The organism is Aquimarina sp. 433, assembly GCF_054054605.1.
On sequence record NZ_JBSWZK010000003.1, the window covers coordinates 551,994 to 609,664 of the forward strand.

At 32.5% G+C, this 57,671-nt stretch carries 55 protein-coding genes and 1 pseudogene (2 of these 56 cut by a window edge); 27 read left to right on the plus strand and 29 right to left on the minus strand.

Annotated elements, in window-relative coordinates:
• A protein-coding gene (locus ACWNT5_RS09020) for a TonB-dependent receptor (protein ID WP_456517146.1) crosses the window boundary here: on the minus strand, positions 1 to 2,091 show its 5' portion. The gene continues 270 nt to the left of window position 1, outside the view; 2,091 of the gene's 2,361 nt are visible here — the first part of the coding sequence; its start codon is at positions 2,089 to 2,091; its stop codon lies beyond the left edge, outside the window.
• 332 nt (positions 2,092 to 2,423) lie between these two features.
• On the opposite strand from ACWNT5_RS09020, the gene ACWNT5_RS09025 reads away from it, so the two are divergent.
• Positions 2,424 to 2,762, plus strand: coding sequence for an Hpt domain-containing protein (locus ACWNT5_RS09025; protein ID WP_299606732.1), 339 nt, complete (start codon positions 2,424 to 2,426; stop codon positions 2,760 to 2,762).
• Between the two features lie 2 nt (positions 2,763 to 2,764).
• Complete coding sequence (locus ACWNT5_RS09030; protein ID WP_456517147.1) at positions 2,765 to 4,006, plus strand: CinA family nicotinamide mononucleotide deamidase-related protein; 1,242 nt, start codon at positions 2,765 to 2,767, stop codon at positions 4,004 to 4,006.
• Between the two features lie 2 nt (positions 4,007 to 4,008).
• Here ACWNT5_RS09030 and ACWNT5_RS09035 read toward each other — a convergent pair whose 3' ends face one another.
• From ACWNT5_RS09035 to ACWNT5_RS09045, 3 genes are all read right to left on the minus strand, one after another.
• The gene (locus ACWNT5_RS09035; protein WP_456517148.1) at positions 4,009 to 4,413 is read right to left on the minus strand and encodes a hypothetical protein; all 405 of its coding nucleotides are present in this window, start codon (positions 4,411 to 4,413) and stop codon (positions 4,009 to 4,011) included.
• Positions 4,414 to 4,600: 187 nt separating this feature from the next.
• Positions 4,601 to 5,014: a hypothetical protein gene (locus ACWNT5_RS09040; protein WP_299606738.1), complete on the minus strand. Its 414-nt coding sequence runs from the start codon at positions 5,012 to 5,014 to the stop codon at positions 4,601 to 4,603.
• Between the two features lie 133 nt (positions 5,015 to 5,147).
• A complete protein-coding gene (locus tag ACWNT5_RS09045; protein WP_456517149.1) occupies positions 5,148 to 5,555 on the minus strand; it encodes a hypothetical protein in 408 nt (135 codons plus the stop codon).
• A gap of 439 nt (positions 5,556 to 5,994) precedes the next feature.
• Here ACWNT5_RS09045 and rpmB point away from each other — a divergent pair, with 439 nt between their 5' ends.
• The 6 genes and pseudogenes from rpmB to ACWNT5_RS09075 all read left to right on the plus strand — a co-directional run.
• Positions 5,995 to 6,234, plus strand: a complete 240-nt coding sequence (gene rpmB / locus ACWNT5_RS09050) for a 50S ribosomal protein L28 (RefSeq protein ID WP_149623903.1) — start codon at positions 5,995 to 5,997, stop codon at positions 6,232 to 6,234.
• Between the two features lie 24 nt (positions 6,235 to 6,258).
• Positions 6,259 to 6,441, plus strand: coding sequence for a 50S ribosomal protein L33 (gene rpmG / locus ACWNT5_RS09055; RefSeq protein ID WP_069675060.1), 183 nt, complete (start codon positions 6,259 to 6,261; stop codon positions 6,439 to 6,441).
• A gap of 4 nt (positions 6,442 to 6,445) precedes the next feature.
• Entirely contained in the window at positions 6,446 to 6,598 is a 153-nt protein-coding gene (locus ACWNT5_RS09060) for a DUF4295 domain-containing protein (RefSeq protein ID WP_219007908.1), read from the plus strand.
• Positions 6,599 to 6,722: 124 nt separating this feature from the next.
• Positions 6,723 to 7,676: a signal recognition particle-docking protein FtsY gene (ftsY, locus tag ACWNT5_RS09065; protein ID WP_299606751.1), complete on the plus strand. Its 954-nt coding sequence runs from the start codon at positions 6,723 to 6,725 to the stop codon at positions 7,674 to 7,676.
• A gap of 6 nt (positions 7,677 to 7,682) precedes the next feature.
• On the plus strand, positions 7,683 to 8,312 hold the full coding sequence (locus ACWNT5_RS09070; protein ID WP_299606753.1) for a hypothetical protein: 630 nt from the start codon (positions 7,683 to 7,685) through the stop codon (positions 8,310 to 8,312).
• Between the two features lie 158 nt (positions 8,313 to 8,470).
• A pseudogene (locus tag ACWNT5_RS09075) lies at positions 8,471 to 8,680 on the plus strand (signal recognition particle-docking protein FtsY); the annotation flags it as partial.
• 463 nt (positions 8,681 to 9,143) lie between these two features.
• Here the strand turns inward: ACWNT5_RS09075 and ACWNT5_RS09080 are convergent.
• Positions 9,144 to 9,899: a hypothetical protein gene (locus ACWNT5_RS09080; protein ID WP_299606755.1), complete on the minus strand. Its 756-nt coding sequence runs from the start codon at positions 9,897 to 9,899 to the stop codon at positions 9,144 to 9,146.
• 33 nt (positions 9,900 to 9,932) lie between these two features.
• Positions 9,933 to 11,012 carry a hypothetical protein gene (locus ACWNT5_RS09085; protein WP_299606757.1) on the minus strand — a complete coding sequence of 360 codons (1,080 nt, stop codon included), beginning with the start codon at positions 11,010 to 11,012 and terminating at the stop codon, positions 9,933 to 9,935.
• Positions 11,013 to 11,123: 111 nt separating this feature from the next.
• Between ACWNT5_RS09085 and ACWNT5_RS09090 the strand changes: the two genes are divergently transcribed.
• The 4 genes from ACWNT5_RS09090 (at position 11,124) to ACWNT5_RS09105 (ending at position 16,888) form a co-directional block, all read left to right on the plus strand.
• Positions 11,124 to 11,642: an RNA polymerase sigma factor gene (locus ACWNT5_RS09090; protein ID WP_456517150.1), complete on the plus strand. Its 519-nt coding sequence runs from the start codon at positions 11,124 to 11,126 to the stop codon at positions 11,640 to 11,642.
• A 62-nt stretch (positions 11,643 to 11,704) separates the two neighbouring features.
• Complete coding sequence (locus ACWNT5_RS09095) at positions 11,705 to 12,625, plus strand: FecR family protein (protein WP_456517151.1); 921 nt, start codon at positions 11,705 to 11,707, stop codon at positions 12,623 to 12,625.
• Entirely contained in the window at positions 12,582 to 15,122 is a 2,541-nt protein-coding gene (locus ACWNT5_RS09100; protein WP_456517152.1) for a carboxypeptidase-like regulatory domain-containing protein, read from the plus strand. Before ACWNT5_RS09095 ends, ACWNT5_RS09100 begins: the two co-directional genes overlap by 44 nt.
• A gap of 95 nt (positions 15,123 to 15,217) precedes the next feature.
• A complete protein-coding gene (locus ACWNT5_RS09105; RefSeq protein WP_456517153.1) occupies positions 15,218 to 16,888 on the plus strand; it encodes an amidase family protein in 1,671 nt (556 codons plus the stop codon).
• Here the strand turns inward: ACWNT5_RS09105 and ACWNT5_RS09110 are convergent.
• Positions 16,885 to 17,988 (minus strand): serine hydrolase domain-containing protein, encoded by a 1,104-nt coding sequence (locus ACWNT5_RS09110; RefSeq protein WP_456517154.1) that lies wholly within the window; start codon positions 17,986 to 17,988, stop codon positions 16,885 to 16,887. The two genes, ACWNT5_RS09105 and ACWNT5_RS09110, sit on opposite strands and share 4 nt — an antisense overlap.
• 164 nt (positions 17,989 to 18,152) lie before the next feature.
• On the opposite strand from ACWNT5_RS09110, the gene rimO reads away from it, so the two are divergent.
• Positions 18,153 to 19,457 (plus strand): 30S ribosomal protein S12 methylthiotransferase RimO, encoded by a 1,305-nt coding sequence (gene rimO, locus ACWNT5_RS09115; RefSeq protein WP_456517155.1) that lies wholly within the window; start codon positions 18,153 to 18,155, stop codon positions 19,455 to 19,457.
• Here rimO and ACWNT5_RS09120 read toward each other — a convergent pair.
• From ACWNT5_RS09120 to ACWNT5_RS09175, 12 genes are all read right to left on the minus strand, one after another.
• Positions 19,454 to 19,957: a hypothetical protein gene (locus ACWNT5_RS09120; RefSeq protein WP_456517156.1), complete on the minus strand. Its 504-nt coding sequence runs from the start codon at positions 19,955 to 19,957 to the stop codon at positions 19,454 to 19,456. The two genes, rimO and ACWNT5_RS09120, sit on opposite strands and share 4 nt — an antisense overlap.
• Before the next feature lie 603 nt (positions 19,958 to 20,560).
• Entirely contained in the window at positions 20,561 to 21,190 is a 630-nt protein-coding gene (locus ACWNT5_RS09125; RefSeq protein ID WP_456517157.1) for an NAD(P)H-dependent oxidoreductase, read from the minus strand.
• Between the two features lie 11 nt (positions 21,191 to 21,201).
• On the minus strand, positions 21,202 to 21,915 hold the full coding sequence (locus ACWNT5_RS09130; protein WP_299898941.1) for a pirin family protein: 714 nt from the start codon (positions 21,913 to 21,915) through the stop codon (positions 21,202 to 21,204).
• A 95-nt stretch (positions 21,916 to 22,010) separates the two neighbouring features.
• Positions 22,011 to 22,877 carry a helix-turn-helix domain-containing protein gene (locus tag ACWNT5_RS09135; protein ID WP_456517158.1) on the minus strand — a complete coding sequence of 289 codons (867 nt, stop codon included), beginning with the start codon at positions 22,875 to 22,877 and terminating at the stop codon, positions 22,011 to 22,013.
• Positions 22,878 to 23,085: 208 nt separating this feature from the next.
• Positions 23,086 to 23,247 carry a hypothetical protein gene (locus ACWNT5_RS09140; RefSeq protein ID WP_299606777.1) on the minus strand — a complete coding sequence of 54 codons (162 nt, stop codon included), beginning with the start codon at positions 23,245 to 23,247 and terminating at the stop codon, positions 23,086 to 23,088.
• 38 nt (positions 23,248 to 23,285) lie between these two features.
• A complete protein-coding gene (locus ACWNT5_RS09145; protein WP_299606779.1) occupies positions 23,286 to 23,432 on the minus strand; it encodes a hypothetical protein in 147 nt (48 codons plus the stop codon).
• 628 nt (positions 23,433 to 24,060) lie between these two features.
• Positions 24,061 to 24,693 carry a hypothetical protein gene (locus ACWNT5_RS09150; protein ID WP_456517159.1) on the minus strand — a complete coding sequence of 211 codons (633 nt, stop codon included), beginning with the start codon at positions 24,691 to 24,693 and terminating at the stop codon, positions 24,061 to 24,063.
• A gap of 101 nt (positions 24,694 to 24,794) precedes the next feature.
• On the minus strand, positions 24,795 to 27,659 hold the full coding sequence (locus ACWNT5_RS09155; RefSeq protein ID WP_456517160.1) for a M16 family metallopeptidase: 2,865 nt from the start codon (positions 27,657 to 27,659) through the stop codon (positions 24,795 to 24,797).
• Between the two features lie 11 nt (positions 27,660 to 27,670).
• A complete protein-coding gene (locus tag ACWNT5_RS09160) occupies positions 27,671 to 28,390 on the minus strand; it encodes a hypothetical protein (RefSeq protein ID WP_456517161.1) in 720 nt (239 codons plus the stop codon).
• A gap of 8 nt (positions 28,391 to 28,398) precedes the next feature.
• On the minus strand, positions 28,399 to 29,049 hold the full coding sequence (locus tag ACWNT5_RS09165) for a DinB family protein (protein WP_456517162.1): 651 nt from the start codon (positions 29,047 to 29,049) through the stop codon (positions 28,399 to 28,401).
• 39 nt (positions 29,050 to 29,088) lie between these two features.
• Positions 29,089 to 31,257, minus strand: a complete 2,169-nt coding sequence (locus ACWNT5_RS09170) for a M3 family metallopeptidase (protein ID WP_456517163.1) — start codon at positions 31,255 to 31,257, stop codon at positions 29,089 to 29,091.
• A 30-nt stretch (positions 31,258 to 31,287) separates the two neighbouring features.
• Positions 31,288 to 33,768 (minus strand): M14 family metallopeptidase, encoded by a 2,481-nt coding sequence (locus tag ACWNT5_RS09175; RefSeq protein WP_456517164.1) that lies wholly within the window; start codon positions 33,766 to 33,768, stop codon positions 31,288 to 31,290.
• 214 nt (positions 33,769 to 33,982) lie between these two features.
• Here ACWNT5_RS09175 and bshC point away from each other — a divergent pair, with 214 nt between their 5' ends.
• Entirely contained in the window at positions 33,983 to 35,578 is a 1,596-nt protein-coding gene (gene bshC / locus ACWNT5_RS09180) for a bacillithiol biosynthesis cysteine-adding enzyme BshC (protein ID WP_456517165.1), read from the plus strand.
• 16 nt (positions 35,579 to 35,594) lie between these two features.
• Here bshC and ACWNT5_RS09185 read toward each other — a convergent pair whose 3' ends face one another.
• From ACWNT5_RS09185 to nfsB, 6 genes are all read right to left on the minus strand, one after another.
• A complete protein-coding gene (locus ACWNT5_RS09185) occupies positions 35,595 to 36,518 on the minus strand; it encodes an LLM class oxidoreductase (RefSeq protein ID WP_456517166.1) in 924 nt (307 codons plus the stop codon).
• A gap of 4 nt (positions 36,519 to 36,522) precedes the next feature.
• Positions 36,523 to 37,317: an SDR family NAD(P)-dependent oxidoreductase gene (locus tag ACWNT5_RS09190; RefSeq protein ID WP_456517167.1), complete on the minus strand. Its 795-nt coding sequence runs from the start codon at positions 37,315 to 37,317 to the stop codon at positions 36,523 to 36,525.
• Between the two features lie 58 nt (positions 37,318 to 37,375).
• On the minus strand, positions 37,376 to 38,185 hold the full coding sequence (locus tag ACWNT5_RS09195; protein WP_456517168.1) for a DUF4437 domain-containing protein: 810 nt from the start codon (positions 38,183 to 38,185) through the stop codon (positions 37,376 to 37,378).
• Between the two features lie 334 nt (positions 38,186 to 38,519).
• Positions 38,520 to 38,816, minus strand: a complete 297-nt coding sequence (locus tag ACWNT5_RS09200; RefSeq protein WP_456517169.1) for a putative quinol monooxygenase — start codon at positions 38,814 to 38,816, stop codon at positions 38,520 to 38,522.
• A gap of 26 nt (positions 38,817 to 38,842) precedes the next feature.
• Entirely contained in the window at positions 38,843 to 39,145 is a 303-nt protein-coding gene (locus ACWNT5_RS09205; RefSeq protein ID WP_456517170.1) for a DUF1330 domain-containing protein, read from the minus strand.
• A 16-nt stretch (positions 39,146 to 39,161) separates the two neighbouring features.
• Positions 39,162 to 39,824: an oxygen-insensitive NAD(P)H nitroreductase gene (gene nfsB, locus ACWNT5_RS09210; protein WP_456517171.1), complete on the minus strand. Its 663-nt coding sequence runs from the start codon at positions 39,822 to 39,824 to the stop codon at positions 39,162 to 39,164.
• 105 nt (positions 39,825 to 39,929) lie between these two features.
• Here nfsB and ACWNT5_RS09215 point away from each other — a divergent pair, with 105 nt between their 5' ends.
• Entirely contained in the window at positions 39,930 to 40,265 is a 336-nt protein-coding gene (locus tag ACWNT5_RS09215) for a winged helix-turn-helix transcriptional regulator (protein ID WP_299607231.1), read from the plus strand.
• Positions 40,266 to 40,275: 10 nt separating this feature from the next.
• Here the strand turns inward: ACWNT5_RS09215 and ACWNT5_RS09220 are convergent, their stop codons facing one another.
• Both ACWNT5_RS09220 and ACWNT5_RS09225 read right to left on the minus strand, forming a co-directional pair.
• Positions 40,276 to 40,707: a GNAT family N-acetyltransferase gene (locus tag ACWNT5_RS09220; RefSeq protein WP_456517172.1), complete on the minus strand. Its 432-nt coding sequence runs from the start codon at positions 40,705 to 40,707 to the stop codon at positions 40,276 to 40,278.
• Positions 40,708 to 40,771: 64 nt separating this feature from the next.
• Entirely contained in the window at positions 40,772 to 42,622 is a 1,851-nt protein-coding gene (locus ACWNT5_RS09225; protein ID WP_456517173.1) for a tetratricopeptide repeat protein, read from the minus strand.
• A 355-nt stretch (positions 42,623 to 42,977) separates the two neighbouring features.
• Between ACWNT5_RS09225 and ACWNT5_RS09230 the strand changes: the two genes are divergently transcribed.
• Positions 42,978 to 43,997, plus strand: a complete 1,020-nt coding sequence (locus ACWNT5_RS09230) for a ThuA domain-containing protein (protein ID WP_456517174.1) — start codon at positions 42,978 to 42,980, stop codon at positions 43,995 to 43,997.
• Between the two features lie 17 nt (positions 43,998 to 44,014).
• Here the strand turns inward: ACWNT5_RS09230 and ACWNT5_RS09235 are convergent, their stop codons facing one another.
• The gene (locus ACWNT5_RS09235; protein WP_456517175.1) at positions 44,015 to 44,788 is read right to left on the minus strand and encodes a dienelactone hydrolase family protein; all 774 of its coding nucleotides are present in this window, start codon (positions 44,786 to 44,788) and stop codon (positions 44,015 to 44,017) included.
• A gap of 134 nt (positions 44,789 to 44,922) precedes the next feature.
• Here ACWNT5_RS09235 and guaA point away from each other — a divergent pair, with 134 nt between their 5' ends.
• The 4 genes from guaA to ACWNT5_RS09255 all read left to right on the plus strand — a co-directional run bounded on the left by guaA (position 44,923) and on the right by ACWNT5_RS09255 (position 49,824).
• Positions 44,923 to 46,455 carry a glutamine-hydrolyzing GMP synthase gene (gene guaA / locus ACWNT5_RS09240; protein WP_299606810.1) on the plus strand — a complete coding sequence of 511 codons (1,533 nt, stop codon included), beginning with the start codon at positions 44,923 to 44,925 and terminating at the stop codon, positions 46,453 to 46,455.
• A gap of 44 nt (positions 46,456 to 46,499) precedes the next feature.
• On the plus strand, positions 46,500 to 48,683 hold the full coding sequence (locus ACWNT5_RS09245; RefSeq protein ID WP_299606812.1) for a LysM peptidoglycan-binding domain-containing protein: 2,184 nt from the start codon (positions 46,500 to 46,502) through the stop codon (positions 48,681 to 48,683).
• Between the two features lie 361 nt (positions 48,684 to 49,044).
• A complete protein-coding gene (locus ACWNT5_RS09250; RefSeq protein ID WP_299606814.1) occupies positions 49,045 to 49,578 on the plus strand; it encodes a DUF922 domain-containing protein in 534 nt (177 codons plus the stop codon).
• 21 nt (positions 49,579 to 49,599) lie between these two features.
• Positions 49,600 to 49,824 carry a DUF3820 family protein gene (locus ACWNT5_RS09255; RefSeq protein WP_456517176.1) on the plus strand — a complete coding sequence of 75 codons (225 nt, stop codon included), beginning with the start codon at positions 49,600 to 49,602 and terminating at the stop codon, positions 49,822 to 49,824.
• Positions 49,825 to 49,926: 102 nt separating this feature from the next.
• On the opposite strand, the gene lysA is transcribed toward ACWNT5_RS09255, so the two are convergent.
• Positions 49,927 to 51,159: a diaminopimelate decarboxylase gene (gene lysA, locus ACWNT5_RS09260; protein WP_456517177.1), complete on the minus strand. Its 1,233-nt coding sequence runs from the start codon at positions 51,157 to 51,159 to the stop codon at positions 49,927 to 49,929.
• Between the two features lie 178 nt (positions 51,160 to 51,337).
• On the opposite strand from lysA, the gene ACWNT5_RS09265 reads away from it, so the two are divergent.
• From ACWNT5_RS09265 to ACWNT5_RS09295, 7 genes are all read left to right on the plus strand, one after another.
• Positions 51,338 to 51,973, plus strand: a complete 636-nt coding sequence (locus tag ACWNT5_RS09265; RefSeq protein ID WP_299606818.1) for an LON peptidase substrate-binding domain-containing protein — start codon at positions 51,338 to 51,340, stop codon at positions 51,971 to 51,973.
• Between the two features lie 156 nt (positions 51,974 to 52,129).
• Positions 52,130 to 53,323: an ADP-forming succinate--CoA ligase subunit beta gene (sucC, locus tag ACWNT5_RS09270; protein WP_299898970.1), complete on the plus strand. Its 1,194-nt coding sequence runs from the start codon at positions 52,130 to 52,132 to the stop codon at positions 53,321 to 53,323.
• Between the two features lie 77 nt (positions 53,324 to 53,400).
• Positions 53,401 to 53,907, plus strand: coding sequence for a cupin domain-containing protein (locus tag ACWNT5_RS09275; RefSeq protein ID WP_456517178.1), 507 nt, complete (start codon positions 53,401 to 53,403; stop codon positions 53,905 to 53,907).
• Positions 53,908 to 54,087: 180 nt separating this feature from the next.
• Complete coding sequence (locus ACWNT5_RS09280) at positions 54,088 to 54,594, plus strand: ferritin (protein ID WP_299898973.1); 507 nt, start codon at positions 54,088 to 54,090, stop codon at positions 54,592 to 54,594.
• A gap of 513 nt (positions 54,595 to 55,107) precedes the next feature.
• Complete coding sequence (locus tag ACWNT5_RS09285) at positions 55,108 to 55,872, plus strand: YARHG domain-containing protein (protein WP_456517179.1); 765 nt, start codon at positions 55,108 to 55,110, stop codon at positions 55,870 to 55,872.
• Entirely contained in the window at positions 55,869 to 56,633 is a 765-nt protein-coding gene (locus tag ACWNT5_RS09290) for a hypothetical protein (protein ID WP_456517180.1), read from the plus strand. Before ACWNT5_RS09285 ends, ACWNT5_RS09290 begins: the two co-directional genes overlap by 4 nt.
• Before the next feature lie 187 nt (positions 56,634 to 56,820).
• Positions 56,821 to 57,671 carry the beginning of a DUF2339 domain-containing protein gene (locus tag ACWNT5_RS09295; RefSeq protein WP_456517181.1) on the plus strand. It continues 1,462 nt past the right edge of the window, so only the first 851 of its 2,313 coding nucleotides appear in the window; it begins with the start codon at positions 56,821 to 56,823; its stop codon lies beyond the right edge, outside the window.

The following is a 57,671-nucleotide window of genomic DNA, read 5'->3' on the forward strand; positions in this document are numbered from 1 at the left end:
GGTATACGTTCCAGTAATATCCATGTTAAATTTTTTGCTCGGAATCCAAGAAGCGTTAAGATAACCATATGAGTTAGGGTTTCTTACAAATTCATCTACCGCTACATCTGTTTCTCCTGTAACAGAACCATCTGTTTCAAAAAGAATTTGATCTTCATCATATGCTGACTTCTGAATGGTTCCTCCGAATTGAAATTGCCATTTTTTTGATGGAGATATCCCTATTTCAAAATTTGTTCCAAATACTTTTGCTCCAGTCCCATTTCTTACTTCTTCTAGTATAGATCCGTTTTCTAATACAGCACCAGTACTTACTAGTGTAAAGGGGTCTCTAAGATCTGTAAAGAACCCTTCTAGTAGAAAGTCCGTTTGGATTTTATTGAAATTTTTAGAGTAGTTTAAAGAAGCAGTAAAAGCATTTGAAAATTCTGTATCCAAATCCTCTGATAGTATCACGAACTGTGGTTCTCCTCCAACAGATGAAATGTGTAGGTCCTCATTAAAAGCCTGAGGTGCTCTAAATCCGCGAGCATAACCGCCTCTAAATTTTAAAGAATTAAGGATGCTATAAGATATGGTTATACGAGGGCTAAGCACAGTTCTATCAATAGATACATTTCGATTAATTCCACCGATATTATAATTACCATCCACATCTACATGATCTAATCTTGTGCCGATCAAAGCGGTTAACTTGTCGTTAGGCTTCCATTCGTATTGAGCGTAAGAACCTATCGTATGAACCTGTTGATCGATCAATCGGTTATATCCGGTAATGATATCTTCAGTATCGCTTATGTTGTATTCTACACCTGCTGTAATAATATCATTGTTTTTCAAATTTTGAGTAAACTGAACACCGGTAAGTAAGGCAATATCTTTTGTTGTTCCATACGAGTTCAATGCAAGAATACTGTCCTGCCTTGTTCTAGAGCCTCCTAATCCGCCATAGTAACTGTCTCTTTCTGTGTATTGACCAGAGCTGTAAATAGAAAAGTTGTTTGTTTCTTTTTTGTTTTGTACCTCATAAGTAATACCGCCAATAAATGTATTGTGATCTAGTTCTTCTGTGATATCTGTAAAATGAGGCGCAAGATCAAGCCGATCACCACCACGTCGATATTCTTGGATGGTTGTTAGATCCAGTGAAATCTTACTTCTTTCATTTGTTTTTAGAAAAGTTTTTAGGCCAAATGTGGTGTTTTGAAGCGTGGTTAATTCTGTAAAACCATCTCCATTTGCATCAAATTCTTCTCGATCTCTATAGAGTCCGAAAACCGTAATCCCAGACATTAAATCATCACTTACTAGAGAAGAGTTAAAATTTAGAGCACGATCTGGAGTATCACCGTTTATTAGTCCTAAATAGGTTCCAACTTCCCAAGTGTTCAGTATAGGATCTTTGGTGATGATATTAATAGTTCCAGCAATGGCATTTGAGCCATATAATGCGGATCCTCCACTTCTAATTACTTCAATACGATCGACAATATTGGTTGGTATTTGTTCTAGTCCATAAACACTATTTAATGCGCTAAATACCGCTCTACTGTTAATAAGTACTTGTGTGTAGCTACCATCTAAACCATTTAGTCTTACTTGAGTAAAACCACAGTTTTGACAATTGTTTTCTACACGTACTCCTGGAGAGAAATTTAATCCTTCTGATATAGATATAGATTGAGTGGCTTCTAGAAGTTTTGGACTCAATACATTCACAACTACAGGAGCTTTCTGTTTATTAACTCGATTCCTAGTAGCGCTTACTACGACTTGATCAAGATTTAATCGATCCTCGATAAGTGAAATTGTTTTGGATTGACTATTGGAATCTATAGTAATAGTTTCTGACGACGTTTGGAAACCAAGTAAGCTAGTGGTTATAGAATAATTTCCAAAAGGTATTTGTTTTATTTCGAAAAGACCATTCTCATCAGAATAAACTACGGTATTAAATGAAGAACCAGATATTTCAATTGTAGCATATGGAATAGGAGTTTTGTCATTAACAACTACTCCTTTTAAGCTTCCTGTTTGACTTAGGATTAATGAGGTTTTTAGTAGGATTAAAAGAAATAAAAAGGGTTTCATTTTTTTGATTAATACGATTTTTATTAGATTTAGCAAATATATAAAGTTAGTTATGGCTAACAAATTGTTTTAACTAATTATAAAGATTGTTTTAGTTTAGGGTAAAATGTTGTTTTTCATATCTAGAAAAAGTATATTATTTGGGTGTAAAGGGTAAATGATTCTTTATGGTTTGTGATTTGATTTCAGAATAATCAATGAAATATTTTACTTTAAAGAATGGAGATATTATCTTTACAAGAACACGAGTTGATTTTAAAGGGCAACAAAGCTATATATGATTAACTGATTTTAAGAAAACACGATAATTATAATCAATAAGATTTAAATACATGAGCAAAGGTTACAGCTTAGAAAGTGTAAATGAGTTATCTGGTGGAGATGATGAATTTATAACAGTATTAGTGCAAACATTTTTAGAGGAAATACCACCAGATTTGGAAGGTATGGGACAAGCAGTTAAAGATAATGATCCGAAAACTGCATATCAATTTGCACATAAGATGAAACCTAACCTTCAATTATTCGGGATTGATCTTCTAAAAGAAATAAAACAGGTAGAGGCTTGGTCTAAGTCTGGTATGGAAAAATCTGAAATTGAGACTATTTTAAATCATATCGTTACTACGGTGAATAATGCGATTAATGATCTGAAAGCTGATTTTCAATAACTATGCTTGCAGAAATAATAACTATTGGCGATGAAATCCTCATAGGCCAAGTAATAGATTCCAATTCAGCTTTTATTGGTAAAGAATTAAATAAAATTGGAATAGATGTTTATCAAATTACTTCAATTCAAGATGATAAGCAACATATTCTTAATGCTTTTGAAGCTGCTAAAAATAGAGTAGATGTTGTTTTAATTACAGGTGGTTTAGGGCCTACCAAAGATGATATCACAAAACATACTATTTGCGAATACTTTGGTGATAAGCTAGTTCAAGATGATAAAGTGCTTCTTCATATTGAAGAGCTTTTTGCTAAGTATATAAATACTCCGGTAACTGATATTAATAGAATGCAAGCACTTGTTCCGAGTACTTCAACTGTACTGATGAATAGTTATGGAACGGCGCCAGGAATGTGGTTGGAAAAGGATGATACAGTATTTGTATCCATGCCAGGAGTTCCTTTTGAGATGAAAAATCTTATGAAGGATCATGTGTTGCCTAAACTTCAGGAGAAATTCGATAGACCTTTTATTCTGCATAAAACAGTCCTTACTTATGGTATGGGTGAAAGTGCTATAGCAAAAAAGATAGAGCAATGGGAGGATGATTTACCTTCTTTTATAAAGTTAGCATACCTTCCTAATCTAGGTAGAGTACGACTGCGTCTTTCTGCTCGTGGGGTTGATGAACAAGTATTGTCAAATGCTATAGAAGAGAATATTAAGAGCTTACATAAGTTAATCGGTGATATTATTGTAGGGTATGAAAGTGAAGATTCTATTGAAAGTCTGATTGGTGAAAAATTGGTTGCAAAAGGTAAATACCTTGCGGTAGCAGAAAGTTGTACGGGTGGTAGAATTGCTCAATCGTTAACAGCTGGTGCTGGTGCTTCAGCTTTTTTTAAAGGCGCAGCCGTAACGTACGCTACACATTCGAAATCTGATATTTTGGGAGTTAGTGAGACCTTAATCGATAAGTATACAGTTACTAGTAATCAAGTGGCTGAAGCAATGGCAATAGGTGTTAAAAATAAATTTAAAGCCGATTATAGTATTGCCACAACCGGAAATGCTGGTCCTGCCAAAGGAGATGGTGATGTCGAAGTTGGTACTGTTTTTATTGCTATTTCTACGCCAGATAAAACTTTTTCAGAAAAATTTGTATTCAGTAATCTAAGAGAACGAACGATTGGCAAAGCTGTAAATAAGGCTTTGGAATTAATGTTGAAGGAATTAGATTAGAGTTATCTATTCAAAACTTCTTTTTTACTCCAGAGTATTGCATCCTCTAGATTTCGGAAATTGTAAAAAGGTTTTTTTGCAAAATGCTTCTCGATTTCTGTAGATATTTCATTCACCTCATTGTAGATTACTACACCATATCCTCTAAAATTTTCCATGTAGGTAAACGGGCAATCTAAATAATCAGTAGGAATAATAGAGTGCGAATGAATTCTGTTAGATATATAGGTAAACGGTTTCCCATCACCATAATGCTTTTGTATAATTGGCATTAAATCCTGAAGCTTACTTAGGGTAATAGTAACCCCTTCGTTAATTTCTGCAATGATGTATTCTTCATAGAAGTAATATGTTCCTAATGTGTGGTTGAATTTTTCTATTAAAAGATCTTTGGATTGAGTTCTCATGACTTTATTTTCTTGTTAGTCATACATCTGTCGAAAGATCTTGTATTTAATTACTTGTTAGTCAGTATTTTGTGATGCCTTTAAGGATTTCAAACCTTATAGTTGTTTTACATTGTGATAACTTTAAGGAGGATGATCAGATGGTATTCTTGCCTACATATAGCAAAAGAAAATACTTTAGTATTGCTTAATTACTATCAATTAATGGTTGGATGAGTGTTTCTTTCCATTGCAATGCATCATTTAGGTTGTCAAAGATGGCTGTCTCATTATCAAGGAAAGATTGCTCTAATGTTGCTATTTTGGTGTTGATGGAATTATATGTTACGACACCGTACCCAATAAAATTAGGAAAGAGTTTGGAAGATTTAAAATGACCAGTAGGCACAAAGGAAAAAGAATTCTTTCTATTAGATATGTATACAAAAGGAATCGTAGTTCCGTAATAGGATTGTAATAGATCAAATAGAGCTGAACAATTTTCAAAAGTTAGTGTTACTCCTTCTTTTATTTCTGAAATGATATGGTTTTTATAAAAATAAAATATACCAATATCAAGTTCATGCTTATGAATAAGCTTTCTGTTAAAATCGTAAGTCATGTTCTAGGGTGTAGTTTCCAATTACACAAGAAAGATACTTTATTGTTAATAAATATACAATTTATTTAAAGAATTAATAATTTTGAATAGCTCTTGATGTAGATTTACTAAATAAGAAGATGCTGGGGAAAAATTATCTTTTAGCTATAAGTTGATCGCTCCAATGTACCGCATCTTTTAAATTGTCAAAAACTTTAGTGGGCACCTCAAGAAAGGATTGTTCTAGAGTTGCAATTTTTGTGTTAATAGCGTCGTAGGTTACTACCGCATATCCTTTTACATATGGTAGATGTTTTTTAGCTTCAAAATGAACTGTGGGCTGCAGAGAGTATGAATGTATTCTATTAGCGATATAGACAAAAGGATTATCGAATGAGTAATATTTTTTTGTGAATTCATCAGATATCTTTAAAACAATATCTAATTCAATTTTAGCGCCTTGATCAATTTCTGATACCATAAAGTTATTGTAGTAGTAAAATACTCCAACTCCGTTGACTATGTGTTTTTGTAGCAGTCTATCTTTTAGTGAGTCGTGCATGATGATTTAAATCATATTAATGACTAAAGATACAATACAAGATGATAAAAACTTATTTTTAATTGATTGTGTTTTGTATTTCTAATCATGAAACAAAAAAAAAGCGGATCCTAAGATCCGCTTGTTTACTACTCAATTACCCCATATCAAGTAGTTAGTTACAGTTATGAAAACTAACTGGTGTAAAAGTAATAGCTATAGGCGATTTACTATATACGTAAAAACCCCCGTTTTTAATTTTGAGTATTGAAGGTGATACAAATTAAAAGGTGATGAACTCTAAAAATAGTATTAAATTTGAGCTCTTTTTAAGAGTTTACGGAGCGATGAGAATGAAATTTAAAAAAAGAGAAAAAAAACATAATAGTATTATTGGTGGTTCGGTAAATAATTCGTTAATTTGCACCCTGTTTTGAAATAATACCAAAATTACGAAGAGATGTCAAGAGTTTGCGAGCTTACAGGTAAAAAAGCAATGGTGGGAAATAATGTTTCTCACGCTATGAATAAAACAAAACGTAAATTCAACGCGAATTTAATTAAAAAGCGTTTTTATATTCCTGAAGAAGATAGATGGGTAACACTTAAAGTGTCTACTTCAGCTTTGAAAAATATAAATAAGAACGGTATTGCTGCTGTTTTAAAAGAAGCAAGAGCTAAAGGTTTCTTAACAAAATAAATCAGCTTTTAAAAAAATATTACAATGGCAAAGAAAGGTAATAGAGTTCAGGTAATCTTAGAATGTACAGAGCATAAAGCTTCTGGTCAGCCAGGTACTTCAAGGTATATTACAACAAAAAATAAAAAGAACACTCCTGATAGAATGGAAATAAAGAAATTTAATCCAATTCTTAAGAGAATGACTGTTCATAAAGAAATAAAATAATAACATGGCAAAGAAATCAGTAGCATCGTTACAGACAGGATCTAAGAGATTAACCAAAGCTATTAAGATGGTTAAATCTCCAAAAACAGGAGCTTATACTTTTGTAGAGTCAATTATGGCACCTGATGCAGTAAATGACTTTTTCAAGAAAAAGTAATTTGTAAGAAAATATTTTAAAAAGAAGCCGTTTCAATTTTATTGGAATGGCTCTTTCTTTTTATATTTATAGAAGTTTGTGGTATAGTTATATTTTTAAATTTATAGTATTCTGAATACAACACATGAGTTTGTTTAAAAAAATATTCTCTTCAGAGAAAAAAGAAACCCTAGATAAAGGGTTAGAAAAATCTAAAACTAGTTTTTTTTCTAAATTAAGTAAAGCTGTAGCTGGGAAGTCTAAAGTAGATGATGATGTCTTAGATAATTTGGAAGAAGTTTTGGTTACTAGTGATGTTGGTGTAAAAACGACTATTAAAGTAATCGAAAGAATTGAAAACAGAGTTGCTAAGGATAAATATTTAGGAACAGAAGAATTAAATAAAATTCTTAGAGAAGAAATTGCAGGCTTACTTTCCGAAACTAATTCGGGAGAAGCATCGGATTTTGAAATCCCAGAAGTTAAAAAGCCATATGTGTTAATGGTGGTAGGAGTTAATGGTGTGGGAAAAACCACTACCATTGGTAAACTTGCGTATCAGTTTAATAAAAAAGGATTAAAAGTAGTTTTAGGTGCTGCTGATACCTTTAGAGCTGCGGCCATCGATCAGTTGCAGGTATGGGCGGATCGAGTAAATGTTCCAATTGTAAAGCAAGATATGGGGAGTGATCCTGCGTCTGTTGCATTTGATACATTGCAGTCTGGAGTAAATCAGGATGCAGATGTTATTATTATTGATACAGCAGGGCGATTGCATAATAAAATAAACCTGATGAACGAGCTAACCAAAGTAAAGCGTGTGATGCAAAAGGTGGTAGGAGACGCGCCGCATGACGTATTACTGGTTTTAGATGGTTCTACAGGGCAAAATGCTTTTGAACAGGCAAAACAATTTACCGCTGCAACCGAAGTTACTTCATTGGCTGTTACTAAACTAGACGGTACTGCTAAGGGTGGTGTAGTGATCGGTATTAGTGATCAGTTTCAGATCCCTGTAAAATATATTGGAGTAGGAGAAGGAATAGAAGATCTACAAGTATTTAATAAATATGAATTTGTAGATTCTTTCTTTAAGTAATTTTGCATGACCAAAAGAGTTAGTTTTTTTAGACTATTCCAGTTCTTACTACTTTTTTTGTGGATTAGTATTGTAAGTGCACAAAAGACGGAAGCAAAACTTTATTTTAAAGATGGTTCGGAACAAATTGGTTTTGCAAAATTCAAGGGTAAGGATAAAGTAAAATTTAAGGAGACTAAAAAAGATAAACCGATCATTTATAATTGGGAAGATCTCACTAAAATTACACTAACCAAACCTGGAAGTGGAAGATATCATTTTTATTATAAAAAAATTAAAGGAACTGAAACCTTTAAACCCTTGCAGTTAGTAAGTGATGGAGAGATTAAGCTTTATCGAATTGTTACTAAAGGATACGATATAAAGTATAGTAACGGGACAAATTCAGGAGTCTTTGGTAATGACAATGGCATACCGCAAACTACTCGTACAGAAATAGAGGATTTTTATATTTCTAAAACAGATGAAGATGTTATTGATATGTCTTATGGATCAGAGTTTTCTAAAAACTTCAAAGAAACATCCATTTCCTTTTTTGCTGATTGCAAAGATATTGTTACGAAAATAGAGGATGGTATCTACACAATAAATGATATTAGAGATATTGTGTTTTATTATAATTTCAAATGTAATTAAACTTACTTTATTATTTAATTATTGATTTTTTAGGAATAAAATTAGTTAGTTGTATTGAATAGAAGGGTTATTGTGTAACAATATCCCTTTTTGTTATTTTGAGAAGATATTTCCGTTAACACACAAACTCGTGATGTATTGCTGGTTTTACAGGATAAAATGCTTTTGAACAAGCAAAACAGTTTACAGCTGCAACCTAAGTTACTTCATTAGCGATTACTAAATTAGATGGCACCGCCAAAGGTGGTGTAGTAATCGGTATTAGTGATCAGTTTCAAATCCCTGTAAAATATATTGGAGTAGGAGAAGGAATAGAAGATCTTCAGGTATTTAACAAATATGAATTTGTAGATTCCTTCTTTAAGTAATATTTTAAAAAACTAGTAGAGCTAGCTTTTTAAAACATCCATTATAATTAGGGTGTTTAATTGGCGAAAATTTGGATATATATCAGGTTTATAAAAAAAGGAGTATTCTTTCGAAAAACTCCTTTTTTACCAAAATAAAGATATAATTAACCTCTACTAAAATAGATTTAATGTGTTCCTACGTATGAAAAAAATGTTCTATTCGTAGAGGTTTCTTTTTAATTGAAAATACAATCTGTATATTCAATATTTACTTTTTTTAATACATCTCTTATAAAACTTGATTATATAGCCAGTTTAGATGAGATGATTACTAATACTATGCAATAAGCAATGATAAAACCTCCACAGATGAGTATTTTATGCTTTTCTATTAATTTTAATTTAGACATAGATATTGGATTTATAATACGGTTTTAATTAGTTAAGAGTATGGTATAGAGGCTGTGGACGTTATAGTTTTTTATTCATCGCCATTGTCAGTCTCGATACAAAACTCGGTATACATTGCCCAGCTGTTTCCTGGGAAATTGTTTCCTTCTGCCCATGCAGTTTCTTCTCCACAATAGTTATCGTCGTCGTTAGAATCTGATGATTTTGATTCGTTGTTAATGATAGTATCTTCATCATCATTATCATTATCGTCCTCATCATTGTCGTCGCACTCGCCACAGTCAACTTCGGCATGTGCCGCTAAACAAAAACATTCTCCAATGTCTGATAACGGTATTGTGTAAGTAAACTCATTTACACCTTCTCCATGTTCTGTCTTGTATGGGAACTTTCCAATTTTTGGATTACCTTTATTTGTTGTTGGTAGGTCTTCGCAGTTCCCTACATATAGATGAGTTGCTTTTAATGTCCAACTACCTTGACTATTCTTAGAAACGTTGCTAGTAATACTTTCTTCCTCAGTTTCTTCTTCATTATCATCATTTCCACAGTTAGTACTGTAGGTGACAAATACGTTTACCCCATCTGATGTAACAGAAATTGTTCCTGCTACATGATGTTGTCCAGCCATTAAATTAGTCGTAAAAGGAAGTATTTCGCCATCATTGGATACTGTAAGCATTTTAATATTGTCACCTGTTGTGATCTGGTTAGTATCCGCAGAAGTAAAACTTTCATTTTCGCAACTTGCTGCTGCTAGTGTAAGTATTACAAAAGAACTTATAGGTAATATTGAGTTAAGTAAAATTTTTAGTGAGTTTTTCATGATCGGATTAATTATTTTAGGGTTTAAGTTTTTTTAGATTTGTTGAAAGAATAATTCGTCTTTGCTAATTCCTTCGCCTTCGCGCTCATCAAGCATTATTCTTTTTTCCTGGATTTTTTTAACGTTCCAACTGTTATTGAGTTTGTTTAATGGAGCTTCCGTACCAAAATCTAAGGTAGTATTAAGTCCTCCATCCACTCTAGTTCGCACCGACCAAGTACCTTCTGTGGTTACATTGTTTGTGTCATCTCCGTCGTTATCTTCTAAAGTTACTAGTACAGTACCATCTTCAGAAAAATCAAAAATGTAATCACGGTAATTATTTGTTTCATTACTTTGGTTATCCTTATATTTTTGAACTTCTAAAAGTTCACTGGTAATTACGTCAATAAACCTTTCCTCTCCTAAATCATTTTCATCACAGTCATCAATAGCTTCTTCAATTGCTTCTTCTAACTCGTCTAGATTGTTTATTGTTATTTCTGTGTTATCAGAAAGAATCACAGTAATAGGAAAGCTAATATTTACGATGTCATCCTCATCTAGGTCTTTAATGAAATCATGTAATTCCTCATCATTAGTAAAGGTAATTGTTTCCAATACCTCACTATTTTCATTAAAAACGGATACGGATAAGGGGTACTGAAAATCGATACATTCGATATCATCATCATCTTCCTCTTGGTCTTCTTCACAAGCTTCTATTAGTGCATCTAACTGATCTTGATTTTCTACAATAGTTTCAGAAAAGTCACTAGCAATAAGAGTGATAGGAAATATGAATTCTAAGGTATCCATGTCATCAGAAGATTGATCAAAAATTGCTTCAATTTCTTCAAAGTCATCTTCAGTATTCAGTGTCAATTCAGTTCCGTTAACAACTACTGTTACTGGTAATGAGATATCAAAACAACTAGAGCCGTCCAGGATGTTATCTCCAGAGCCGTCATTCATTGCCGTTTTTAGGATTAGGTCTGCAATTTTAGAGTTCGCAGTTAATGTTTGCTCCTGTGGAGCACCAATTTCTTCATTAAGTTCTGTTCTACAGGATGTAGTGATAAAAAATACAGAAGTAGTGAGTGAAAGTAATAAAAGTCTGATTTGTGTTTTCATGTTAGTTTGGGTTTAAAGAATTACTCCCTTTATATTCTAGAACAACTAACTTTTAAAAACTCCTTTATTTTTTTTGTTTTTTTTACTTTTACTTCCAAATCATCTTTAAAAATGCCAAAAAAACTAAATGAAGATGTCTGTGATGAAAAGATGTTTTCTATGATTTATAGGAAATATAAGCAAGACATATATAATTTTCTTTATTATAGATATGGTGAGAGTTTAGGACCTAAAGATACTATGCAAGAAGTGTTTGTTAAGTTATTGTCTCATTGTAAGGAAGTAACTCCAGAAAAAGCTCGAGGCTTTTTGTTTAAAGTGGCAAAAAATATGATGTTAAATGCAATAAAGCATCAGAAAGTGGTTCTAAAACATCAAGAGGTGAAACCTAAAGACTATACTAATGAATCCCCAGAATTTATTTTAGAACAGCAACAATTCTTAAAAAGATATCAGAATGCTCTAAGTAGATTAACCGAAGATCAGCGAACCGCTTTTTTATTAAATAAGGTAGAAGGAAAAAAACACGCTGAGATTGCAGAGATGTTGGGAATTACTAGAAAGGCGGCAGAAAATAGGATTTATGCGGCTTACAACAAATTGAAAAGCGAATTAGAGGGGTTTAAATAAAAAAAAATAGATTTTTAAAAAGGAGTTTTTAAAAGTTAGTTGTTATCTATATGTAAGAAGATATGAAAACAAATAAAGAACATTTAGTACGAAAGTGGTTAGCGGACGAACTTACGGAAGCTGAACTGGAGACCTTCAAAAAAATGGATGATTACGCAATGCATTCCAAAATAATTGAAGGAGCACAGTATTTTAAAGCACCTGATGTTTCTAAAGAAGCTAATATAGAGGAATTGTATTCTAGTAAGGGAAACAATGAGAATACTACTTCTAGAAAATCTTTTGATTACAAAATGTTGTTTAAAATCGCAGCAACAATTACCATAGTGTTGGGTGTTTCTTACTTTTTCTTTCTTAACAATGATCAAACTTTTTCCACATTAGCCAGTGAAAAGCATTCGCTAGAACTTCCGGATAATTCTGAAGTAGTCCTGAATGCTAAATCGGAAATTGTTTTTAACAAAAATGAATGGAAAGATAAAAGAGAAGTGTATTTAAAAGGAGAAGCTTTTTTCAAAGTAAAGAAAGGTTCTGCTTTTGATGTAGTAACGGAAAAAGGCAAGATTACTGTTCTGGGAACCCAGTTTAGTGTAAAAAACAGAGCTAACTTTTTTGAAGTGATCTGTTATGAAGGTCTTGTGAATGTAAAACATGCAAAAGACTCCCGAAACCTACCAGCGGGGAGTACTTTGCGTATTGTAGATGGAATAACAACTTTTGAAACTGTTGATTTTAATCGTCCCCAATGGTTAAACAATGTTAGCAGTTTTAAAAGTGTTCCATTCTACGAGGTAATTAAAGAGTTTGAGAGGCAGTATGATGTTACTGTCAATGCTGAAAATATTGATACAAAACGTTTTTTTACTGGAGGTTTTGTTCATAATAATATGCAAGATGGTTTAAAATCTATAACTTTACCTTTAGATTTGAACTATACTATTGATACCAACAAGAACATCACTTTACGTAAAAAAGAAGAGTAGTATTGTATTACTTTTATTAGTATGCAGTATTTTATTTTTGGTTCCAGCAAATGCTCAAAATGAGCAAAAAAACAATCAAAAACCTTTATTAGAAGTTTTAGAAAAACTAGAAACACAGTTTTCTTACCAGTTTACTTATGCCGACGATACGATAAAGGATATCCATGTCAATGATACCCCAGAAAACCTTTCGTTAGAGGAAATATTAGCGTCTTTGCAACAACAAACCGGATTAACTTTTACGGCGATTAATGACAATTTTATTGTGATTAATAAAAGAACGGAAAGTTTATTCGTCTGTGGGTATATAAAAGATTATATGACTAAAGAACCTTTGGTTGGAGCTACAGTAAGAACAGAAAAGTTAGGAGTTGTTACCGATCAAAATGGATTTTTTAGGTTAGAAGTTGGAAGCGAAGAAGAAGAAGTTGTAATCGAGTACCTAGGATTTCAGACAATTAATAAAGTTTTTAATCTTGAAAAAAATGAAGAATGCGCTACGGTATTTTTGATTCCTAAAACCGAAACATTAGGTGAGATTACAATAAAAAATTATTTGGTTAAAGGTATTGATAAAACGGATCAAGGTGTTTTTCGTATTGATTACGATAAGTTTGGTATTCTGCCAGGTTTGATAGAAACAGATGTGCTACAGACCATTCAGGCTTTACCTGGAATTCAAAGCACTGATGAAACGGTATCTAATATCAATATTAGAGGAGGAACTAATGATCAAAATCTTATTCTTTGGGATGGAATTAAAATGTATCAATCAGGTCATTTTTTTGGACTGATCTCAATTTTTAATCCTTCTATTACCAATAACGCGACAGTTATTAAAAATGGAAGTGCAGCAACATTGCAAGATGGTGTATCTGGAACTATTTTAATCAATTCAGATGATACAATCAACAAAGAATTTAAAACTACAATAGGTTTAAATCTTATCAACGCTGATATTTTTACGGATATTCCAATAGGTAAAAAGTCGTCACTACAACTCTCCGCCAGAAAAGCATTAAACGATTTTATTGAAACTCCTACCTATGAAAAATATTTTGAAAGGATTTCGCAAGATAGTGAGATAGGTAGAGTTAATGAAACCGATATTGGATTTGATTTTTATGATGTAAATCTGAGGTGGAATTGGCAAATATCGAAGAAAGATAAAATTAGATTAAATTTTTTGGGAATTTCTAATGAGTTAGTTTTTACAGAAAATGATGTCCTTAATGAAGTAGATATTTCTAGGCAAAGTAGTTTGATACAGAATAGTTTCGCAGGAGGTCTTTGGTATCAAAGAAATTGGAATCCGAACTTTGATACTACCCTCCAAGTTTATGAAACGGATTATCAATTAGAAGCAGTGAATGTAAACATTCCTAACCAGCAAAGATTTTTACAAGAGAATATAGTCTCAGAAACTGGTGCTAAAATAATTGCCAATTACAGGTTTAGAAATAATATTAAATGGCAAAATGGATATCAATTTATAGAAACAGGTGTTTCTAATCTAAATGATGTAGATGATCCTGTATTCAGGCGAAATCAAATCAGAGTTATCCGTAATCATAGTGTTTTTTCACAAGCTGAATATCAGGGATCCGAACTTAAAAACTCTTTGATGCTAGGAGTTAGGTATACATATAATGAAAAATTTAAGAAACATTTTGTTGAGCCTAGAATTAGCTATAATCAAAGATTTTTTGATTATTTCAATTTAGAGATTCTGGGAGAATTTAAACATCAAAATACTTCTCAGATTATTAATTTTCAGAATGATTTTTTAGGAATTGAAAAAAGACGTTGGATTCTTTCAAATGATGATGACATTCCTGTCGTTACTAGTAAACAGGCATCGTTAGGTGTAAGTTATAACCAAAAAGGGTGGTTGGTGAGTTCAGAAGCTTACTATAAGCTGGTAGAAGGAATCACAGCTAGAAGTCAAGGATTTCAGAATCAATACGAGTTTACTCAAGCAACAGGCGATTATACGGTAACTGGCTTAGATATTTTAGTCAATAAAAGATTTCACAATCTAAGTTCTTGGTTAGGTTACTCGTTCGTTGATAATAATTACACTTTTCCAGATTTTCAAGAAAATAAATTTCCTAATAATATTGATATAACTCATTCCATAACTTTTGGAGTAGCTTACACGTATAAAGATCTTAAAATATCATCAGGCCTTAATTGGCATTCAGGTTTGCCAACTACAATACCTGTTTTTACAAATGAAATAGTGGATGATGAAATTAATTATAATCCAGCAAATAGTGATAGATTACCAGCATATATGCGATTTGATATATCTGCTACCTATGACTTTAAATTATCACAAAAAGTAGATTGTCATGCTGGTATTTCCGTTTGGAATTTCTCCGACATTAATAATACTATCAGTTCTTATTATACTATTAATGAAGGGAATGTTCAGGAGGTTATGAACTCAGCACTAGGAATCACGCCCAATGCTACTTTTAGAGCATCTTTCTAAAGTTCTGTTACAAAATAGTTAAAAGGGACATTGTTATAGATTACAATGTCCCTTTTTGTTATTTTGAGAGGATATTTCCGTAAACACACAAACTCATGATGTATAGAATAATAAGTCTTCTTATCACAATTTCTCTTTTTTCTTCTTGTAAAAAAGAAACTACTCCAGAAGTAATTACTAAACAACCTAGGGTAACATGGCAACCTTATGATGAATCTGAAGATATAAAGGCAACGCTTGATTTAGAACAGTCGCGTATGCATCTAAAACTGGTTAACTCCAAAGTTTTAGATAAAAACCAGATGTGGAGGCCGTTAGAATCGGAATTGGATTATTTTTTAGAAGAAGATTATAATGCTTTAAAACCTCTTATTTTAGAAAAGGATATTCCTTCTTTACAGACAAGTATAAAAGAAGGAAAGCTTACTTATGAGAAATTAGTGCTTTTTTACTTGTACCGAATTAGAAAATATGAAAGTGATAATCAGCTTTCTCTCAATGGTATTATTGCACTTAATCCTTTAGTCGTTGAGCAAGCAAGAGAATTAGATAAAATGGATACATCTAATATAGATATTCACTCTGTTTATGGTATGCCAATTTTGCTTAAAGATAATATCAATGCCAGAGGTATGCCTACAACAGCAGGTGCTGTTGCTTTACAAAACAATAATGCTGAAAACGCTTTTATCGCTAATCGTTTGTTAGAAAAAAAAGCTTTGTTACTGGGTAAGGCAAATCTAAGTGAGTGGGCGTATTTTTTCTGTTCTAGTTGTCCAGTAGGATATAGTGCAATTGGCGGGCAAACAATGAATCCATATGGAAGAATGATTTTTGAATCAGGTGGTTCGAGTTCGGGAAGTGGGGTCACAGTTGCGGCTAATTTTTGTGTAGCAGCTATTGGAACAGAGACTAGTGGTTCTATATTATCGCCATCGAGTCAAAACTCGGTAGTAGGATTAAAGCCTACGATTGGAGTTTTTAGTAGAAGTGGAATTGTACCTATTTCCAGTACATTAGATACTCCAGGTCCAATGACAAAATCAGTGATTGATAATGTAATTTTATACAATGCACTCGTCGGTAAGGATACTACAGATAGTGCCTCTATTCAGGCAAAAACAGTTTCCTTGCCAAAAATTACAAATACCAACTTAGCAGGAAAAAAGTTTGGTGTTTTGAAATCCTACCTTACAGATTCCCTCTATACTAAAGCAGTAGAGAAAATTAAAAATTCAGGAGCAGAAATAGTGGAGTTAGAACCTGAGAATACTCCACTTCCTGGTTTCTTGACGATTTTAAATATAGACATGAAACATGATCTACCACAATATATAGCTAAGTATGCAAGCGATAATATTGCGACGAAAACTATCGAAGATATTATTGCATTTAATTTACGAGACTCATTGATAAGAATGCCATATGGTCAAGCATTGTTAGAGGGAATTGTGAGTGATAGTACTACAACGAAAGAGTTGAAAACGATCAAGGAGAATTTACAAAGTGTTTCTAGAAGTTATTTCGATACACATATAGATACTCATAATTTGGATGCGATTTTATCTATAAATAATTATCATGCAGGATATGCTGCTGTGGCCAAATATCCTGCTATAACGGTTCCGATGGGATATACTGATAAAGGAGAACCTAAGAGTTTAACTTTTATTGCAAAGTCATTTTCTGAACATAAACTGTTAGCATTAGCATTCGCGTATGAACAAATTGCAAAAGAACGTCGAGCACCAATAAAGTACAATTAATTCATTAGTTTATTAATTTTAATCCATAAATCATTATCAAAACTAGAAGGGCCTAGTAGTGCTTTTCCTGTATCATCTCCCATACGAACAATTACAAGATTCTGACTAGGTACTACATATAGTTTTTGATCGTCTTTTCCTAAACCAGCAAAAAGATCATCTGGAGCATCTGGCATAAGCTCTCCCGGAAATTCGGTTTCGAATGAAGGTGCACGAAAACTAGATTTTCCGTTGAGCCACCATAGGTATCCGTACGAAGGGTTAAGATTTTGTGAGCTATTTGTCATTTCCGTAAAATAAGCTAGATCTGTAAGAATAGGAGTGTTTTCCCAAGTTCCTTTATTTAAGTTTAATAGGCCAAAACGAGCCATGCTTCTGGCTGTACTGTAATAAACATTGGCATACCCAAGACTCAGCCATGTGCCGTTCATTCCTATGTTGTTTTTGATTTTAGTATCAAAATAGTCCGTGTATTCCATTCCTGTAGTGCCTGTAATAATATCCGATAATAGCGTATAAGCAGCATTATGATAGTACCAAAAGGATCCAGCTTCATTTAGATATGTTAAACAGTTAGGATCGGTACAATTTTGATTAGTTACATTATAGTCTAAACCAGTAGTCATGGTTAGGTGGTTTTTTATTGTGATTGCATTTTCCTGATCAGATGTAATCGTTGCCCATTGATCACCCAAGTAGGTATTAGACGATTGTTCTATGTTTAATAATCCTTCTTGCTGTGTTAATCCTATCATAAATGATGTCAGGGTTTTTCCAGCTGAGTACCAAGGGTTATTATCTGTAGCTGTGGCACCATTAAAATACTGTTCTATTACTATCTTACCATCTTTTAGAATAATAAAAGCCTTTGTGTTTTTTTCTTCAAGGAAATTGTAAAGATCTGTTTCAGCATCGGAATTCCAGCCAAGATCTGATATGGATACCGTTTCCCATTCTTCAGAATCAATAGGTGGGAAATATAAAGAAACTTGATCTGGATTAGGATCTGGATTTTCAATGGACATTTCTTCCGAATCACTTGAACAAGAAAAAATACAAGAAAATACCAGAAAAAGGATAGGGGATATCTTTTTCTTCATAGCGTATTTTGATTATATATGTAGATTTAGACGCTACAATATACAAAAGGTTTAAATTATTTATTGTTTTCAGAAGAGAGTTGTTGCAATTATATACTAAACTTTAGTTATTCATTGTATCTTTGCACACCTTTAATAGAACCGGTTAGATTGATTCAAACGATATGAGAACAAAGACTTTAAAGAAGAATAAGATCAATGTAGTGACATTAGGTTGTAGTAAGAATGTGTATGATAGCGAAGTTCTTATGGGACAACTTAAGGCAAATAACAAAGAAGTTGTTCATGAAGAAGAAGGAAATGTAGTGGTCATCAATACATGTGGTTTTATTGCTAATGCAAAAGAAGAATCTGTAAACACTATTTTAGAGTATGTACAGAAAAAAGATCAGGGTATCGTTGATAAAGTTTTTGTTACTGGTTGTTTATCAGAAAGATATAAGCCTGATTTAGAAGAAGAGATTCCTGATGTAGATCAATATTTTGGTACTACTGAACTTCCTGGCTTATTAAAAGCCTTGGGAGCAGATTATAAGCATGAATTAATTGGAGAGAGATTAACAACAACGCCTAAAAATTATGCTTATTTAAAAATAGCAGAAGGATGTGATCGTCCTTGTTCTTTTTGTGCAATTCCTTTAATGAGAGGTAAGCACAAATCCACTCCTATAGAGGAATTAGTAACCGAAGCAGAAAAACTTGCGGCCGATGGTGTAAAAGAACTAGTTCTAATAGCGCAAGATCTAACATATTATGGATTAGATCTTTATAAAGAAAGGAAGTTAGCAGATTTACTACGTGCTTTGGTAAAAGTAGATGGTGTAGAATGGATTCGTTTACATTATGCATTTCCAACAGGTTTTCCAATGGAAGTTTTGGAAGTAATGAGAGAAGAACCTAAAATATGTAATTATATTGATATTCCGCTTCAGCATATTGCAGATCCAATTCTGAAATCTATGCGAAGAGGTACTACCAAAGCGAAAACAACTAAATTACTTAAAGAGTTTAGAGCAGCAGTACCGGAGATGGCTATTAGAACAACGCTAATTGTAGGATATCCAGGAGAAACACAAGAAGATTTCGAAACGTTGCGAGATTGGGTAAAAGAAATGCGTTTTGAACGACTAGGCTGTTTTACATATTCTCATGAAGAAAATACACATGCATATAACTTGGAAGATGATGTTCCTGAAGAGGTGAAAATGGATCGTGCTAATGAAATTATGGAGATTCAATCTCAAATTTCCTGGGAGCTTAATCAGGAAAAGATAGGACAAGAGTTTAAAGTAGTTATCGATAGAAAAGAAGGGAAGTATTTTGTTGGTAGAACAGAATTTGATTCTCCAGATGTAGATAACGAAGTATTAATAGATGCTTCTAAGTTTTATTTAAAAACAGGGGAATATACGACTGTTAAGATATATGATGCTGAGGATTTTGATTTGTATGGAGAAGTTGTAGTTTAATTATCTACTATTGGTTTGTAGTCTCCATCAAATATAACTTTCCACGTCTTACCTTTATCCTTACTTTGACTCCATATTTGTCGAACCGTTTTGTCGTCATTTTGTTGCCAAGTTATTTTATTAGATAGGGTGTTATTTTTTTGTAAGTTGATTGTGTTTTCTAAAATCATCTTACCATCGTTTAGATTTCCAGTAATATGAAGTGTTAGCCCAGAATTATCTACCCAAAATTGTTCCCATTGATCTGTTCTAGGGTTATATTTATTTAAACTGGTTCCCTTAAACTTGGATGTTGTAGCATGATAGGTTTCTTTGATAACCTTGTTATCAATAATTGCTTCTATTTTACTTTTTCCAACTATTGTGTCAGTGTTATGCTTGTATACATTCCATTCTCCAATCCAAAAATTGAACTCAGCATACTTATGATCAATACTCTTCTGAGAAGAAATCAGCGAAAATGATAATAGGAAGAATATAGAAACTATTTGTTTTAACATTTCCAAGAGCTTTTGAAGAGTGTAACTTAAAGATAAAAAAAATCGAGGATAATTTCTATCCTCGATTTTGTTGCGTAAATGCTCTTTAATATTTTCTTGGCTAATTCAAATCTAAAGAGAACTTTATGTCTTTATTTTATTAAGGGACAAAGTTTTATAGTAAACGCTTTATTTTTAATTTAATTTTATTTCGAGCGCAAAAGTATTTAAAAAAGAAACATAAATTGTTGAATTTCAGCTTAGAGGAAGAGTTTCAGTGTTCGTAACACAAAATTAAAGTCGATTTTTTGCAATCTATTGATTATCAGTGGTAAGATATCCGCAATAAAGTGTTGAAAATGTTGATATTGGTGTATTGTTTTTGGTTTTTTATTAGAATAAGTTCAATACAGCTTTTACTTTAAAAAAATGCATAATTAACAATTTGATAATATTCGAACCTCATTTTTATATGATCATTATTTCTTTTCTAATTCCATGTTGAATTTATCATTTCCCTAAAATAGCTTAGCTAAGAATAGAACCCCTTTGTCTCATAAACAAAAACGAGGCTTACAATTATGTGTAAACCTCGTTTTGAATTAATGTATAATCATCATAAGATTATATAGTTTCGAATAGTTCTTGTATTGGTTTTCGAACTTTCTTACTATGTTGGGTCATATCTTCTTCAGAACGATATCCTATGGTGGCAATTACGGCAGCAGATAACCCTTTCTCCGATAGATTTAGAATGCTATCATATCCTTCTGGACTAAAACCTTCCATAGGACAAGCGTCAATTTTTAACTCTGCACATGCTGCTAGCAGATTTCCAAGACCTATATAAGTTTGCTTAGCTGTCCAAGCTTTCATTATCTCATCAGGTAATTCGGTGATTTTCGATTTCATAAAGTCTCCATAACCTTTTAGATCCTCGAGATTTAAATTCTGGATGTCTGCTTTTAGTTTTAAATAATCATCGATTACTTGGTTATCTACATTTGTATAATTACAAAAAACAATAAGTTGAGAAGCGTCTACAATTTGTGATTGTCCCCAAGATTCTGGTTGTAATTTTTTTCGAATTTCTGGATCTTCAATGATCAATACCTTATAAGCTTGTAGTCCGTAAGAGGAGGCAGCTAAAGAAATTGCTTTTTTGATATTTTCTAAGTCTGATTTTGAAACTTTTTTTTCGGGATCAAACTTTTTGGTGGCATATCGCCATTCTAGATTTTGTATTAGTTGCATAACTTTATAATTTAGTGTGTGATTGGTACTTCCATTACTAATATTTTAGAAGCACTTTTAGATTCAATTTTAATTTCATTTGTATCCCATATACCTAATCCATCTCTTTGTTCTAACTCCTGTTTTTCTACGGTAATATTACCTTCAAGAACAAAAATATAAACTCCATTTTTGTTATTTTTCAATGTGTAATTTTCGATATGCTGTTCTTTAAATTGACCAATATGGAACCAAGCATTTTGATGTATCCATACACCATCATCATCATCGTTAGGAGACAAAATTTGGTATAAATTGTCTTTTAAATCCTCATCATTTAGGGTAATTTGGTCGTATCTCGGAGTTACATTTCTTTGGTTAGGGGTAATCCAAATTTGTAAAAATTTCACTTCTTTATCGGAGTTCTTATTGTACTCACTATGAAATACTCCTGTTCCGGCACTCATGACTTGTATGTCTCCTTTTTTGATAACGGTAGTATTTCCCATGCTGTCTTTATGCTCTAAAGCTCCTTCTAAAGGAATAGATATGATCTCCATATTATCGTGTGGATGTTTTCCAAACCCCATTCCGGCAGATACAATATCATCATTAAGAACTCTTAAAGCTCCAAAGTTCATCCTTTCTGGATTGTAGTAGTTTCCAAAACTAAAAGAATGATGAGAGTTTAACCATCCTAAATTAGCTGTTCCTCTTGTTTCTGATTTATGCATGATCGTTTTCATAATATATCCTTTCATTTTATATTCTATACAAATTTCATCTTTTAAGGATGTAGTTAGAATATGAGAATACGTAAGAACCTTGTAAAAATCCGATCTTATCTATTCTTCCTAAAAGTTGTAGGAGAATGACCTGTGCACTTTTTAAAGAAATTACTAAAATTAGCGGGTTCGGTGAATCCCAATCCATAACCGATTTCCTTTGCGGAGTTTTCTGAAAAAGTCAAAAGCCGTTTTGCCTCAATAATAATTCTAGATTGTAAATATTCTTTGGCGGTTTTTCCGATTAGTGATTTTATAGTTCTGTTAAGATGATCTGGAGTTACGTGTAATGCTTCTGCGTATTGCTGTACTTTATGCCACGAAGCAAACTGTTTTTCTACTAATTCTTTATACGATGTTAAAATTAGTGATCCTGTTTGTAATTGCTGTGGGTCTTTTGGATGGGTATTACAAATATTGTTGCTATAGATTAAGAATAACTTTATCCATGCACCGATTGCAGCTAACCTAAATTTAGACTCAGAATTAAAGGTTTCAAAAATTTCTTGAGTATACCGGTTTAACTGTTCAAATTGGATTTTATTTAATGAAAGGGGCGGAGTGTATCCATAATCCTGGAATAAATTAATGTCTTCTATGAATCGATAATCAATATTATTTTTTATCATGAATTGCCTCGAAAAAGTAATCACCCAGCCAAATGATTTTTCAAGCTCAATCATTTGATGAACTTGTCCCGGACTCAAGAAAAATGCTTGATTATTTTCTAACAAAAATTCATTAAAATCAATAACATGGGTTCCTTTTGCTTTAAAAACTAATAGGATAATATAAAAATCATGTCTGTGGGGAGCATCAACTAAACCATTTTTATGATCATAAATATCCTCCATTTTCTTTATGTCAAAGGTTATTTGATCATTTTGGGTGTCGTTTAGCTGGTATGTTTTAATTGAATTCAATTTTTCAAATAGAAATTACCGTTTAATATACAGGTTTTACTTTTCTTTTTGTTTAGGTTTATGTGTTATTTAAGATAATTATTCTTTCTAAGAATTCTTTTATTTGATATCTATAAAATAAAAAAGGGAAAGCTATAATGCTTTCCCTGTCGAAGTAATTGTACTTCTATATTTTGGTTAATTCTATTATAAAAGAGAACCTTATTTATTATTGGTTTCCAACAGTAATTTCTTCTCCGTCTTGCTCTCCGTCAGTTGTTTCTTCCGTGTCAGTTGTAGTATCTTCGTTAAATACTGCGTCTTCGAATGATTCGTTTTCACAAGCAACAAAAATTGAAGCTAATACTAATAAAAATGCGATTTTTTTCATGTCTGTTTTGTTTAAATTTATTTTGAGGATATTTTATTTTAGTTTCCTAAACCGTATGTATTGTCTTCGTGAACATCGATGATCTCGACATCTTCATCTTCAGATACTTCTATTTCAGTATCTACATTGAATACTTCGTCTTCTACGGATGAGCTTTCACATGATGTTATTGCTAAAGCTATCATAACTAGAAATGGGAATTTTTTAATCATTTTAATAAAAGTTTTTTATGTTTTGTGATATGTTGTTATCTGCTTTTTTAAAAACCGGGGCAAATGTATTCAAAAATCTAATCCGAAATCATAAAATTATCTTAACAGCCCTTTATTCATGGGGATTTCGGTAAAATTCCAGTGTCTAGTTTCTAATAAAAATGAATATAATTTTAAAATTCATCATCAGTTTGAAACGAAATGGTGAATTATGTTCAGTTTTTTGATGTTTCTATTAAGAATCAGGTAAAAATGAAAAATCCCTGTAATTAACAATTTGATAATATAAGACCCTTAAAATACGTTAATTTTGAATAATTATTATTGAAATAGGTTAATAGATGATAATTGTTTAAAATATATGAATTTTTCCAGAACTCTACTTAGATAATTTATTCCCTTATTATTGAGTCGTTAATTAAGAGTTTGATAAAATACTTTAATCGTAGATAGGAATATATTGGATTTTATGTCTTATTCATTCACGAAAACGTCAATCATTAAACTTTTTTACCTAAAAATTGACTTTTAGCACATTGATTTGACCAGGTAGAAAGAGTAATATTAACTTAAGAATCAGATTGAAGTTTTATTTTAACGCTTACATGGCCTTTTCTAAAATAATAATCATTTCGTCTGCAATACCAGCATTAAATTGATGAATACTAGATTTTAATAAACTTAAGGTATCGAAGTAGCCACCATAAACTTTCATCTTAGCGTTTACATTAGCGCCTTTGTTTATTAAAAAGTCAGTAATCATCGGGAGGTTTTTTGGTGCTTTCTGCCTCCACATTTCTACACCGTTACTAGCGGTATAGTGTAGCAAAGTTGCCTGATGTCCATAATTAGATCTTTTAGATATTATATGTGGATGAGCATGTATTGTGCGCTTTAAAGCATCAAAATCTCCATTGATGAGTTGGTTTACTGCTTTTTCAAAAACTACATCGTAACGGATATTTGATTGTGAAACTGTTTTCCAGTTTTGAAAACCATATTCATTAGCAATGGTTGATCTACAATCATCAATGGTGAAATTGATCGTTTTTAATTTTTCTATTGATTTGCCTAAATATTTAGGATGATAATTGTTTACTTCTTTATAAATAATATTTTCCTGAGCTATAATACCTTCTAACATTCGATCTGCCATTTTGGACAAATGCCTTTTGATCAGTGAATATTTATTGAATTCTAAAAGAAGCGTACCATAAAAAGATTCAATATTCATTATTTATATAGTTATACTATAGTTATCTCATTAAGATATTTTATTTATACTCTTGCTGTACTATCTGATTTTGTTGGTGCTTTACTTTTTTGGTTATTATCTTAATCTTTTACTTTTTTATTTTTTTCATTCAACAGTATAGGCGTTCCATATCCAAGTTCTTCTAATTTCTTTAGCTGTGTTTTTGCATCACCAACAACTAAGTATATCATTTTATTAGGATCAAGATATTGATTAGCTAATGATTTAATCTGATCTACTGTCATTTCATTTACGATAGCTTCTCGTTTAGTTATATAGTCTTTAGCATATCCTAAAGTACTTATATTAGTAAGCATATTTAATTTGGCACCTAGGGTTTCGAATGCTCTTGCATTACTTTTTATAAGTGAGCTTTTTGTTATTTCCAGATCATTTTCATTGTAATCTTTACCATAGTTTTCTAAAATCTCTTTTACCAAGCTACTAGATTCATAGGTAACATTAGAACGTACTCCACTAGAAATTGAAAAAGATCCAGGAATTGTAGTTCCAGAAAATCGAGATCCTATTCCATAGGTATACCCTTTACCTTCTCTTAATTGCTGTGTAAGTTGAGATGCGAATCCACCACCACCAAGTCGGTAGTTCATAACTGTAGCAGGATAAAAATCTTTATCCGTGGCAGCCATTGCCGGATATCCAAAACGTATCATGGATTGTTTCGCTCCTGGCACATCATAAAAGTAAACACGAGACCTTTCTGGAGCAGCTGGAGTGCTTAGCTCTGGAAATACCACTTCTTTAACATCCCAGTTTTTATTCAATTCTGATAATGAAGAGTTTACTTGATCTTTAGAAATATCTCCCGCTAGATGAATTTTTGTAACCGATGGAGAAATATTGGAATTGTAATAACTTTTTAGATCTTCTACTGTAATTTCTTTTATTGTCTTTTCTGATCCTAAATTATTATAGGAGAGAATATGATCTTTACCATAGATTAGTTTCGCAAATTCATTAGTAGCGATACTTCTCGGACTTGCTTTTTGCTGTTGCAATTGGCTGCTGATGTCCTGTTTTATTAGTTCAAATTCTTTTTCATCCCATCTCGGTTCGAGAATAATCTCTTGAACTAATTTTATGGTTTTATCGTAGTTTTTAGATAAAGTACTACCGCTAATACTAATATTTTGATCAGTAGCATACATATTTATTATCGCTCCAAGACTTTCTATTTCATTTTCTAATTGTTCAGTGGTTTTGTTTTTAGTTCCTTTCATCATTAATCGAGCAAGCATGTTTGAAACACCTACGTTATCTGCTTGTTCTAGTAATAAACCACCTTTAATATCTATTCTAAACTGAACCAAAGGAACTTCATCGTTTTGAATTCCATATACTTTGAGTCCAGAGGTCAAATTATCTTCCCAAACTTCAGGAATTGTTACTTTAGGTGTTTCTCCATAAGGTGGTTCCTGAGATCGATCAAAACTAGACGGAGTCTTTTCGTAAGTAGCTGCTATGCTAGCATCAAAATTTTCTTCTGCTCCTTCTACTATTTTTTCTTCCACTATTTCTGCAAGTGTAGAGTTTGTAAGTATTAGGTCAGTTTGTCCAATAGGAACAAAACTTGTTGCTACAAAGTGTTTTCCTTTTATATATTGGTTATATACTCGCATTACATCATCGGTAGTAACAGCAAGTATGTTTTTTACATCCTGATTTATAAATCCAGGATCTCCTGCAAAAATTTCATATTGTGCTAGTTGAAACCCTTTTCCTAACACACTAGATAAACCATTGTAAAAATTGGTCTCTTGTCCCGCTTTAATTCGATCCAAATCTTTCTGTGAGATTCCTTCTGCTTCAAATTTTGTGAAAGCTTCTTGTACAGCCTTGTCGATATCATTTAAGTTTACTTTTTCGAACCCTCGTATTTGTAATCTAAATTCACCAGCCAATTCCGAACCAAAATGAAACATAGTGACATTCGGAGCCAATTGCTTGTTATCGATTATTATCTCATTAAAAGGTGCTTTCTTTCCTTCGGATAAATAGCTTGATAACACTTGTAATGCATAAGAATCTGGATGATATTGATGTACTGCAGGCCAAGTCATTGTTAATTGAGGAAGTCTAGCAAAATTATCCTCGTAATATAGTTTTTTAGTTTCTGAAAGCGTTACAGGTTGTTTTTTTAAGGGAGTAATGTCTTCTCCACGTTTAATCTCATCAAAATATTTGTGAACCCATTCTTTTGCTTGGGCTGTATCAAAATCTCCAGCTATAGTAAGGGTTACATTATTAGGGACATACCACTTGTTATAGAAGTCTTTCACATCTTGTAAAGTTGCATTTTGAAGATCTTCTAACGAACCAATTACTTGCCAGTTATATGGATGCCCTTTTGGGAAAAGGTTTTTACCTATGACATAGGAAACATGTCCGTAAGGACGATTATCAATGCTTTGTCGTTTTTCATTTTTTACAACTTGTTTTTCTTTGGCTAGCACAGGATCAGTAACGGTATTGATAAAGAACCCTAATTTATCTGCTTCTGCCCAGATCATTTTTTCTAGCGCATCTTTCGGAACTGTTTGGAAATAATTTGTTCTATCCCTACTGGTAGATCCATTAGCTCCAGAACCTCCAATTCTTGCACTCATTTTGTCCAATCCTCCTTTTCCAAGGTTTTCTGACTCTAGAAATAACAAGTGTTCAAACAAGTGTGCGAAACCTGTTCTTCCTTCTATTTCTCTAGCTGAACCTACGTGTGCTGTTAACGCTACTGCAACTACGGGATCAGAACGATCAACATGAAAGATAACCTGTAATCCATTATCCAAAGTAAATTTCTCGAAATCTACTTTAAATTCTTTTGTTTCTTTAGCAACCTTATCTTCGGTAACAGGAGTGTCTTTTTTGCAAGAAACGATAAGGGTTGTACATATAAAAACCCATAATACAGATTTAGTTGTTTTCATAATTGATGAATTTACACTTGTTTATTTTTTTTTGGAGTTGAATCATTTAAAATAATAAGCTTTTGCCATATTTTTCTACTCAATCCAGTCGTTAAAATTTCTATTTCATTTGCAGCATGTACTACTGTTTCTTCTGGAAGACTCTGTGAGTACAAAGCTGCTACTTTTCCTACTAATGCTGTCGCTTCTGAGCAATAGTCTAAATACCTCTGTAGCTCAAACCTTGTTAAAGTCCTTTTTGGAGAATTTTCAGTAGATGTATTATTACTATCAGTTAGGTTAGGATCCTTAGTGAGTTGATGCATATCGATAACATGAGCAATTCCTCTTAATTCATTGAGTGCTTTTAATGCTCTTTTGGTTTTTAACTTAGATTCTAAGGAAATAAGAAAGAAAATTGCCGCTCCTATCAAAATAATATCATTAAATATAGCTTCAGATAAGGAAACAATATTACCTAAAGTTGTATTTTGAATTTCCCAATTAATATAGGTAACACTATATACCAATCCACCTAATCCTACAAGAATAACCAGATATGCAAAAATTCTTAAGGATATATTTGGTTTAGAGATCCATTCTATATTCTGTTTACTATCTAGTGCTACGTGTAAAAAGTTGTGGCATACTTTTTCTAAACCTGAATTAGGAAATCTATCACGAATACGTTTTTCTAATAATGAAATCGTATCGATGATTTTTTCAGGTTGTAATTGCACATTTTTTTCCATTTATTTAATTAGGTAGGAAGCCTTTTTATAATAAACTTTATCTGTCCTCTATGATTAGATTCATGTTCACATACATGAAACCATTTCGCATAATTATTAGTTGGTTGATTACTAAAAAAAGGTTCGGATTTCATGATCCACGTATCATCTCTTTTTGCAAATTCTTTTTTGGTGACCTCTCTTACTTCTTTAAGCGTTTGGAGATAATAATTAATAGGATTTCCTTTAATTATTTCTCTTCCTTTTTTGCCTAAACCACTTGCGATATCCCATTCTTTTTTAATGTCCTCATCCCATTTACCCCAAGGAATTTCATCAAAAGTATTAAGTTGATAGTATCTTTCTGTAGCTGCTAGATGTAATAACATAGCACCAATAGAATTAGATTGTTCATCTATTTGAAAATCTAATTGTTCTATGGTAAGATCTTTTACGGTTCTGATAACCCAAGCTCTCATCATGGTCATAGTAGATAATAGAGTGCCAATCTGAGGAGAGTACCCTTTCTGAGGACCAACTAAGTAGATGTTATCCGTGGTGTCTGGAAGAACTGCTTCATTTGTAAAACTCATCAATGGAGTAGTAGCAATACCTGCTGCCAATATTGATGATCCTTTAATGAATTTTCTTCTAGTTGTAGTCTTTGATTCTTTCATCATCTTTCAGTTTTTTATGAGTCTCAATTAGAAATACTAATTTTAATTTCCGCTGACTGGAAATCCACGATCCCTCATTAGCGCTTCTATGTTAGCTTCTCTACCACGAAATAGCTTATAAGCTTCTGCAGGATCCATGGCGTTACGAGGAGCAAAAAGATATTTTACTAGTTTGGCTGCCAGATCTTTATCATAAAAGCCATTAGGAGCTTCTGCAAATGCCTCAGCGGCATCGGCTGTGAGAACATCTGCCCACATATATCCATAATAGGCTGTAGCATATCCTTCTCCAGAAAATACATGTCCAAAATGAGGAGTACGATGACGCATTACCAGTTCTTTAGGCATTTTTAGTTCGGATAAAGTTTCTTTTTCGAACGCATCTACATCAATATTAGTTGGGTCAGCTAAGTGAAATTTCATATCCATCAAAGCGGAAGCTAGATATTCGGTGGTGGCAAAACCTTGATTAAAGGTAGCTGCTTTTTTAACTTTTTCAACTAGTTCTTTTGGCATAGGTTCGCCGGTCTTAAAGTGCACTAAATATGTATTGATAACTTTATCTGTAGCTAACCAACGCTCTAATAATTGTGATTGAAATTCTGTGTAATCACGTACACCACCGTTTAATGTAGGATATCTCACTTCAGAAGAGAAAAAGTGTAGTGCATGACCGAACTCATGAAAAAATGTTTCTGCATCGTCCCAAGAAACTAAGACAGGTTCTCCAGGAGCAGGTTTAACAAAATTAGAGTTATTAGAGGCTAAAACAGTTTTTTTACCATCAAAGGTGGTATGACTTCTATAAGTTGTAGCCCAAGCTCCAGAACGTTTTCCTGTTCTTGCAAAAGGATCTAAATACCACAGACCAATATGCTCTCCAGAGGATTTATCGTTTACCTCCCAAACATGTACATCTTCATGGAAAACAGGAACACTTCCTTCAGGAACTGGAGTGAACTTGTAATTGAATAATTCTCCTGCCACAAAGAACATAGCTTCCCTGAGTTTGTCTAATTGTAGATATTGTTTTACTTCATCAGAATCAAGATCATATTTTTGTTTTCTTACTTTTTCTGCATAATATCTATAGTCCCAAGGTTCTATGGTAATATCATCTTTATTGTTATTAGCAATGGCTTGCATGTCTGAAACTTCTTCTTTTACGCGTGCAATGGCAGCCGGCCATACCTCGTTCATTAGCTTCATTGCATTTTCGGGGTTTTTTGCCATACGGTTTTGTAATCTCCAATCTGCATAGTTATCATACCCTAACAATCCAACACGCTCTTTTCGAAGCTGTAGTATTTTTGCAATATTCTCATTGTTATCTTTTTCATCTCCATTATCACCGCGAGAATAATAATTTTTCCAAACTTGCTCTCGTAACTTTCTTTCGGTAGAATATTTTAGAAAAGGGTCCATTGAAGATCTAGTATTCGTAACTGCATACATGTTTTGCTTTCCTCTATCATTAGCAGCTTTTTCATAAGCTTTAATTAAGGGGTCGGATAATCCTCCTAATTGATCTTTGGATAGGTAGGTTACATAACCTTCTTCGTCTGCTAAAATGTTATTAGAAAAGTTGGTGTATAACTCTGATAATTCTTTATTAATGGCAGCGTACCTTTTCTTTTTTTCTTCATCCAATTCAGCTCCATTCATAGCAAATTGCTCATAAATTAATTGTACTACTCTTTGTTGATCGTCTTCTAATGGTTCCTTTTTTGAGTTATCGTATACTGATTTTATTCGTTGGAATAAAATCTTGTTTTGTGAGATTTTAGATCGAAAATCTGATAATTTTGGAGCCATTTCCTTCTGAATTTCTCTAAATTCGGGAGAGGATAGATTACTACTTAAAATACCATAGTAAGTAAAAACTCTATTAAGTTCTTTTCCAGACTTTTCGAACGGAACAATTGTATTCTCAAAAGTTGGACTTTCTTGGTTTGCAGTGATAGCATCAATATCTGACAGATTTAGTTTTATTCCTTTTTCTAAAGCTGGTTTGATATCTGAAATTTTCATTTTGTCAAAGGCGGGAACTCCTCCATAAGGTCCTGTCCATTCTTTTAATAAAGTATTTTCTGTATCAGTAGTTTCAGGTTGTAAATTTTCCACACTTTCTTTCTTTTTATTACAACTAGTTGTTATGATCAGGGAACAGATCAATAACTTAAATATTTTTGAGATGTGTTGAGCATTCATAAATTGAATATATTGAGTAAGTCGTTTATGCTAAATTCTAAACTTATTATTGTTGGTTAGGAATATAGCATTTACAAAAAATAGTTTTCCATTTTGCCAAAAGGATCTAAACAAAGGATTGTCTACTAAATAAACAATACTTCCGCTTCCCATTCTAGCCTCTCCAAAAACTAATGAATTTTTAAGTCCTTTTAATGCATCTTTTCCAGAAAACCCAGAAACACTTGTAGGCTCTTGTATATAGGCAACATTATATCCGTTTTGGAGAAATTTATAAGAACTACTTCCTAATTTAAGACTGAAATAAGTGTCGCTATATCCAAATGCTAATGGGTGCGATGGATCAACTTTGGTTTTATAGATACTTCCTGTTATAAAGTTTTTTACGCTTTCTCGCTCACGTTTATCATAAGGAATTAGATTTCCTAAAGAATCTTTTTTCTTTTCTTTTGGTTTATTGTGCTTAAGATCAAATCCATCTTTATTTGCAAAAGCACTCACTGCATTGGCAATTGCAATTACTTTTCCTCCACTTCTAATCCAACTTTTTAGTTTGTTTAGAGCGCTTTCATCTAAATAACCACCGTAATAGCCATTAGGTAGTATTAGCACATCATATTTGCTTAAATCTACTCTTTTAAAATAATCAGTATCAATAGAGGTAATGGGATATTGAAGCTGTTTTTCAAAGAAATGCCAAATCTCACCATAACTTAATGATGAGGTGTAATTTCCTTTTAATACAGCTATACGTTGATTGTTAATTAGTTTTACATCTGGTGATCCAAAGTCTACTCCATTATTAGCAAAGCTGGTTGCTGCAGCGTGTAACTTTCTATTATGTTTGCTAGCAATATCAATCACCGTTTTGTCATAATCTTTTGTTTTACGATTATCACTTTTAGTAATGATAAGACTTCCTTTTTTAAATTGTACACCATTATTAGTGAAGTCTTTCTCACTGAATCTAACTTTTATCTTATTTCTTAATAGTTCTGCTAGGAAAGCAGCATCGTCCATACTATTCCATTTAGAAATATATCCAGCACCAGAGGTATTAGCAGTATTATTAGCCTTCACAGAAGATTTTGTTGCATTTGCTGTTATTAATGAAGTAGAAGCGATAGCTTCTAAACCATAAGCATGCGGGATGCTCCAAGCGGTAATATCATAAGTAAGAGGATCATTTAACTTTGCATCTGGCTCAAATAATACTTTTACCATTTTACCTTTTGGTTGATCCGTACTTACGACCAAAGCACCTTTTGCATCTATACTACCTTGTTTATTTTCCCTAAAATTAAAACCAGATATTTTTGCACTATTTGTATACCCATATTTGATCTCATGTTTGTCCAATAACTCAGTTAAAGCATTGATCTTATCGGCAGTTCCATTCAATACATAACTTTTATATTTAAGCGCAGCATTATTAAAGAATTTTTTAAATTCAGTGTTTAATTTCTCCGCATTTTTGGAAGATATTTCTACCGTAGATAATCCAGTAGTAGTATGATGTAGTGCACGATCTTTTAAAGTAAGAACATATCCTTCATCGGTTTGGATCCCTAAACCGGCACGACCATGCCCAGCTTGCTCGTAAGTCATTCCTATTGCTCCCATAAAAGTAGGATAGGTATCACCATAACTAGGATATAATAGGTCAAAACGTTCTCTTGTAAAAAACAACCAACCTTCTGCATCAAAATATTTCGCATGATTTTTTCCTATCTGAGTCTGGAAATCACGCTGCCATGGAGTTATGATCTCATGGAACGGTTCTGCTGCTGGAGCAAAATAATAAGGTTCATTAATTCCTTGTTCATGGAAATCTACATGAACATGAGGCATCCATTTGTTATAAGCAGTTAGTCTACTGTAAGATTCTACCTGTGTAGCCCATGCCCAATCTCTATTCAAATCAAAAAGATAATGATTTGGTCTTCCGCCTGGCCAAGGTTCATTATGTTCAGTAGCATTTTGATCCGTATTATATGGTGTTGCTTTTACTTGATTGTACCAATTAGCATATCGATCTCTACCATCTGGATTTACACAGGGATCTATAATAACCACTGTATTTTGTAGCCAATCTTTTTTTGTGGTTATTAATTCATAAATAGTTGTCATAGCAGCTTCTGTGCTTGAAGCTTCATTTCCATGTACATTATAACTCAACCAAACTATCGCAACTTTTGGCGTACTATTACCACTAACAATTCCAGTATTTTTAAGATGGTCTAATCTTATGTTTTCTATGTTTGATTGATTCTCTTTGCTAGTTACGATAGCATAGGTTAGAGGTCTTCTCTCATTAGTCTTTCCATACTTATGATACGTAACTAAATCAGAGTTGTCAGCAACATGCTTGAAATAATTAATAACCTCTGCATGACGTGTAAATTGACTTCCAATTTCATAACCAAGAAATTGCGCTGGCGATTGAAGTGTGTTTTGAGCATATGCCCAAGAAGAAACAATAAATAGTAGTGTGAAGAGTGTTTTTTTCATTGATGAGTTTTTAATTTTGGTAAAATACCGCCTTAAATTTAGGATATATATTGTATTAACTAAAATTTAGTATTTAAGATATCCTTATTCTTAATATTTCTGTTTTCAAAAGTAATGTGTTCTGGTAAATTCTGCTTTTACTATTAAAAAAAATATAAAATAATCCATGCAATAACAATCTCTTGTATATTTATCGATCAAAAAAGAACACCCTATGCCAAGTGACTGTATTCCGTTTAGAAAAACAAATTACTTTTCTTCATTTATTTGTGATTACTTAGACGAAAAAGCCGAGCTAAAAGAGTTTTATCATAGATTTCCTAAATTAGAAAGTTTCGAGGCGCAGATTTTAGAAAAACAACAGTCATTTTCTGATCAAAATCGTTCTGTTTTACAACAATCTTTAATTGCTCAATATGAAGACTTTAAAGTGACTTCGAGTACTAAAGAGAATTTAGATAAGCTATCTAATCACAATACATTTACAGTTACTACTGGACATCAATTAAACCTGTTTACAGGTCCTTTATATTTCTTATATAAAATAGTTTCTACAATTAATCTATCGATTACTTTAAAAGAAAGATATCCTAATTATGACTTCGTGCCAGTATATTGGATGGCCACTGAAGATCATGATTTTGATGAGATTAATTATTTTAATTTCAAAGGAAAAAAGATTCAATGGAATCGACCAGACGGAGGAGCTGTTGGAGTTTTCGAAACTGAAGGTTTGGATAAAGTTTTTGAAATATTTTCGGCCGAATTAGGATCTGGCCGGAATGCAGAAAAGTTGAGGTCTTTATTTCAGGAGGCATATTTGAATCATCATAATTTGGCGGATGCAACTAGATATTTGGCGAATGAATTATTTGGAGAATATGGATTAGTTATTGTAGATGGAGATGATAAAGAATTGAAACGACTATTTATTCCTTTTGTACAAAAAGAACTAGAAGATCAAGTTTCTTACAAAAATGTTTTACCAAAAGCTGAAAAGTTAGCTGCAAAAGGATATAAAATACAGGTAAACCCACGTGAAATTAATTTGTTTTACCTCTCTGAAGGTATTCGGGAAAGAGTTATTGAAAAGGAAGGGAGTTATTATGTAAATGATACTGATATCGTTTGGAGTAAGAACGAAATATTACAAAAGCTTCAGGATACTCCAGAACAGTTTAGTCCCAACGTGATGATGCGACCACTGTATCAAGAAGTTATTTTACCAAACTTATGTTATATTGGAGGAGGAGGAGAACTAGCATACTGGTTAGAGCTCAAGGATTATTTTGATAATGTTCAGATTCCATTCCCGATGTTATTGTTGCGTAATTCTGTATTAATGCAAACAGCAAAACAATCTGCGAAAATTGAAAAATTAGCTGTAACCACCACAGAATTATTTTTAAAACAGCATGAGCTCATTAATAGAAAAGTACGACAGATATCTAATATAGATATTAATTTTGATCCGCAACGTAATCATTTAAAAGAGCAGTTTAAAGCAATGTATGAGTTAGCAGAGAAAACGGATGTTACCTTCAAGAATGCTGTAAAAGCGCAAGAAGTAAAACAACTTAAGGGATTAGATATGTTAGAAAAGAGATTGCTAAAAGCTCAGCGATTAAAGTTAAAAGACCATGTAGGTAGATTAACTAATATTCAAAATGAATTATTTCCTAACCAGAGTTTGCAAGAACGTACTACAAATTTTTCTGAAATGTATTTAGAATATGGAGAGGAACTAATTCCAATGTTATTGAAATATTTAGATCCTTTAAAAGGAGAGTTTGCAGTGATAACAAATTAGGTTGCTTATCATATTCTTATTTAAAATTGGGAACTAAACTTTCTCCTAGCTCTTCTATTACATCACTCGCAGGCCTAGATCCGTATTTTAGATTAATAATTACATGATTAACTCCAGAGGATTCTAAAGTTTTTAGATGTTCTATAGCGTAAGATATTCCTGATTGGAATCCCAAATGAATTCCCTTTGGAGTTGCTTCAGGATCTTCTAATAAATCAATATATAGAGATTGCATATAAGGTTTCCAAGGTTGTTCGTTTTTTTCTAAAGCGTTTAACCAATCAGACATAGTACCTTGTAAGAAAGCAAAATCTCTCGGATAGTATAGCCAACCATCTGCATTTTTTGCAATCCAATCTAGAGACTGTCCGGAATGACCGGTTACCAGCATTGGAGTCGTATACTCTGATTTTGGAAGTAAGTCAATTCTGCCATCAATTACACCATAATATCTAGATTGATGTAATGGGAAATCATTTTGTAATGCTTTTATATATTGAAAACTATCACGAAAAAGTTCGCTCTTTTCATGTAGTTTATAGTTGAATGCTGGATATTCTATAGGACGATCTCCTGATGCAGCCCCAATAATAATTCTTCCTTTAGATAGGTGTTGTAAACTTTGGATGGATTTTGCTGTATGAATTGGATGTCGCAAGGGAAGAATTATACTTCCTGTAGCGAGCATAATATCTTTAGTTTGATTCATCATGTGAGTCATATAGATCCAAGGATCATATAATTGTCCTGCATCACCAAAAGAAGGATCATGAAATGGAACATCACGGAACCATAGCGCTTTAAAACCAAGTTCTTCAGCTCTTTTTGCAAGTTTTTCTTGGTTCTCCATTTTTGCTATTGCTCCCTGATACGATTCTAGTGGAAATACGAGTCCTAAACTTAACTTATTTTTGGAAGCTATTTTTTGTAATGACTTCATATTTCTATGATAAAATTGAATTGGTAATTGCTATTAATTCTTTGATTTTATTGGAGTCATATGCATCAGGATGCGCTTGCGAGAAAATACCTTTATCATTATCAAAATATTTACCAGAACTATTGCTGTGCTCATCAGAAATAGCTAGACTACATAAGATATTTACACCTTTCTCTGGAGGAGCCCAATGGGTTCCATATGCTTCCTGAACCATACGAGTATTAAGTAATGAACCTGGATTTACCGCGATGATATTAATATCGCTGTATTCCTTGGCAAGATGGAAACTCCACATAGTCAATGCAAGCTTACTTTCTGCATAAGCTTCTTGTTCCGATAATGCTATAGAATTGGATAGCGCTTCAAGTTGAACGGATGATTGCGCGGCAGAACTAAGATTGATGATTCTTGGCGAAGTACCTTTTTGTAAAAGTGGAATTAGTTTTTTGGTAAGGAGAAAAGGAGCAAGGTAATTTACTACAAATCTAATGTCTATGCCATTTTCATTATGTGATATTTTACTTTTAAAAACCCCAGCATTATTTATCAATACATCAATATGTGATACTTCTTTCTCAATTTCAAGCACCATTTTTTCTACACTATCTAAATTGGAAAGATCTGCTAAAAACCCATTTGTATTTTTATTACCTGTACTTTCTTGAATTTCTAGAATTGTATTTTCTAGTTTTTGTTTGTTTCTGCCATGTACAAAAACGCTATGTCCTTGTTTGGCTAGTTCGATAGCTGTTAATTTTCCAATTCCGTCTGTACTACCTGTGATAAATATGGTTTTCATAAGAATGATTTATTTTGAAATTTGCTTTGCAAGACCTTCTTTGTGTTTTACATATATGTTAGACTCCTATAACTTTAATACTTCCATTGGTTTTTATATAAAGAAGTACCTCTTGGTTGTTTTTGTTGTTAAGAGTATGAATGGCTTTATCCGTTGATCCAAAGTAACTTCCAGTGTCCAGAACTTTTGTTTCATTACTGCTGGGCATTACGTAATTCAGTTCTCCCTTAATAAGTACCGAATGCAAAACAGAACCATTACTTTCTATTTGTCCATTAAAGTTTTCGGGTAGTTTTATAAAAATACCTCTCATATGATCTTCGGATTTACGATCCCATAAAAAGCTGATTTTCGCATTACTAGAAGAAGATATCCAATCAGATTGATGATGATCTAACCAAACTATATTCGTAATATCAATATTTATAGGCCGTTCACCACTGTCAAAGGCTTCTTCTATTGGTTTTACAAGGTAAGGTCCCTTATCAATTTCTACCAAAGCGATATTCTCAGTTCCTTTTGCAGAAGTAATATGAGCTTCTCCCTTAGGTTGTGTCCAGAAACTACCAGTTTTCATCCACATATTTTCTGCCTTAGGGTCGTCGTTATGTATACTCCCTTTAATAACTACTGCTCTATACGTAGCGTTATGAATATGCGGAGGAGATGAAAAACCATCTACGAATTTAGCAAGAAATCCAGTAGGTACTTCCTCTTTTCGATCGCCCCAAATAGTTCCTGCCTGTGGACTTTGATCACCACGAGCTGGATTTAACTTTTCCCAGACAATTTCTGAGCTTAAAAGAACTTTATTAGTGTGTTTGGTGATATTCTTAGGCTTTGATTCAATCTTCGTAGTCTCCTCCATGGAATTATTTTCCTGCTTACAGGATACTGATAATAATATTATTGAGGGAATAAAAAATAAAATTGATTTCTTATGAAACTTCCTAAAAAAGAAATGTGAATAGATCATTTTAATATGAATTTAAATTATTATTTCTTGGAAAAAGCTATGAGCTTGCTAGATGAAAAAAGGAGTTTAAAAAAACCTTATTTTTATGAGTAGTAAAACACATACCTTCTATTTATTAAAGATAAAACCAGGTGCTTTTTTATCAGTGCGGTTATGTAAAAAACATTAACTCTATTGCTTTAATCAAGCTTGTTTTCAAGAAAATACTTCTTAAGTATAGCATGTATTATCTAATTAAAGTCATTTCATGCAGGGTAAATTCTTCTACCGCTCCATCAGTGGCTTCCATGTATGAAGCTAGATGAGAATTATTCATATGTTGCTGCCATAATTCTCTGCTTTCCCAGTTCTCATAAAACAGAAATAAGTTTTCATTTTCATTATCCTGATGTAAGTCGTAGTTGATACAACCTTTTTCTGCTCGGGTAATATCTATAAGTTTTAGTAATTCAGTTTTTACTAAATCTCTTTTCTCTTCCTTTGCAAGAATTTTTGCAACAATGGTAAGTTTTTGTGTTGTCATCTTTTTTTATTTAAATCGTTTTTATACTAAGCTAAATCATCTTTTGCTTCTATGAGAAAATGATGGCTTATAGCACCAGATGTTCTGGCTTCTAGATGAGGAGCATACTCAGGATCTTTCATAAAGTTAGTAGCTGCTTCTTTAGAAGGCCATGCTAAAATGATCCTAAGTGCTGCATTTTGTGCTTGTCCCTCTATTTGTTCGTGGGAAGTTGTTCTTGCTAAATATTTTCCACCATGTTTTTTTACAATATCTCCAGACACGGAAACATAATCAGAAACCCATTCATTATTGGTTGGTGTTACATCTAATACAGAATAATATGCCATGATTTTATTTTTTAAGTTAGTTTAATAGGGTGATGATTTCCTCTTCTGGTAATCTAGATTTTGGAGTTTTGTTCGGAATGTTAAAGTCTGACTCATCGCGATAACCTAAAGCTACCACTGCTACAGAAGTAAAACCTTTTTTACGTAAATCGAATTCTTCGTCCAATGCTTTTAGGTCTACACCTTCCATAGGAAGAGCATCTATACCTAGCGTTGCTGCTCCAAGTAAAAAATTACCGATATTTAGATATACTTGTTTTTCTAGCCAATGCTGAAAATCTTTCACATCGTAGCGATGAATATCAGCAAAAATATTTCTAGCGTTGTATACATTTTGTTTAATCTCATCATTCGGAAATCGTTTATTTTGATCTTCTTGCTGCAATAGGTGCTGCATATATTCTTCATCAGCACTAGTTTTAGAACAAAATAGAACAACGTGGGAAGCCTTTAAGATTTTTGGTTCATTAAAATGAAAAAAGCCTTGTGCTCCTTTAGCAATTCTGCTTTTTCCTTCTTCCGTATTGGCAATTACAAAATGCCAAGGTTGAATATTGGTACTAGATGGACTATATCTTAGTAGCGCTTTTAATTGTTCAAAATTATCATCAGAAATTTTTTTGTTTGGGTCAAAACTCTTAGTTGAGTACCTCCAATTAAGTATTTTCTTTATATCCATTTTATTACTATAAAAATTATAGTAGCAAAACTAACTATAGTTTAATACCTTTGCAATAACGGTCAAAAATGATAGTATAAGAAAATGAAAGAATCTGCACCAAAAATGTTAAAATTTAAGGGTAAAGAGTATCCTTGTTGTGCCAGCTTAACTATGGGGATCATAGGAGGAAAGTGGAAAACAGTAATATTGTTTCATTTGCTCGATGGCACGCTTAGATATAGTGAGTTACGAAAGGAGATGCCAACAGTTACGGAGCGTACTTTAAGTCTTCAGTTAAAAGCACTAGAAGAAGACGGGTTAATTCATAGAAAAGTATATACTTCTAAACCTCCATTAAAGGTAGAATATTCCTTAACAGATTTTGGTAAAACTTTAACACCATTAATTCAATCGATAGCTAATTGGGGAGATTTCGTTTTAGAAAATTATGCTGATTAGAAACTTTTATCTAAGAACTTAGATCTTTTGAGAAATATATTCGTCTGTGTCCCTCGGGAAAGTTATTAATTTCTCCTATTGGTTGGTACCCATTTTTTAGGTAAAAACCTTCTGCTTGGAAGTCAAAAGTGTCTACCATAGCTGTTTTTACACCTTTTGTTTTAGCGAGATGTTCTACATGGGCTAGTAATCGAGATCCAATTCCATTTTTTCTATAAGATTCTTTTATCCATAGTATTTTAATTTCTAATCCATTCCAGTATCCAATACCTCCTAAAATTCCACCTATTTCTTCTCTGTCAGAATTTGTAGCTACAAACTCCAAAGGAGTCCACATCTCTGAAAGAGCAGCTACTTTGCCAAGGTTATAAGAATTAAGTCCATCAACTATGGTTTTTATATTTTCTTTATTACAGGGGTTGATGGTAAATTCTGGTATCATTTGCTTTTTTCTAAGAAATCGTGCGCAATGTAATAAGTTTTAATAGATAAACTTTAATTGACTATTATAAGTTTAGAATTATGTCAATTAGAACATTATTGCTTGGAATTTCCAGTTTTTTACGTAATCGATACCGTGCTTTTCGAACACCTTCTTGTGTGATATTTAGAATGGTGGCAATTTCTTTAGAGGATAGGTTCATTTTAAGCAGGGCCATAAGACGTAATTCATTGGTGGTAACATTAGGGTACTGGTTTTTAATTTTGCTGTAGAAATCTTTATGAATTTGTTCAAAATGTTTTTTGAAGTGATCCCAGTGATGATCATCTTTAAAATCGAAGTTTATAATCTGAAGTACTTTTTGATAATTGTATTGTGCATTTTGATCTTCAGCAAATCTCATTACTTCTACCTCTTCTTTTAAGTGCTCTAAAACTTTATTCTTTTTTACAAGACGAAGAGAGTTGGTGGTTAGCTCCTTGTTCTTAGTATCTAATTCTTTGCTTAATAATGCTTTTTCGAGACAACTAAGTTTAAATTTTTTTCTAAAAAAGAATACGAAAATTCCAAGTGTCAAGACTCCAATTCCAAGACTCAAGGTCAATAATAGATTTTTGGATTTTGCATATTCATTTTCTTTCTCTAATTCATGAATTTTAAGTTCCTTTTTGTTTGTTTGAAATTGAGTTTCTAGTACTCTAGCTTGCGCCTTTTTTTCTATGGAATCTAACGAGTCCTTAATTTTTGATAGGTTTTTGTAGTATTGATAAGCAGCTACACTATTGTTCGATTTTTCTGCTAATAATGCTAGCGTTTTATTTGCTTCTTTTTCAGTGTTGAGGTCTAAAGCTATCTTTGCAGATCGTAGTGATTTTTCTGCATAATAATTGGCAGAGTCTAGTTGATTTAGTTCTAATAATGATTTCGCAATATAATTTTGAGTGCTTGCTTTTTGAATATGATCCCCTTTATTGCTGAAGTTTTGTAATGCTCGTTTTAGGTGTAGAAGTCCTTTGTTGTAACGTTTCATATGGTAATAAGTGTTGCCAATATCCGATTCTATTAACGCAATCGTTTTTGGACTTTCTATTCTAAATGATAAAGATTTTTGGAGGTAACTTAATGCTTTAGTATGATTACCCAAACCATTATAACTAATTCCTATATTTCTTAGAGTTGCACTTAAATGGGTTTTGTTTCCAGTTTCTCTTATAACAGGTAGTGATTCCTCTAAATATTTCAATGCTTTATCGTACTCTTCTTGTTTTATTAATATATTGCTAATCTTAAAGTAGGTACGGGCGATACCTGACTTATTTTTTAATTTTTCATATAGTTGATTTGCTTTTATATAATATTCTAACGCTTTCTTTTGGTATTTCATGAGACTGTATGAAACCCCTGTATTTTCAATAGATTTTATATAAGAGATAGAATCATTTAATGATATGAATATGTTGCCAGCTGCGTTGAAGCTTTCAATAGCATCATAGTATTGATTTAAATGATTATGAACTACACCAATTTGATGAAATGCAGAAGCTTGCCCCCAAGAATGATCTATTTCTTGGTTGATTTTCAAGGCTTTTTCAAAATGAACTAATGCAGAATCATATTCTTTTTGATAATAATATACTACCCCAAGACAGTTGTAAGAACCGGCCATCCCTCGCGGTTTGTTAATATTTTGAGCTATTTTTAAAGCTGTTCTAATTTGTTTTTTAGCTAATAATGAATTCGAAGTAGCGTATTGTATTCCAAGATCATTAAAGGCTTTGATTAAAGTGGTGTCGGGAGTATTTTTATTCTTTGTTATTCGATATAGGCTATCTACTATTTTTTGATTTTGAGCTGAAGCATTAGTATAAACTAATATCACTAAACAGAGTATGCTTCTTGCACCAAAAAACTTCATTATCTAGGGTATGGAGGTTAAAAGAGGGGCAAAAATAATTTATTGTTCAAAAACTTGATGGTCGTTAACACATAGGTAATGTAATCTTAAAATTAAGATTCTTATTGAACACAGCTGTTGGCTTTTAGCTTAATTTGTTATGATTAAAAAAGTAGATAGAAAAGAGTGCCTGGTAAATAGAATACTAACGTTGTGTATAACAGTTTTTCATAGTGGTTTGTTTTGAGGTCTTACTTTTTAATACATATGTGTTATATCATTTATAAACGCAAAACCTTAATTAGATTAGGGGTAATATTACGGATTAAATAATTTTAATTAGATAATAACGTTATGATAACAAACTCCAATCGTCATGAAATTATATACTCTTTTTACAGCCTTATTGTTGATATTAACTATGAACCTTTTTGCTCAGGAAAAGGTATTAGTGTTTACTAAAACTAATGGTTTTACACATCCCTCAATTGGTGCTGGAATTACAATGATTCGAGATCTAGGAAATGATAATGGTTTGTGGATAACTGATGATACTGATGATGCAAATGCTTTTACAGATGCTAATCTGTCTCAATATGCAGCCGTTATTTGGTGTAATACGAGTGGTAATAATTTATTGAATGCTTCTCAACGGGAAGCTTTTGAAAATTTTATAGCCTCCGGTGGTGGTTTCCTAGGGATTCACGCGGCTACTGATACATACAGAGATCGAAGCTGGCCTTTTTATAATGAGCTCGTTGGTGGTATTGTACAATCTGGCCCTAATCATACCAGTAATAATTTTAATGCAGATATGACTATTGTAAATTCCCATCCATCTGTAGATTTTATTGGAAGCGTTGGTGATATTTGGAATAAATCGGAGGAATATTATTACTGGAAGAATAATGGAGGTCAGCTATTTAATGGTAATATAGATGTATTAATGGTTGAATCTACAGGTTCTAATGATTATGATGAGGCGAGACCCATTTCCTGGTATAAAGAATATGCAGGAGGAAGGTCTTTTTATACAGCTTTAGGGCACAATTCGAGTGACTATACGAATAATACAAATTTTATAAAGCATGTAGAGGAAGGTATAAAATATGTTATTGGAAATACGTTAAGTGTTGGCGGTCCAGAGCAAGAAATACCCCTTCAGATTGCCCCAAACCCAGTTCAAGACGTTATGCGACTTTCTACTTCAGGAATGCTTAGTTCTAAATCATTAATGATTTATAATGTAAATGGAAAGCTTGTTTATAAAAGTGAAATTCCTGCAGAAGTTTCCTATACAGATATTAACCTCGAAAAATTAGCTAGCGGTTTATATATAGGAAGTCTCATATCCAATAATGAACAAAGCACTTTTAAATTTGTAAAAAGGAATTAGAATATCATCTAAATAAATTAATTCCAGACCTCATTCTGTAACCATGGAATACTGGTTTTCAGGATGTCTTTGTATTCACAGGCTTTTATATGAGTATTCCCTTCTGCCTCTACAAAGGTGATATTACACCCAAGTGCCTTTGCCTCTGTTATTCTTTTTCGAACTTTTTTGATAGGGAAGAATTTATCCTCAGTTCCTTGAATTACATATATAGGAATCTCTAATTTCTCTTCTACTTTGCAGTTCGACCCCATTAAAATCATTGCCGAAAAGATATCTTTGTAATCGTTGGCATACTGCCAGCCAGCAATGGCACCATTACTATATCCTACCAGTACTATTTTGTTTGGATCAATAGGCCAATTTTCTTTAGCTAAATCTATAAAATCTAAGATTCTTTTTTCCAGGTAATCCAATGTCCAGGTACGCCAAGCACCAGAAGGACTAAAAACAAAACCTCCTGCATCTTGCAAACCAGGAGTTACAAGGCAATTACTAAATTTTGTGTAGTTTTTACTGCCTACACCTCCATGGAGAACAATAAATAAAGGTACTTTTTCTCCTTCTTGAATTTTTGGAATTGTTAAATCATATTTCCATTCGGATTCTTTGTCGTTTACTTTTATAGTGCTAATACGATTACCGGGTGATAAAGGGATTGCTTTAAAGGAAGTTGCATCGATACTACTAACGTAATTTGCTTTTCCTCTAGTATCCAGCCCACTTTTGCATGATGTGCAGTTAATAAAAACAATACAACAAAAAATGCAGTATAAGATTGAAGATTTCATAGTTTTTCTATAAATATACTAACTATGTCGTTATTTTTTTAATCAATTAACGAGGTCTTTATAAAATAATACAGGAAGTTGAAAATTATATCAAATAGGATTTCGGAGGTTGTAATTTAATTTTATTTTTGCCTATGCAAAATAACGTACTCATTTTAGATTTCGGATCACAGTATACTCAACTAATTGCTAGAAGAGTTAGAGAACTAAATATTTATTGTGAAATCCACCCGTATAATAAATTACCAGAAAATTTATCAGATTTTAAAGCAGTAGTCCTTTCAGGATCTCCTTTTTCGGTAAGAGGAGAAGATGCTCCACATCCCGATTTATCGGAGATAAGAGGAAAGAAACCTTTATTAGCAGTGTGCTATGGAGCTCAGTACTTAGCTCATTTTAGTGGAGGAGAAGTAGCACCTTCTAATACACGAGAATATGGAAGAGCTAACTTGTCATTCATTAAGGATGGAGAGGAATTTTTTAACGGAATTTCAGTAGGGTCGCAAGTATGGATGAGTCATAGTGATACTATAAAATCATTACCTACAGGGGCTGTTTTGTTAGCGAGTACAGGAGATGTAGCTAATGCAGCTTATAAAATTGAAAATGAAGAAACTTATGCTATTCAGTTCCATCCAGAAGTATATCATTCCACTGATGGTAAACAGTTATTAGATAATTTTCTGATAGGGATTGCAAAAATTCAACCAGATTGGACACCCAACTCGTTCGTAGATACAACAGTAAATGAATTAAAAGAGAAATTAGGGGATGATAAGGTAGTTCTCGGGTTAAGTGGTGGAGTAGATTCTACGGTTGCTGCTGTATTATTGCATAAAGCTATCGGAAGTAATCTTCATTGTATTTTTGTAAATAACGGTCTACTTCGTAAAAATGAGTTTGCGTCTGTATTGCAACAATACGAAGGAATGGGGCTTAATGTAAAAGGAGTAGATGCTTCGGCACGTTTTTTGGAAGCTCTAGCAGGTGAAAGTGATCCAGAAGGAAAACGAAAAATAATAGGAAGAGTTTTTATTGAAGTATTTGATGATGAAGCAAACCAGATAGAAGATGCTAAATGGTTGGCACAAGGGACGATTTACCCAGATGTTATAGAGTCTGTATCTGTTAATGGAGGACCATCAGCAACGATCAAATCTCATCATAATGTTGGAGGATTGCCGGATTTTATGAAACTAAAAGTTGTAGAGCCTCTAAAAATGTTGTTTAAAGATGAAGTAAGAAGAGTGGGAGGTTCTATGGGACTTGATCCAGAACTCCTAGGACGACATCCATTTCCTGGACCTGGATTAGCAATTAGAATATTAGGAGACATAACTCCAGAAAAAGTTAGTATTTTGCAAGAAGTTGATGCTATTTTTATAAATGGTTTAAAAGAAAACGGACTTTATGATAAAGTTTGGCAAGCTGGAGCAATTTTATTGCCAGTACAGAGTGTTGGAGTAATGGGAGATGAAAGAACATATGAAAAATGTGTGGCACTTAGAGCCGTAGAAAGTACAGATGGTATGACTGCAGATTGGGTTAATTTGCCCTATGAGTTTTTGCAAAAAACCTCAAATGAGATAATAAATAAGGTAAAAGGCGTTAATAGAGTAGTATATGATATTAGCTCTAAACCGCCAGCGACTATCGAGTGGGAGTAATATAATAGATCCTTTGGGGATTAGGTTCATTAAAAATAAATCGAATGAAAAAAGTATTGTTGTTCTTTTTTATGATTTTTATAACCACTGTTGGTTTTTCTCAACAGTATAAAAGTCACAAAGTTGTTCAAGGAGAAAATGTATATAGAATTGCAAAAAGATATAATACAACTCCAGAAGCAATTTATAAGATAAACCCAACTGCAAAAGAGGGTATTAAAGAAGGACAAATTCTAGCAATTCCAGTTGTTGACGATCAGGAATATCAGATTCATATTGTTGGGGAAGGAGATACAGTATTTAATTTATCCCAAAAATATAACACAACTCAAGAAGCTATTTATAATTTGAATCCAGATGCAGTAAACGGGATTAATCTAGGTCAAATTCTAAGAGTTGCTGTTTTAAAGAAAAAAGAGGATACCGAAACTTCAACTGAAGTAAGTGATCCTGTTTTAGATAGCATACAACCTTTAGAAGAGATAAAACAAATAATTAGATTTAAAACTCATAAGGTTAGAAGAAAAGAAACCTTATTCGGGATTGCTCAGAAATACGATATTACTATAGATGATATTAAAAAGCATAATAAGCGATTGTATTCAGAGCAAATTCGTAAAAGAGATAAACTAAGAATTCCTGTGTTTGCAGAACAAACTACGGTTTCTAGAGAAATTCCAAAAGATAGTTTAGGTTCTAGAGTTTCTACTACTACTAAATATATTGTTAAGCCCAAAGATACACGATATAGTATAGCAAGAAGACATGGTATTACCGTTGGTGAGCTAAATCAGCTAAATCCCGAAATGGATCCAAATTTTCCTATTGGAATGGAAATTTTAGTTCCTACTACGATATTTGTACCTTTAGGAGAGGTTATCGACGAGGATAAATTTGAATTGTATGAAGTAAAGCCTAAAGAAGGATTTTATAGTGTTCTAAGACGAGCACAAATTTCTTCGGATTCTCTGTTTAGTTTAAATCCTTATGCAAGGGATGGTCTAAAAATAGGAATGGTTTTAACATTACCTAAAAAAGATACTGCAGATTCATTAGCGATAGATTTTCCAGAGAAAAAAATTGTTCCATTGGAGAATATGTTGTCTAACTTTAAGGCTAAAAAGATTGCTATAATGCTACCTTTTGGACTGGATACCTTAGATCTGGAAGCAAGACAACAGACAGAGGATTTCTTGAAAACCAGAGATGCTAGAGGAACCAGAGTTGCCTTGGACTTTTATAAAGGGGTACAAATGGCCATAGATTCTGCTAAAACGAAAGGTCTAAGTATTGATGCAACAGTGTATGATACGCAAAGAAATAAGAATACTGTGCATATCAAACGATTGATTGATCAAAATAACTTCGATGAATTAGATGTTGTGATAGGTCCATTGTATCAAGCAAATGTAGAAGCGGTAGCTGCTGAGTTAAAAAAGTATGAAACACCTGTTATCTCTCCTATTTCCAATAGAGAATCAAAATTATACAGTAATTTCTTTCAAACTATTCCGACAGATGTAATGCTTCAGGATAAAATGATAAATTATGTAGCCAAAGATTCTACCGATAAGAATATTGTTATTATCGTGCAGCAAGGAAAGAAGAAAGGAGAACCAATGAAGCCTAAGCATCAAGAAATCAAGGACAAATTAGTAGCCAAGTTTCCAGATGCAAAAATAGCTAGAATAGAGGAAGGTAATTATGTGTATGAAGTGCATCTAAATAAAGCATTAGCTAAAAATAAACCAAATTGGGTTTTTATTGAATCTGATGATGTAGCTATGATTAGTAATGTTACAACTTTATTAAATGCAAAGGTAGAAAGTCATAAGGTTACATTATTCACAACAGATAAAAATAATGCTTTTGATGATGATAGTGTAAAGAATGAATATTTATCAAATTTACATTTACATTATCCTTCTATTGATAAGGAATATGATAATTACGATGAGACATCAATGACTCCTTTCGTAGCTAGGTATAAGAAAGAATTTGGAACTATTCCTAGTAAATATACCGTACGCGGTTTTGATATTACGTATGATATTTTGATGCGATTGGGATCTGCGGATGATTTATATCACGCAGCTACTTTTGAAGGAACTACGGAGTATGTTGAAAATAAATTTAATTATGCGAAAAAGCTTTTAGGAGGTTATTATAATAAGGCTTCTTACATCATTAAATTTGATGATGAATTAAAATTAACGGTTATCGAATAAAAATTATTTGATCAATAATTAATTTTCTAGAGGTTTTTAGAATCATTTTTTTTATTTTTAGATGCTATTTACAAAGTATTGTTAAAACGTAGATGATACTTTGCACCTAAACTTTGATTAAACTTACAGTTAATTTTAGTCGTGGTACGGAAATTGATATAGTGATTATGGCAATTTTGATAAATCAAAGTTTACACAAAATTTAGATAAATTGTTTCAATTGGGATAGATATAAGATTTTATATCTGAAAACAAATAAGAATCTATTTAAACATACATATGCAATACTTAGCCCCGTATTGTATTTTTGGGTGTTTTTGTGGAAAAATAACAACTTTAGCCGGGCATAATTATTGCAATTATGGGTAAATTTTTTACTATTCTCTTAGTTTTATTTTTTGCTAGTCATGGATATGTAGAGCGTTTTTCTTATGCGGAAAAAAGTAAGTTGGAATGGTCGGATTTTAGGGGAGAACCTAAAATGAACAGTAGTTTTGATGCTAGTGTAAATACCGGAATAACTTATCAATGGTCTATAAGTAAGGATTATGGAAAGATTGAATTAAAATATGAAGTGGACAGTTTCTGTTATCCATCATTATCATGGGTAAAGAGAGGGCAGTTGACTAAATACTTACTAGAGCATGAACAACTGCATTTTGATATTTCGGAGTTGCACGCCAGAATTATGCGCAAAAAATTAAAGGAATATAAGCCTGGAAAGAATGTTCGTAAAGATTTAAATAAAATGTACAAAAGAGTCGAGCGTATGAGGATTAATATGCAAGAACTCTATGATATCGAAACCGAACATTCTAAAAATAAAGTGAATCAAGAAAAATGGGAAAAGAAGGTTAAAAACCTAATGTGGTATTATAGAGCTTATTCTAAATAAATATCCGATGTTATCTCTTTAATGAATTCTCAAACTCAAAAAGACTTTTTAACTAAACTGGCGCATACCAAAATGCCTTTTGGTAAATATAAAGATCGATATCTCATTGATTTGCCAGAATACTATATCGTTTGGTATCATAATAAAGGATTCCCTAAAGGAACACTGGGAGCGCAAATGCAAACAGTTTATGAATTGAAGCTAAATGGACTCGAATACCTAGTCAGAAACATTCAAAAAATGTGATTTTTGAAATTACAATAAGACATAATAACTTAATTGGTTACAAAAAAAAGGGACATATTTATAAAAATACGTCCCTTTCTTTTGTTCTATAAAAATCTAAGTTTATGAAGCAGGTTCTGTTACCTTTTCAAAAATATCAACATCAACTTGGTTTCTAGTTAAATCTTCAAAAGTCTCTCGCTCACGAATCAAATGTGCTTTGTTATTATGCCAAAGTACTTCTGCAGGTCTAAAACGAGAATTATAATTACTAGCCATAGAGAAGCAATAAGCTCCTGCGTTTTTAAAGGCAATAACATCTCCTTCGGTAATTTCTGGAATTCTCCTATTTGTTGCAAAAGTATCTGTCTCACAGATGTAACCTACTACAGAGTAAAAACGCTCCCTTCCATCAGGGTTAGAGATATTTATGATTTCGTGATAAGAGTTATAAAACATCGGTCTGATTAAGTGATTAAAACCACTATCAATACCTGCAAAAACTGTTGAGGTTGTCTGCTTTACAACATTTACTTCAGCAAGAAAATAACCGGACTCACTTACCAAGAACTTACCAGGCTCAAATCCTAGTATTAATTCTTTTCCATATTCCTTACAGAAAGAATTAAAACGTTTGGTTAGTTTCTTACCAAACTCTTCTATATTAGTTTCGATATCACCTTCTTTGTAAGGTACTTTAAAACCACTTCCAAAATCTATAAAATCCAGATTTTTAAAGTGCTTAGCAGTTTCAAATAAGATCTCGCTAGCATAAAGAAAAACGTCAATATCTAAAATATCACTACCCGTATGCATGTGGATACCATTAATATTCATGCCAGTATTCTCTACAATTCTTAGGATATGAGGAATTTGATGTATCGAAATTCCAAATTTACTATCGATATGACCAACAGAAATTTTACTATTACCACCTGCCATTACATGCGGATTAATACGAATGCAAACAGGTACATCTGGATGTTTCGTTCCAAATTGTTCTAAAATGGATAAGTTATCGATGTTAATCTGAACTCCCATCGAAGAAACTTGTTCAATTTCCTCTAAAGACACTCCGTTTGGAGTAAATATGATGTTAGCAGGAGCTACACCAGCGGCAAGTCCAAGTTTTACTTCTTGAATTGATACTGTGTCTAATCCAGCGCCTAACGAATTCATTAACTTTAGTATCGCAATATTAGATAACGCTTTGACTGCATAGTTAAGTTTCAAATGTTTCACCTGTTTAAAAGCATTAGTAAGACGCTCATACTGTGAAACAATTTTTTCGGAGTCATACACATATACTGGACTCCCAAACTCTTTTGCGATTGCTAATAAATTTGTGTTTTCCATTTTACTTTAATTTGGCTTACGAAATTACCATTTTTACTAGAGATTATCTCTAGGCGGCGCGTAATTAGTATAAAATTATGTAAACCTAAAAAAAAACGATGCTAAATAACGAATTTTCGATTTTTGAACAGATATTATACACAAGCTAGTTGTTTATTTAGTATTTTTAAAAGAAAAAATGCTAGCACTCTTTCCTTTACAATTAGTCGTATATCCAGGAGAGCGTTTACCACTTCATATCTTCGAACAACGATATCAACAATTGATTGCAGATTGCGAAGAAGATGGAATTTCTTTTGGTGTACCCACTTTTATAGATAAAAAACTAGAATATGGTACTGAAGTAACATTACAAAAGGTAGAAAAAAGATACCCGAATGGAGCAAGTGATGTTGTTTGTACTGGTACAAGAGTTTTTAGGATTAAAAGTTTTTACCCTCAATTACCGGGTAAGTTATATGCTGGTGGTGAGGTAGAGTATATGGAGGATAATGAAAACGGAGTAGAAGAGTTACAAGAAGAATTATTAAAGAATATTGCAATCTTATATATAGAACTTACCATAGAAAAACCTCCAATTTTTAATATTCCATTTGTAAGTTATCAAGTAGCTCATAAAGTCGGTTTGGCGCTACATCAAGAATATCATTTATTAAAGCTCAGAAGCGAGTTTGAACGCCTTAATTATTTAATAGGACATCTTAAAGTTACAATTCCTGTTGTTAGAGAAATGAATAGAGCTAAAGAAGTCATTAAAATGAATGGGCATTTTAAGAATTTTGATCCATTGGATTTTGATGATTTTAAACTTTAAAGAAATCTAAATTCATTTTCGAAGAATTTTCGAGGCTATTTTTTGGGATAACATAATACCAGTTTCTATATAACTTTTTTTACTAGAAAAGATTGGCACAGTATCTTCACTTTTCCTATTTTTGGGACTCCTATAGAAAAGGTAAAAAATAAGACTATGAACTTACACGAATATCAGGGTAAAGAGATATTAAGTAGCTTTGGAGTGCGTATCCAGCGTGGTATTGTTGCACAAAATGCTAAAGAAGCAGTAGCTGCTGCAAAACAATTAACTGCTGAAACAGGTACTGGTTGGCACGTAATAAAAGCTCAAGTACACGCTGGAGGTAGAGGAAAAGGTGGAGGTGTAAAACTTGCTAAAAATCTTCAGGAAGTAGAAGAAATAGCAGGTCAAATCATCGGAATGAACTTAATTACACCTCAAACTTCTGCAGAAGGAAAAAAAGTACATCAAGTATTGATTGCAGAAGATGTGTATTATCCAGGTGATAGTGAACCAGATGAGTTTTACATGTCTGTATTACTAAATCGTACTACAGGAAGAAATATGATTATGTATTCTACCGAAGGTGGAATGGATATCGAAACTGTTGCAGAAGAAACTCCTCATTTAATATTTACAGAAGAAATAGATCCTGCTGTTGGATTATTGCCATTTCAGGCTAGACGTGTAGCTTTTAATCTTGGATTAAGCGGTGCTGCGTTTAAGGAAATGACAAAATTTGTGATGGCTTTGTATACTGCTTATGTAAAATCAGATTCTTCATTATTCGAAATTAATCCAGTATTAAAGACGAGTGATGATAAAATCATGGCGGTAGACGCAAAAGTAACTATCGATGATAATGCTTTATATCGTCACAAGAACTACGTAGACATGCGTGACATCCGCGAAGAGAATCCAATAGAAGTAGAAGCTAACGAAGTTGGTCTAAACTACGTGGATCTAGACGGTAATGTAGGTTGTATGGTAAATGGTGCAGGACTCGCAATGGCTACTATGGATTTGATCAAACAAGCTGGTGGAGAACCTGCTAATTTCTTAGACGTTGGAGGTACAGCAGATGCCAAGCGTGTAGAAGAAGCTTTTAGAATTATTCTTAAAGATCCTAATGTAAAAGCAATATTGATCAATATCTTTGGAGGAATTGTTCGTTGTGATAGAGTAGCACAAGGTGTAGTAGACGCTTATAAAAATATGGGTGACGCAATCAATGTTCCAATTATTGTTCGTTTACAAGGAACCAATGCAGATATCGCAAAAGAATTAATAGATAATAGTGGATTGGATGTACAGAGTGCTGTATTATTCCAAGAAGCAGCTGATAAAGTTCAGGCTGTATTAGCATAAATATTATACTAAATAGTTTACAATAAAAAGAAGCGATCCAATGTATTGGATCGCTTCTTTTTACTTTACAGAAACCTATGAATGATGACATAAGAAATATTGTAGCTAAACTAGATATGAAACCTCATCCTGAAGGAGGATTTTATAAAGAAACATATCGTAGTGATGGAGTAATTCCAAAAAATGCTTTAGAAGATAAATTTTCTGGAGCTCGTAACTATTGTACAGGGATTTATTTCTTATTAACATCAGAGAATTTTTCCGCTTTTCACCGTATACAACAAGATGAAATGTGGCATTTTTACGGAGGTAGTTCTCTATACGTACATGTTATTGATGCTAACGGATTATATACATGTCATGCTGTGGGAATGAATCTTGATGAAGGAGAGAAGCCTCAGTTAGTAGTTCCAGCAGGTTGTTGGTTTGCGTCTAGTGTGAAAGAAAATAATCATTATTCTTTTGTGGGTTGTACGGTTTCGCCAGGATTTGATTTCGAAGATTTTGAATTGGCCGAAAGAAACAAATTAATACAAGAATTTCCAGCTCATAAAGAAACTATTACCAAGTATACTAGAGCTTAAACTTTGTACTATCAATTTACTTAAATTAATGGTAAAGGAATGTAAAAACTATTGAAAGGCATTTTAATTATGTACTTTTAATAATTAATTTAAAAACAAAATAGACTTTTAATACTTGTATGATTATAGAAAAACATAAGTTAAGTGTTTTAAAGTCTTAAAAATATCAGAATAAAAGATATGATACCAGAAATAGAGAAATCATTAAATGATCAAGTGCGTTATGAAGCTACCGCTTCTGCTCAATATCTGTCTATGGCATGTTGGGCAGATGTAAATGGATATAATGGCATTGCGGACTTCTTTTATACGCAATCAGAAGAAGAGCGAGTACATATGACAAAATTGGTAAAGTTTATTAATGAGAGAAATGGACAAGCTGTAATTCCCGCTATAGAAAAACCAAGAGATGATTTTAAATCATTAAGAGAGTTATTCGAAATTTTTCTTGAAAGTGAAGAGTTTGTGACCGCGCAAATTAATAATGTTATCTTTCAATGCTTAGAGCATAAGGACTATAACGTACATAATTTTATGCAATGGTATGTGGCAGAACAATTAGAGGAAGAAGCTGTAGCAAGAACTCTTCTAGATAAATTAAAAATTATAGGAGAAGATAAGTCTGGACATTATTTGTTCGATAGAGATATCAATACTTTTCAAATTGGTGATAAGCAAGAAGAGTAGTAATATTACTGATTGTTAATAACTTAATAAACAAAAATTAAAGATTCTTTTCCTAAGAGTCTTTTTTTTATATTTTTGTACTTTATTTAGATTCAATAAAAATTAGTAAGTAGTGCAAAGTTCAGGAATTCCATCTTTATATTCGCCATGTGCCTCAATGAATTGTGAAGTAAGTTGTGGTGGTAAGAAGAAAAAATGTTGTAAGAAATATAAGAAGAAAGGAAAGACAAATTGTAAAAGGTGTCCTAAGCTATAACAGATAGTAATACGGAACAATAATCGCTACAAATACAAAAAACACATTAGTATTGATAAGCACGCTATTTGCGTGTTTTTTTGTATTATGAATTTTAAAAAGAAAGTTGTTCTTTTCATTGTTTCTAGGAGGCCTATTTCTTTAATCTTTAAGAATCGTTAAAAATTGAATTTAAAGGAATAGTTTTTAGTAATCTTTTTTAGATTTGTATAGCTCCCAATCTATAGAACTTGATACTATATTTAATAAAGATATTCATGATCAAGTATTTAGTTTTATTAGGTTTGTTTTTTTCGATATCAATAAACGGACAAGAAAGTCAGTTTAGTAAATTGATCGAAAGTTTTTCAGAACCTCAAAAGAATATTCCCCAAGATTTAGCTTTACAATATTTCGATTTCAAACCTACAGAGAGAGCAAGTAATCTCTTAACTGGAAATGTGGTTGTACGCACAAAATCATATATTATTGTATCTACAGTTTTAAAATGTAATATAGGAACCAATTGTGAACAATCATCTTTAACATCATTTACTCCAGAAGGAAAGCGTATAGCTACCATTGCATATGAAAGAGTTGTTGCCGACTGTTCTTTCAATGACGCTAGAACTTCTGTTTTTGTATCAGATGACTTATTAGTATTTAAAGAAACAAGAGAAAAGTTGGATTGTATTGGAGATGGAAAACAAGTTGGTCTCAAAGAGTGGTTAGAGTTTCAACCTATAAAAAAAGATGGTAGCTTTTCAAAGCCTTATACAGACATTAAGGCAATTGAAAGAGAGAATTACATATTTTCTCATCGCATATTTAAAAAAGAAGAGCTTGATTTTAAAACAGAAGAAGAATTAGCGATTATTAAAAACGAGATTTTTGCATCTCATGGATACATGTTTACCAAGAAGAAATGGCAAGACTATTTTGAGTCTAAATCTTGGTATATGCCTACAAATAAAGACGCAGCTGATAAACTTACCGACATAGAAAAAAGTAATGTAGCACTTATTCTAAGTATCAAACAATGAGGATTACTGGTATTATTGCCTCCTTATTATTGTCTGTTATATGTTATGGTCAGACCAAAACCATTCATGTATTTGTAGCTTTGTGTGATAATGCTAATCAGGGTATTGTGCCAGTTCCAGAACGTATAGGAAATGGACAGGACCCTAAACATAATTTATATTGGGGAGCAGGTTATGGTGTTAAGACTTTTTTTAAAGTAAAAACCAAGGATTGGACGTTAATTAAAAAAATAACAGCTAAGGATGCTAATATTTTAGAAAGATTATTATTCAAGCATGCTACAAAAGATGTCTATTTATTAGCGGATGCCTATGATGGTGCGAAAATAAAAACTACTATAGAAGATTTTCTAAAATCATCAAACGGCCAATTGCCATTAGAAATAGAAGAGAATAGTCGTACCTTACATTTTGGAGGAAATGCTGATCTTTTAGCATATGTCGGTCACGATGGCTTAATGGATTTTGATGTTTCAATCAATTATGAAAATTCATCTAGTAGTAGTAAAAAAGATGTAATCATCCTTGCCTGTTTTAGCAAGCCTTATTTTTCTCCTGAGATTAAAAAGGCAAAAGCAAATCCTATTTTGTGGACTACTCATTTAATGGCTCCCGAAGCATATACTCTAAAAGCTGCTATCGATGGATGGATTCTCGATGAATCTGGTAAGCAAATAGATGAACGAGCAGCGCAATCCTATCATAAATATCAGAAATGTGGTATACGAGGAGCGAGAAATTTGTTTACCACTGGTTTTTGATTTTGTATTCCACTAGAAACCATTTTTTTAGATTCCCTTTTTTCAGGGAGTAATTGGATTCTATTTTACTATATTTTTGATTAAAACCTAATAGTAGATGGATCATGTTTTTATGATTCCTCTTTTTTTTACCTATATTTCTATAATGAATATTGTTATTCAATACTCATTTTATATCTAAACAACAATGGCTGATAATCAAAAGTATATAAATGAATTGCTTCAGAAGCTAGCGATACTGTCCAGAAAGCAGGAAGAATTTCGAAGAGAAATACTGAATCTTAAACAGGAAATTCTAGATCTTAAAAATGCTGAAGATCGAGCAAAACAAATAGCTACATCCGATAGCAAAAACTTAAGTCAAGTACAACCGTTAGAAAGTCGACCTCAAAATATTTCTGAAAGTATAAAGGAAAAAAAGTCAGCACCTTTATCAGCACCACAACCTAAAAGTGTACTAAATCCGATTAGTAAACCTAAAGAAAAATCAAATTGGGAAAAATTTGTGGGAGAAAATCTCATTAGTAAGATCGGAGTTATTATTCTTATCATAGGTGTGGCTATAGGAGGCAAATATTCTATAGAGAATGATCTTATCAGTCCGCTTACACGAATTATATTAGGGTATTGTACAGGTATAGCTTTGATCGCTATTGGAATGAAACTCAAAAAAAAGTATGAAAACTTTAGTGCTGTTTTAGTAAGTGGTGCTATGACAATACTGTATTTTATAACGTTTTTGGCTTATAGTCTATATGATCTTATTCCACAATTGTTTGCGTTTGCCCTAATGGTATTATTCACAATTTTTACAGTATTCGCAGCTATACAATATAACAGACAAGTAATCGCCCATATTGGTTTGGTTGGTGCCTATGCAGTACCTTTTTTGCTAAGTGATGGATCAGGAAGGGTTGCCATTCTATTTAGTTACGTGACTATTATCAATATTGGAATCTTAATACTTTCTTTTAAAAAATATTGGAAGTCCCTTTATTATTCTTCCTTTTTACTTACTTGGTTGATATATTTTAGCTG

Coding starts and splice junctions, on each gene's coding strand:
- ACWNT5_RS09025 (WP_299606732.1), top strand. CDS start 2,424: ATGAGCAAAGGTTACAGCTTAGAAAGTGTAAATGAGTTATCTGGTGGA.
- ACWNT5_RS09030 (WP_456517147.1), top strand. CDS start 2,765: ATGCTTGCAGAAATAATAACTATTGGCGATGAAATCCTCATAGGCCAA.
- ACWNT5_RS09035 (WP_456517148.1), bottom strand. CDS start 4,413: ATGAGAACTCAATCCAAAGATCTTTTAATAGAAAAATTCAACCACACA.
- ACWNT5_RS09040 (WP_299606738.1), bottom strand. CDS start 5,014: ATGACTTACGATTTTAACAGAAAGCTTATTCATAAGCATGAACTTGAT.
- ACWNT5_RS09045 (WP_456517149.1), bottom strand. CDS start 5,555: ATGCACGACTCACTAAAAGATAGACTGCTACAAAAACACATAGTCAAC.
- rpmB (WP_149623903.1), top strand. CDS start 5,995: ATGTCAAGAGTTTGCGAGCTTACAGGTAAAAAAGCAATGGTGGGAAAT.
- rpmG (WP_069675060.1), top strand. CDS start 6,259: ATGGCAAAGAAAGGTAATAGAGTTCAGGTAATCTTAGAATGTACAGAG.
- ACWNT5_RS09060 (WP_219007908.1), top strand. CDS start 6,446: ATGGCAAAGAAATCAGTAGCATCGTTACAGACAGGATCTAAGAGATTA.
- ftsY (WP_299606751.1), top strand. CDS start 6,723: ATGAGTTTGTTTAAAAAAATATTCTCTTCAGAGAAAAAAGAAACCCTA.
- ACWNT5_RS09070 (WP_299606753.1), top strand. CDS start 7,683: ATGACCAAAAGAGTTAGTTTTTTTAGACTATTCCAGTTCTTACTACTT.
- ACWNT5_RS09080 (WP_299606755.1), bottom strand. CDS start 9,899: ATGAAAAACTCACTAAAAATTTTACTTAACTCAATATTACCTATAAGT.
- ACWNT5_RS09085 (WP_299606757.1), bottom strand. CDS start 11,012: ATGAAAACACAAATCAGACTTTTATTACTTTCACTCACTACTTCTGTA.
- ACWNT5_RS09090 (WP_456517150.1), top strand. CDS start 11,124: ATGCCAAAAAAACTAAATGAAGATGTCTGTGATGAAAAGATGTTTTCT.
- ACWNT5_RS09095 (WP_456517151.1), top strand. CDS start 11,705: ATGAAAACAAATAAAGAACATTTAGTACGAAAGTGGTTAGCGGACGAA.
- ACWNT5_RS09105 (WP_456517153.1), top strand. CDS start 15,218: ATGATGTATAGAATAATAAGTCTTCTTATCACAATTTCTCTTTTTTCT.
- ACWNT5_RS09110 (WP_456517154.1), bottom strand. CDS start 17,988: ATGAAGAAAAAGATATCCCCTATCCTTTTTCTGGTATTTTCTTGTATT.
- rimO (WP_456517155.1), top strand. CDS start 18,153: ATGAGAACAAAGACTTTAAAGAAGAATAAGATCAATGTAGTGACATTA.
- ACWNT5_RS09120 (WP_456517156.1), bottom strand. CDS start 19,957: ATGTTAAAACAAATAGTTTCTATATTCTTCCTATTATCATTTTCGCTG.
- ACWNT5_RS09125 (WP_456517157.1), bottom strand. CDS start 21,190: ATGCAACTAATACAAAATCTAGAATGGCGATATGCCACCAAAAAGTTT.
- ACWNT5_RS09130 (WP_299898941.1), bottom strand. CDS start 21,915: ATGAAAACGATCATGCATAAATCAGAAACAAGAGGAACAGCTAATTTA.
- ACWNT5_RS09140 (WP_299606777.1), bottom strand. CDS start 23,247: ATGAAAAAAATCGCATTTTTATTAGTATTAGCTTCAATTTTTGTTGCT.
- ACWNT5_RS09145 (WP_299606779.1), bottom strand. CDS start 23,432: ATGATAGCTTTAGCAATAACATCATGTGAAAGCTCATCCGTAGAAGAC.
- ACWNT5_RS09150 (WP_456517159.1), bottom strand. CDS start 24,693: ATGAATATTGAATCTTTTTATGGTACGCTTCTTTTAGAATTCAATAAA.
- ACWNT5_RS09155 (WP_456517160.1), bottom strand. CDS start 27,659: ATGAAAACAACTAAATCTGTATTATGGGTTTTTATATGTACAACCCTT.
- ACWNT5_RS09160 (WP_456517161.1), bottom strand. CDS start 28,390: ATGGAAAAAAATGTGCAATTACAACCTGAAAAAATCATCGATACGATT.
- ACWNT5_RS09165 (WP_456517162.1), bottom strand. CDS start 29,049: ATGATGAAAGAATCAAAGACTACAACTAGAAGAAAATTCATTAAAGGA.
- ACWNT5_RS09170 (WP_456517163.1), bottom strand. CDS start 31,257: ATGAATGCTCAACACATCTCAAAAATATTTAAGTTATTGATCTGTTCC.
- ACWNT5_RS09175 (WP_456517164.1), bottom strand. CDS start 33,768: ATGAAAAAAACACTCTTCACACTACTATTTATTGTTTCTTCTTGGGCA.
- bshC (WP_456517165.1), top strand. CDS start 33,983: ATGCCAAGTGACTGTATTCCGTTTAGAAAAACAAATTACTTTTCTTCA.
- ACWNT5_RS09185 (WP_456517166.1), bottom strand. CDS start 36,518: ATGAAGTCATTACAAAAAATAGCTTCCAAAAATAAGTTAAGTTTAGGA.
- ACWNT5_RS09190 (WP_456517167.1), bottom strand. CDS start 37,317: ATGAAAACCATATTTATCACAGGTAGTACAGACGGAATTGGAAAATTA.
- ACWNT5_RS09195 (WP_456517168.1), bottom strand. CDS start 38,185: ATGGAGGAGACTACGAAGATTGAATCAAAGCCTAAGAATATCACCAAA.
- ACWNT5_RS09200 (WP_456517169.1), bottom strand. CDS start 38,816: ATGACAACACAAAAACTTACCATTGTTGCAAAAATTCTTGCAAAGGAA.
- ACWNT5_RS09205 (WP_456517170.1), bottom strand. CDS start 39,145: ATGGCATATTATTCTGTATTAGATGTAACACCAACCAATAATGAATGG.
- nfsB (WP_456517171.1), bottom strand. CDS start 39,824: ATGGATATAAAGAAAATACTTAATTGGAGGTACTCAACTAAGAGTTTT.
- ACWNT5_RS09215 (WP_299607231.1), top strand. CDS start 39,930: ATGTTAAAATTTAAGGGTAAAGAGTATCCTTGTTGTGCCAGCTTAACT.
- ACWNT5_RS09220 (WP_456517172.1), bottom strand. CDS start 40,707: ATGATACCAGAATTTACCATCAACCCCTGTAATAAAGAAAATATAAAA.
- ACWNT5_RS09225 (WP_456517173.1), bottom strand. CDS start 42,622: ATGAAGTTTTTTGGTGCAAGAAGCATACTCTGTTTAGTGATATTAGTT.
- ACWNT5_RS09230 (WP_456517174.1), top strand. CDS start 42,978: ATGAAATTATATACTCTTTTTACAGCCTTATTGTTGATATTAACTATG.
- ACWNT5_RS09235 (WP_456517175.1), bottom strand. CDS start 44,788: ATGAAATCTTCAATCTTATACTGCATTTTTTGTTGTATTGTTTTTATT.
- guaA (WP_299606810.1), top strand. CDS start 44,923: ATGCAAAATAACGTACTCATTTTAGATTTCGGATCACAGTATACTCAA.
- ACWNT5_RS09245 (WP_299606812.1), top strand. CDS start 46,500: ATGAAAAAAGTATTGTTGTTCTTTTTTATGATTTTTATAACCACTGTT.
- ACWNT5_RS09250 (WP_299606814.1), top strand. CDS start 49,045: ATGGGTAAATTTTTTACTATTCTCTTAGTTTTATTTTTTGCTAGTCAT.
- ACWNT5_RS09255 (WP_456517176.1), top strand. CDS start 49,600: ATGAATTCTCAAACTCAAAAAGACTTTTTAACTAAACTGGCGCATACC.
- lysA (WP_456517177.1), bottom strand. CDS start 51,159: ATGGAAAACACAAATTTATTAGCAATCGCAAAAGAGTTTGGGAGTCCA.
- ACWNT5_RS09265 (WP_299606818.1), top strand. CDS start 51,338: ATGCTAGCACTCTTTCCTTTACAATTAGTCGTATATCCAGGAGAGCGT.
- sucC (WP_299898970.1), top strand. CDS start 52,130: ATGAACTTACACGAATATCAGGGTAAAGAGATATTAAGTAGCTTTGGA.
- ACWNT5_RS09275 (WP_456517178.1), top strand. CDS start 53,401: ATGAATGATGACATAAGAAATATTGTAGCTAAACTAGATATGAAACCT.
- ACWNT5_RS09280 (WP_299898973.1), top strand. CDS start 54,088: ATGATACCAGAAATAGAGAAATCATTAAATGATCAAGTGCGTTATGAA.
- ACWNT5_RS09285 (WP_456517179.1), top strand. CDS start 55,108: ATGATCAAGTATTTAGTTTTATTAGGTTTGTTTTTTTCGATATCAATA.
- ACWNT5_RS09290 (WP_456517180.1), top strand. CDS start 55,869: ATGAGGATTACTGGTATTATTGCCTCCTTATTATTGTCTGTTATATGT.